We start from the raw sequence: 57,671 nt of genomic DNA, 5'->3' as shown, positions 1-57,671 counted from the left end.
CAATTAAAGATATACAGGTGCTATATAAAGATGAAGCGAGTAGCACGTTTTCTCAAGCATTTGAAGCATTTGCGAAAGAAGTTGATAAATCGGGGATTCATTTTAAAAAAGCTTCTGAAGGTATAGATGGGAAGGAAGCAGTGAAGCAAAATAAATATGCTGCTTATGTAGAATTAAATAAAGATGGTGCAAAAACTTACGGAAGTGACAAAAGTAGTATTGAGGGAAGTATTGTGGAAGGTATGCTTATAACATTTGTTGATAAGTACAATGTAGCAGCCGAAGTTGCAAAAGTTGATCCTAGTAAGGTGAGCGCAGTTATTTCAAATGGAAATCATAATGATTATATAAAAGAAACATCTTTACAAGCTGCGAATAAACCGGGTTCTATGGATTACTATGCGGTTGTAATGACGACGATGATTGCGCTGTATGCTGCGATGGGAGCAAGTTTTCTAATTCGAGGAGAACGAATACGTAAAACAGGAGATCGCCTTATTGCTGCACCTATAAGTAAGGCTGAAATTTTCATTGGGAAAGTGCTTGGTAGTCTAGTAGCAAATGCCCTGTGCATATTACTCGTTATGTTATTTAGTAAATTTGTCTTTCAAGCGAATTGGGGAGATCACCTTGGAATCATATTTCTTATTTTATTAACAGAAGTCTTTCTAGCAATTAGCTTCGGTTTAGGGATTGGATATATTACAAAAACACCTGAATCGTCTAGAGCAATTATTATGGTGGTAGTGCAACTAGCTTCTATTTTTGGCGGTGCATATTTCGTAATAGAAGAAAATTTCGTTACGAATTTATCACCATTAACGTGGGCAAATACAGCTGTTATGAAAATTATTTATGCGAATGATGTAGGGGCAGCACTACCAGTCATTTCTTTAAATATTGGAATATCAGCACTCTTTTTATTAATTGCAATTATTGCATTACGTAGACGGGAGGGGCTATAGTATGAAAGATATTTTATGGCTCATACAAAAAACGTTATCTGTACTTTTGAAAAATAAAAAAGGGTTATTGATTATTATTAGTTTGCCAATAATCGGGACGCTCATCTCTTTTTCGATATACGGAAATGCAGGGCAAGGAACGTTAAATATCGGGATTGTAAATAAAGAAAATGAGCCGATAGCAAACGATACGATAAAGTTTTTAGAAGGATTAAATCATGTGAATGTGAGTAAGGTTAAGGAGTCTGAAATAGAAGATAAACTCACTTCTAAAAAACTTGATGGAGTTATTACATTAGCTTCTGGTTTTTCAAAAAGCGTTCGAGAAGGGAAACCAGATCATATTGAAATTGCATCGATTAAAGGTGATCAAGTAACAGGATTTATAAAATCATATTTATACAATTATATTGATAATGTAGCAGCTATTAGTAAAGTAGCAGGAACAGATCAAAGTGCATTTGATAAGATGTACGCAGGATATCAAAAAAGTTCATTTAAAATGAAAACGGAGACGCTAGAAGATACTTCGAAAAATAAAGATATGACAAATCAAACGATGGGTTATCTTATTATGTTTATGCTGTTTTCAGCAGTGAACTTATCAGGATTTATTTTAAAAGAAAAAGAGAATAGAACGTATTTTAGATTATTATCAACACCAATTGACGGAAAGAAATTTATATTGTCCAATGTGGCAGTAAATATGATGATATTAACATTGCAAATTGTCATTGCAGTGCTATTTCTGACGAATGTTTTTCATACAAATATTAATATGCCTTTCATAGTAATGATTGGTGTGCTTATGATATTCGCTTTAATTGCAATTGGTTTATCATTAGTCATTGTGGCTTTTTCAAAAAGTTCAGCTGCTTCAAATGCAATGCAAAATTTAGTGATAGTACCAACATGTTTGCTTGCTGGATGTTATTTCCCGTACGACATTATGCCAAATGCAGTACAAAAAGTAGCTAATTTTCTTCCGCAGCGTTGGTTATTAGATACGATAGCAAAATTACAACAAGGAATTCCGTTCTCTGAGTTGTATTTAAACATATTAATTTTATTCGCTTTTGCGATTGCGTTCTTCTTAATTGCCATTTATAAATTTGGAAGAAATAATGATGCGAGAAACTTTGTTTAATACAAAAAGGGTGTGATGTAAAGTCACATCCTTTTTTGTATAAAGCATGAAATCTAAATTTGAATGACAAAATAGAAAGGAGGAAAGAAAACGAGCGGAAGGAAATTAAAATGATTAAAAAAATATTGCGAGTTACTTCTATTATTATTGCTATTTTCGTTTTTATTTTAATTTGGATGCATATTGACGTTACCTTAGGAAGGAAAATGGAAGCTGGCAAAAATATGCCGACAGATTATGCTCCTCACTATAGTGATTTTCAATTATATGTAGAAGGGAAGTCGTTTTATAAACAGCTATTTACTGACATAAGAGAAGCAAAGCAATCTATTTACACGTATTTTTTTATTTTGTCGGATGATAAAAGTAGCCATACTTTTTTAAATTTATTAAAAGAGAAGGCAAAAGAAGGAGTAAACGTCTATTTATCAGTGGATCGCATTAATGATTTATCATTTGAAAGAAAGATGATAAGTGAATTGCGGGAAAGTGGTGTACATTTTACATATAGTAGAAAGCCTGAATTACCATTCGGGTTTTATTCACTTCACCATCGTAATCATCGCCGTATTACGACAATTGATGGGGAGATTGGCTATACAGGTGGTTTTAATATAGGGGATGAGTACTTAGGTAAAGATAAACACTTTGGGTACTGGCGAGACTATCATGTACGGATAAAAGGAGAAGGCGCAAAAGATTTAGAAGAACAATTTGCTTTAGATTGGAAACGAGATACGAAAGAAGAGATAAAGAGGAGTACGAATAAAGCTAGTAAAGGGAATACATTACATACTATGACGAGTTACAATGGGCATTACGTTGCTGAAAAATATATTGAGCTCATTAAACAAGCTCAGCACTCCATTGTAATTGCAACGCCGTATTTTATAGCGAAAAATAAAGAATCAATGAATGCTTTAATTGCAGCACAAAAGCGTGGTGTTACAGTAAAAATACTTTGGTCATATAAACCAGATTTACCTCTTATAAAAGAAGCGGCGTATCCATATATACGTCAAGCTGTTAATAATGGGATTACTGTATATAGGTATAAAAAAGGAATGTTTCATGGGAAGTTAATGCTTATTGATAATGAATTAACCGTTATTGGCACAACAAACTTTACTTCGCGTAGCTTCAATATAAATGATGAAATGAACTTGTATATTCATGGTGGTTCAATTGTAGGACAAGTTAATGATGCGTTAACGGAGGATTTTCATGATTCAAAAGAAATGACGAAAGAATTTTTTGAGAAGTTATCATTTTGGGAGCGTTGTAAGGAGAAATTTGCGGGATGGATTGATTTTTATTTGTGATGATAAAGGAAGAAAGGGTGTCTAGAAAAGACGCCCTTTTTTGATGGGAAATAATTATTTTTCATGCACAAGCAATGAAGCATCATCATTAATCAACGTCCCCACATGTTCACCTAAGCAAATTCTTTTCATTACTCCAGGCTCATCAAAGTTAAAGACGTGTGCTGGTAAATTATAATCACGGGCAAGTAGTAAAGCGGCTTGATCCATTACTTGTATGTTTTGCCTAACTATATCGTTATAGTTTAGTTTTTTGTACATTTTTGCTGCTTTATTATGTTTTGGATCACTAGTAAAGACGCCATCTACTCCTTGTTTTGCGACTAATATTGCGTCACTATTCATTTCAATGGCCCTTTGAACACTTGGATAATCTGTCGTAACAAATGGTTGCCCGTTACCACCTCCAAAAATAACGATATACCCGTTATCTAAATGGTGGACTGCACGCAAGCGAATGTATGGTTCAGCTACAGCATTAAACGGGATGGAAGTCATAACGCGCACTTCTTTATTTGTTTTACTTGTTAAAACGCCGCGTAGCATTAAGCTGTTAATGATTGTACCTAACGTCCCGATATTGTCAGCTTCTACACGATCGATTCCCCATTCTTCAGCTAGATGACCTCTAAAAATGTTACCGCCACCGATGACGATGGATACTTCGATACCTAAATCAACAATGGATAAAATTTCGTTTGCGATATGTTCTAATCGTTTGGAGTTAAAGCTATTTCCAGTTTGATCGGCAAGTGCACCGCCGCTTAATTTAATTAAGACACGTTTATATGGTCTCATAACAATTCCCCCTATATAGATTGAAATAAAAAAGGAACAAAGGCGAATGCCTTTGTTCCTTTTTAAGAAAATGAAAAAGAAAAGAAGAAGATAGAACGAATTTTTGCACATAATTTTTCATATCATCCACTCCTTTTCATTTTGAGTTGTTTTAAGTATATATCTTTTTGATTATACGATATAATCTGATTACTTATCAAGTTTATTTTATCGTTTTTTAACAAAATGGTGTCAATGAAAAAAAGAAGAAAAATATTTGAATTTTTTGTGACGAACTTGTAGGTTTTTGTATGATTTTGTAGGTTCGCTTATAAGATGTGTGAGTAGCTTTTATAAATTCAAATTGAAAGCGTTCGCATGAAGGGGATGAACATAAATGAAAAAATTCGGATTGGCAACACAAATTTTTGTCGCGCTTGTTTTAGGGATTGTAGTAGGGGCAGTCTTTTATGGCAATAAAACGGCGATTTCTTATATTACACCAATTGGGGATATATTTATTCACTTAATTAAAATGATTGTAGTACCGATTGTTATTTCAGCATTAATTGTTGCGGTAGCTGGTGTAGGCGATATGAAGAAGCTTGGGAAACTGGGCGGGAAGACCATTCTTTATTTCGAAATTATTACGACGATTGCTATTTTAATGGGATTACTTGCGGCAAATATATTCCAGCCGGGTACTGGCGTTGATATGAATAACTTACAGCAAAGTGATATTTCTTCTTATAAACAAACAGCAGATGCTACAGAGAAGCAAGGATTCGCTGAGACGATTGTTCATATCGTACCGAAAAACGTATTTGAATCGATTGCACAAGGTGACTTATTACCGATTATTTTCTTCTCAGTATTATTCGGTTTAGGAGTCGCAGCAATTGGGGAAAAAGGAAAGCCTGTTTTTAACTTCTTTGAAGGTGTACTCGAAGCGATGTTTTGGGTTACAAATCAAGTTATGAAATTTGCACCATTTGGTGTATTCGCATTAATTGCGGTTACGGTTGCAAAATTTGGTGTAGCAACACTACTTTCTTTAGGAAAACTAGTGCTAGCTGTATACGTAACTGTTATACTATTCGTTGTGATTGTATTAGGTATTAATGCAAGAATGGTTGGCGTAAACATTTTTACATTAATGAAAATTTTAAAAGAAGAACTTATTCTTTCATTTACGACAGCAAGTTCAGAAGCTGTTCTACCTAATATAATGAGAAAAATGGAAGAGTTCGGTTGTCCAAAGGCAGTTGCCTCTTTCGTAATTCCGACAGGTTATACATTTAACTTGACTGGATCGGCTATTTATCAAGCGTTAGCGGCATTATTTGTTGCACAAATGTACGGTGTGCACATGTCACTGACAGAGCAAATAACGTTATTATTCGTTCTCATGTTAACATCCAAAGGTATGGCGGGAGTTCCAGGTGCATCGTTCGTTGTTGTATTAGCAACGTTAGGTTCAATGGGGTTACCACTAGAAGGTATCGCATTAATTGCGGGAATTGACCGCATTTTAGATATGATTCGCTCATCTGTCAATGTATTAGGAAATGCATTAGCGGCCATTGTTATGTCGAAGTGGGAAGGCGAATTCGATAATGAGAAAGCAAAACAATATGTAGAAACAGTCAAAGAAACAAAAGCAGCATAAGAAATCGTTAAGGAGTGAATAATCATGGCAACATTAACTGAAGTTAAAAATGGTGTTCGAATTGAAAAAGACTTTTTAGGTGAAAAAGAAGTACCAAACTATGCATACTACGGCGTACAAACAATGCGTGCAGTTGAAAACTTCCCAATTACAGGATACAAAATCCATGAAGGTTTAATTAGAGCCTTCGCAGTTGTAAAAAAAGCTGCAGCGCTTGCCAATACAGATGTAGGAAGATTGGAATTGAACAAGGGCGGCGCGATCGCAGAAGCTGCTCAAGAAATTCTCGATGGAAAATGGCATGATCATTTTATCGTAGATCCAATCCAAGGCGGAGCAGGTACTTCAATGAACATGAATGCAAATGAAGTCATTGCCAATCGTGCTCTTGAATTATTAGGAATGGAAAAGGGAGACTATCATTATATTAGTCCAAATAGTCATGTAAACATGGCGCAATCAACAAACGATGCATTCCCAACGGCGATTCATATCGCAACATTAAACGCATTAGAAGGTTTATTACAAACGATGGGTTATATGCACGATGTATTTGAATTAAAAGCAGAACAGTTCGATCATGTGATTAAAATGGGGCGTACGCATTTGCAAGACGCTGTTCCAATTCGTCTTGGACAAGAATTTAAAGCGTACTCTCGCGTACTGGAACGTGATATGAAACGAATTCAGCAGTCACGTCAACACTTATATGAAGTGAATATGGGAGCAACTGCAGTTGGTACAGGCTTAAATGCAGATCCAGAATATATTCAAGCTGTTGTAAAACATTTAGCTGCAATTAGTGAACTACCACTAGTTGGTGCAGAAGACTTAGTAGATGCAACGCAAAATACAGATGCATACACAGAAGTATCTGCAGCACTGAAAGTATGTATGATGAATATGTCTAAAATTGCGAATGACCTTCGCTTAATGGCATCAGGTCCACGTGTTGGTTTAGCAGAAATTATGTTACCGGCTCGTCAACCAGGTTCATCTATTATGCCAGGGAAAGTAAACCCTGTTATGCCAGAAGTAATTAATCAAATTGCATTCCAAGTAATTGGTAACGACCATACAATTTGTCTTGCTTCAGAAGCAGGTCAATTAGAATTAAACGTGATGGAACCAGTACTTGTTTTCAACTTACTACAATCAATTAGCATTATGAATAACGGTTTCCGTGCCTTTACAGATAATTGCTTAAAAGGAATTGAAGCGAATGAAGATCGCTTAAAAGAGTATGTTGAGAAGAGTGTAGGAATTATTACAGCCGTGAACCCTCATATCGGTTATGAAGCAGCAGCTCGCGTTGCGAAAGAAGCAATCGCGACAGGGCAATCCGTTCGAGAACTTTGTGTGAAAAATGGTGTACTGTCACAAGAAGACTTAGAGTTAATTCTAGATCCATTCGAAATGACGCACCCAGGGATTGCAGGAGCAACTCTTTTAAAGAAAAACTAAAAGAAGAGGGGGGACAAGCCCCTCTTTTTTGTTTACAATATAGAAATGCTATATATGAATAGAGGTAGGGATGTTATGAGTAAGTTTACAGTAGCTTCTAATGGTTCATTAGAAACGACATTAAGAGGAGTAGAAGTATTATCAACACCACTTTTAAATAAAGGGGTTGCTTTCACGCAAGAAGAAAGAGAAGAATTAGGTTTAAAAGGGTTATTACCGCCAGCGGTTTTAACATTGGAAGAACAAGCGCGCCGAGCATACGAACAATTTTGTTCTCAGCCGGATGATTTATTAAAGAATGTATACTTAACAGCGTTACATGATCGAAATGAAGTATTATTTTATCGTATTTTAACAGATCATTTACGCGAAATGTTACCAATCGTATATACACCAACTGTCGGTGTAGCGATTCAAAGATATAGTCATGAATATCGTAAACCACGAGGTGTGTATTTATCAATTAACGATCCGTCAGGTATTGAGGAAGCATTCGCCAATATCGGTGCAACAGCAGAAAATATTGATTTAGTCGTTGTAACAGATGGAGAAGGTATATTAGGAATTGGTGATTGGGGCGTTGGTGGTATTAACATCGCGATTGGAAAATTAGCTGTTTATACAGCCGCAGTTGGAATCGATCCTAGCCGCGTATTACCGGTAATTTTAGATGTAGGTACAAATCGTGAAGAATTATTAGACAATCCATTTTATATTGGAAATCGTCACCCTCGTATAACAGGTGAAGCTTACGATGAATTTATTGATACATTTGTACAAGCGGTAAATAAGCAATTCCCGAAAGCACTTTTACATTGGGAAGACTTCAGTTCTCGAAATGCACGGAAAATTTTAGATAAATATCGTCATGATATTTGTACATTTAATGATGATATTCAAGGTACAGGTGCAGTTTCGCTTGCGGCTGTATTATCGGCAGTAAAAGCTTCTGGTGTACCGCTAAGTGAACACCGCGTTGTTGTGTTTGGTGCTGGTACGGCTGGAATCGGTATCGCAGATCAAGTTAGAGATGCGATGGTCCGCGCTGGCTTATCAGAAGAAGAATCATATAAGCGTTTCTGGTGTATTGATCGTAACGGGTTAGTTACAGATAATATGGAAGATCTTCTTGATTTCCAAATGCCGTATGCAAGAAAAGAAGCGGAAGTAAGTGAGTGGAAACAAAATGGTGTGATTGGACTTGCTGAAGTTGTGAAACATGTGAAACCGACAATTTTAATCGGTACATCAACCGTTGCTGGTGCATTTAAAGAAGAAATTATTAAAGAAATGGCTTCTCACGTAGAAAGACCAATCATTTTACCAATGTCGAACCCGACACCACTTGCTGAAGCAAAACCAGCCGATTTAATCAAGTGGACAGAAGGAAGAGCGTTAGTTGCAACAGGAAGTCCATTTGAACCAGTTACATACAACGGTGTAACGTATGTGATTGGACAATCAAATAATGCACTTATTTTCCCAGGACTTGGTCTTGGAACAATTGTCGTACGTGCAAGCGTTATGACGGACGGCATGTTCGCAGCAGCAGCTGAAGCAGTTGCAAGTATGGTTGATACAAGTCAGCCAGGAGCACCTATTTTGCCAGAAGTTGAAGAGTTACGTAATATCTCGGAAATGGTAGCAATTGAAGTAGCGAAAGTTGCCGTTGCGGAAGGCGTTGCGAGAGAGAACTTAAGTGATAACGATATTAAGATTGCAGTGAAAGAAGCAATCTGGGAGCCTGAGTATCGCCAAATAAAAGCGGTAGAAAAGGTTAGAATATAGAAATAAAGCCCGTTTATAATATAAGCGGGCTTTCACTTTTATTACTGAAAAAAGAGTATAGGAAGTGGCACCTTTGAATTGGAATCAATTATGGAAGAAAGATATATCTCTTTTAATTATATTAATGGTTGTTGTTCCGATTGCTGGAGAGCTTAATTTTCATCCTTTTAATGATACGTTTCGTGTTAGCTTTGGGACGCCGTTATTCTTCTTTTTATTACTATTTTTAAGAAGAATACCAGCAGCTGCTGCGGGTATTCTTGTCGGTATATGTGTAGTCTTATTCCGAGTATGCCTTGACTGGGTCATGCAAGGCTCATTTCATATGACAGAATCATTTTATTTGCGTTATCCTGTGTTCTTTTATTATTTTATTTATGGAAGTCTTTTTTCACTTTGTAGGGTGAATAAGTTTCATCAGAAGCCAATTGTTATTGGGTGCCTTGGAATTTCAATTGAAATTGTTGCAAGTATGTCGGAACTTGCGTTTTATCACATGTTAGTACTAGGTACAACAATAACAATTTCTGAAGTAAATAAACTCATCATTATTGCTATTTTCCGTAGCTTCTTTGCACTTGGCTTTTTAAATATGATGAATTTATATGAAACGAAATTAAAAGAATCACAAGTTCGAAAAGAAAATGAAAAAATGTTCATGCACCTTTCAAATTTATATGTAGAATCTGTTCATTTGAAAAAAACGTTACAAAATGCAGAATTAATTACACAAGAAGCGTATCAATTATATCGGAATTTACAAGCGAATGATGATTCCAGCAGTAAAACAGCATTGAAAATAGCAGGAGAAGTGCACGAAATAAAAAAGGATAATCAAAGGATTTTTGCAGGATTATCTAAACTGTTATTAGATAAAAATGTGGCTGAGTATGTAGAAGGTCATGAGCTTACAGAAATGATTGTAAGAATAAATGAAAAGTATGCTGAAATGTTAGAGAAAGATATACGTTTTTCTAAACATATAGAAGGTGAACACGCTGCACATCACGTGTATACAGTGCTATCAATTTTTAATAACTTAGTTGCGAATGCAGTTGAAGCAATTGAAGATAGAGGTCTCATTCGTATTAAGTTATATAAACGAGAAAAAAATGTAATCTTTGAAGTGATTGACGATGGCCCAGGTATCGCACAAAAGTATAAGAAATTAGTATTTAAGCCCGGGTTTACTTCAAAGTATGATCAAACAGGAACACCGTCCACAGGTATTGGACTTTCTTACATAGATGAAATGGTAACAGAGCTCGGCGGAGAAGTAAGGTTAGAAGACAATGAAAATGGGAACGGGTGTAAGTTTATCGTTTGTTTACCGGAGTGCAGTTTAAAGCGGGAAGGGGAATAGGTTTGTTTTATTATATTGTAGATGATGATGAAGTTTTCCGTTCGATGCTTTCGCAAATTATTGAGGATGGCGATCTTGGGGAAGTAATTGGAGAATCGGAAGATGGAGCGTTTATTGAAGCAGAACAGTTAAATTATAAAAAAGTGGACATTTTATTTATTGATTTACTAATGCCGATGAGAGACGGCATTGAAACAGTTCGCCATATAGCATCTTCATTTACTGGGAAAATTATTATGATTTCCCAAGTTGAATCGAAACAGCTCATTGGTGAGGCATATACACTTGGTGTGGAATATTATATTACAAAACCACTAAACAAAATAGAAGTAGTATCTGTTGTACGAAAAGTGATAGAACGTATTCGTTTGGAACGTTCTATATATGACATTCAAAAATCATTGAATAATGTGTTTCAGTGGGAAAAGCCGCAAATGCGTAGTGAAACAGTGCAAGAAGGGAAAAAGATATCAGATTCAGGACGCTTCTTACTATCAGAACTCGGTATTGCGGGAGAGAATGGAAGTAAAGATTTGCTTAGTATGCTGGAATATTTATATGGACAAGAAAAGGCGCAAACATTTGAGTTTGGATTTCCTGCTTTAAAAGATATCTTTCACCAAATAACAGTAAAAAAATTAGGGGAACTAGCTTCAGAAGCAGATATAGAGAAGGAGAAAAAAGCATCTGAACAACGTGTGAGAAGAGCAATTTATCAATCATTAAACCATTTAGCTTCTCTTGGACTAACAGACTTTTCAAATCCGAAATTTGAAAGTTATGCTCCGAAGTTTTTTGATTTCACTGTGGTTAGAAAACGGATGACAGAAATGACAAAGGATGGGGTAGCGACTTCTGGCCATATACGAATTAATACGAAAAAATTTATTCAAGTGTTGTATTTTGAGGCGAAACGACTGATGGAGATAGAGTGAAAAGGTGCTTATAAATAAGCATCTTTTTTGTTAAATCAACATTTTATATTTTCTCGTGAAGCATGTAAAATGTTAAGTAAGAGAAAATGGTTTTACATTAAGGAAGTGTCAAAACAATGAGTTTTACATTAAATAAATCGATTATTAAAGAAGTATGTGGAGAAACCTCATATAAAAGAGGCGAAGCTTATTATAAATCAAATAAAGTAATCGTGAATTACTATGATGAAACGAAAGAAATTTGTGAGGCGACGGTAAAAGGGAACGAGGATTTTCATGTTACGGTAGAAAAAGCTAAGAAAGGTGATGTTGTTGCGAGATGTAGTTGTCCTTCGTTAGCGTCTTTCCAAACGTACTGTCAACATGTAGCAGCTGTATTGATACAAATAAATTATAATCAGCAAACGGGTGGAATGGGCTCTATTAGTAGCAGAAATGATCAATTAACAAACGGGATGTTTCAGTTGTTTGCAGATAAACCACTGAGGCCAAAAAGCAAACAACATCGGTTTGATACACGTGAAATATTAGATGTTGCGTTTATATGTTTACCAGTAGCGACGAAAAGCGGTGGGGCTCTTCTTGGAATTCAGTTAAAACTTGCCAAAACATATTTTATAAATCATATTAGAGAATTTCTTTCTAAAGTGGAGAAGAGAGAGACTTTTCATTGTTCCAATGAATTTACATATACGCCAGATGTACACAGTTTTAAACAAGAAACAGACGCGATTATACAACAACTCATTAAAATATATCATAATGAAAAAATGTATGAAGATGCACTAGAAGTACATGCGAAACAAGATGAAAGCATGATATTTATACCGCCAGCTTCGTGGAATGATATGCTCTCTGCACTTTCTAGAGCCGAGTATGTACAGCTGAAACAAAATGAGCAACTGTTTCAGGGATTACACATTTCAAAAGGGTTATTGCCATTACATTTTGAGTTTACGAAAGGGAATAATGGCGGGTTTACTCTTCATATAGACGGTCTAAATCGTGTTCGAGTTATGGAGATGTATAACAACGCTCTTTACGATGGGAAATTATATCATTTACCCATGGAAGATTGTATGCGACTTATTGAATTGCAAAAGATGATGAGTCGCTCAAATAGCAATCAGTTTTATATTCCTGAAAATAAGATGGAACATTTCGTAGCGAAAGTTGTGCCTGGATTAATGAAACTTGGAACAGTGCGCATTGATGAAGTCATATCCGATCGTGTTGAAACGCCATCGTTAAAAGCAAAGCTATATTTAGATCGTGTGAAAAATCGTTTGCTAGCAGGTCTTGAATTTCATTATGGAAACGTCGTGATTAATCCGCTAGAAGAAGACGGGCAACCTTCTGTTTTTAATCGTGATGAGAAAAAGGAAAAAGAGATTTTAGACATTATGAGTGAAAGTGCCTTTGCGAAAACAGAAGGCGGTTACTTTATGCATAATGAAGAAGCTGAGTATAACTTTTTATATCACATCGTTCCAACGTTAAAAGGTTTAGTTGATATTTACGCGACGACAGCAATTAAATTACGCATTCATAAAGGTGATACCGCACCTCTTATTAGAGTGAGAAGAAAAGAAAGAATTGATTGGTTATCATTTCGTTTTGATATAAAAGGAATACCAGAAGCTGAAATTAAAGGTGTATTAGCGGCTCTTGAGGAGAAACGTAAATATTACCGATTAGCGAATGGTTCTCTATTATCACTAGAGAGCAAAGAGTTTAATGAAATTAATCAGTTTGTAAAAGAATCAGGTATTCGAAAAGAATTTTTACATGGGGAAGAAGTGAATGTTCCGCTTATTCGGAGTGTAAAATGGATGAATGGACTACATGAAGGTAATGTTTTAAGTTTAGATGAGTCTGTTCAAGATTTAGTTGAAAGCATTCAAAATCCGAAAAAGTTAAAGTTTACAGTACCGCCAACTTTACATGCTGTAATGAGAGAGTATCAAGTATACGGGTTCGAATGGATGAAAACACTCGCCTATTACCGTTTTGGCGGTATTTTAGCAGACGATATGGGACTTGGAAAAACGCTGCAAAGTATTGCTTATATAGATTCTGTTTTGCCTGAAATTCGGGAGAAGAAGCTGCCTATATTAGTCGTTTCACCGTCCTCGCTCGTTTATAATTGGTTTAGTGAATTGAAAAAATTCGCCCCACATATTAGAGCGGTTATTGCAGATGGAAATCAAACAGAACGACGAAAAATCTTAAAAGACGTAGCGGAATTTGATGTCGTAATTACGTCATATCCATTACTAAGAAGAGATATAAGGTCGTATGCGAGGCCGTTTCATACGCTATTTCTTGATGAAGCACAGGCGTTTAAAAATCCGACAACGCAAACTGCAAGAGCAGTGAAAACAATTCAAGCTGAATATCGTTTCGGACTAACAGGAACGCCTGTAGAAAATTCATTAGAAGAGCTATGGTCTATTTTCCACGTTGTATTTCCAGAATTATTACCAGGAAGAAAAGAGTTCGGTGATTTAAGGCGTGAAGATATAGCGAAGCGCGTAAAACCTTTCGTATTAAGACGATTAAAAGAAGATGTATTACAGGAGCTGCCAGATAAAATAGAGCACTTACAGTCATCGGAGTTATTACCAGACCAAAAGAGACTATATGCTGCTTATTTAGCGAAATTAAGAGAAGAAACGTTAAAACATTTAGACAAAGACACGTTACGTAAAAATAAAATTAGAATTTTAGCTGGCTTAACGAGATTGAGACAAATTTGCTGTCATCCCGCTTTATTCGTTGATGATTATAAAGGGAGTTCAGCTAAATTTGAGCAACTGTTAGACATACTAGAGGAATGTAGAAGTACTGGTAAGAGAATTTTAATCTTTTCTCAATTTACAAAGATGCTATCCATTATTGGTCGTGAATTAAATCGTCAAGCGATTCCATACTTTTATTTAGACGGAAATACACCTTCGCAAGAACGTGTAGAGCTATGTAATCGATTTAACGAAGGGGAAGGGGACCTATTTCTCATTTCTTTAAAAGCTGGTGGTACGGGGCTTAACTTAACGGGTGCCGATACGGTTATATTATACGATTTATGGTGGAATCCAGCTGTTGAACAACAAGCAGCAGATCGGGCATATCGGATGGGACAGAAAAATACGGTACAAGTTATTAAGTTAGTGGCTCACGGAACAATCGAGGAAAAAATGCATGAACTGCAAGAGAGTAAGAAAAATTTAATTGCTGAAGTGATTGAGCCGGGAGAAGAGAAATTATCATCCATCACGGAAGAAGAAATTCGAGATATTTTAATGATCTAATAAAGAAAGCTATGCCTTCAAATATATGAGGGCATAGCTTTTTCATTGTAATAATTATATTTTGTTTTGTACAAAGTAAAGAAACTAAATGTTATTTCTTTGTACCTTTACTTTTGTATGGCTTTGCAGCTTTCTTCTTTTTTGCACTTGATTGCCAACGGTTCCACCCTTTACTTCCTGTACCTTGTCCTACACCTTTTTTCGGTTTTGCTTTCGTTTTACTCATATAATCACTCCGTTATATAAAAATCTAATTTGATAATAGTCAATGATTTAGAAAATACTCTTTATAAATGACTATGTTTGCTTTAAGGAAAACAAACTGCTTGAATGCTATAGTATATCATGAATTTGCAAGTAAACTGAAAGGAATTACAAAGAAAATGAAAATAATACGAAATACTGCGGATTCTATATTTCGAACGATTACATTAATCGTCGTATATACGTTAGTTTCAGTTAGTGAGACGTTTTTTAGAATATCTAGGCAAAAGAAGTAAAGAAGGTATATTGGAAACAATCAATAAAGCCGTAAAATAAAGAATTGAAAAATATTTTAAAACTTTTTGTTGACTTTCTTTATTTTTTGTATAGAATAATCATTAATAAAATGTTTCAGAGATGTGACAACAAAACGACTATGAAAGGACGAGTAGTAGTAGGACGTAGTCTAAGCGAGTCAGGGATGGTGTGAGCCTGATACGAAGCCTATTATGAAGAACCTCCTGGAGTTGCTAACCGAAATCCTTGATAGGAAAGTAGACTTAGCCGGGAACTTCGCCGTTACAAGAAGAACAGTATCGAGATATTTCATCTCCGTATTGTATAAGTGAGCAACCTCTGTTGCTAATTTGGGTGGTACCGCGGAACCAAAGCCTTTCGTCCCAGTTTTTTGGGAAAGAAGGGCTTTTTTTGTTGGCTTCTTTTCACAACATCCAAACATTTTAGGAGGAAACCACCATGTATCAATCATTAATGACAGTAAGAGAGACTCAAATCGCAATTAAGGAAGTTAAAACATTTTTCGAGGATCAATTAGCAAAACGACTTGAACTATTCCGCGTATCTGCACCATTATTCGTAACGAAAAAATCAGGATTAAACGATCACCTAAACGGTGTAGAACGTCCAATTGAATTTGATATGTTACACTCAGGAGAAGAATTAGAAATTGTGCACTCACTAGCGAAGTGGAAACGATTTGCACTCCATGAATATGGATATGAAGCTGGTGAAGGTTTATATACAAACATGAACGCGATCCGTCGTGATGAAGAACTTGATGCAACACATTCTATTTACGTTGACCAATGGGATTGGGAAAAAATTGTTCAAAAAGAATGGCGTACTGTAGATTACTTACAAAAAACAGTACTAACAATTTATGGAATATTCAAAGATTTAGAAGACCACTTATTTGAAAAGTATCCGTTCCTTGGGAAGTATTTACCAGAAGAAATTGTATTCGTTACTTCTCAAGAACTAGAAGATAAATATCCAGAATTAACACCGAAAGATCGTGAACATGCAATTGCAAAAGAACACGGTGCAGTCTTCATTATCGGAATTGGTGATGCACTTCGTTCAGGTGAAAAGCATGATGGACGCGCAGCTGATTATGATGATTGGAAATTAAACGGTGATATTTTATTCTGGCACCCAGTACTACAATCTTCATTCGAATTATCATCAATGGGAATTCGTGTTGATAGTAAATCACTTGATGAGCAGTTAACGAAAACAGGTGAAGACTATAAACGTGAGTATGATTTCCATAAAGGTATTTTAGAAGACATACTACCATTAACAATTGGCGGTGGTATCGGACAATCGAGAATGTGCATGTACTTCTTACGTAAAGCACATATTGGTGAAGTTCAATCTTCTGTATGGCCTGACGATTTACGTGAAGCTTGCAAGAAAGAAAACATTCATCTATTTTAATAGAAGAGAGAGAATAGCTTAAATATAGGGCTATTCTCTCTTTTTTTACTTTGTAAACGAATGGTTTACAGTGAGTTTTACTAATGGTTTCTTTCTTTTATATCTCTTTTTATGTAATAATTTGTTAAAGGAGGGGGATGTTATGAGCTTAGGAGAGCAGTTAAAAAAATTACGAGAGTCAAAGGGATTTTCACAAGAGGATGTTGCTAAAAAGATTGGTGTAACGAGGCAAGCGGTATATAAGTGGGAGAATGATAAAAGTTGTCCTGATATTGATAATTTAATTTTACTAAGCGAAATGTACAATGTTACGCTCGATGAGTTAATAAAAGGGAATCAAAACATGAAAGAAAAAATACATATTGATGAAGAAGATGAGGATTTTGAGAAAGAGAACGAGTTTGGTTTTTATATTGGATTTGGTTTACTAATTATGAGTGCGTTCATTGATTATGAAAAAATACAGGTGGTTGTATTAGGCGTTGCATTATTCATGATGGTATTTTACTCGGATGTGAAGAAAGTTATTTTGAATGAATATAGATCGTTTTTTCATAGAAAAGAGCGATAAGATATAAAATGAGAAGAGTCAGTTATATTTCCTAGGAAAAGGTAAAGCGAATAATTAAATTATTTCATAATGATTTTTGGATATTAGTGATATGTTAAAGAACTGTTTGGATAGAGTCTTGAAATCTATGTGTAAAATGAAAATATATTTTTAAAAACTCAAACAAGCATAACCACGTTCTGGAGTGAGGACGTGGTTAAAAATATAGTAGTTTCATTTATAATACATCACTTACTTGTTACCGAGTTCTTCCGCTAAACCGATTAAAACCCCTTCGGTTCCACGAATGTAGCAGAGACGGTAAGAGTTCTCGTATTGAACTACTTCACCAACGAGTTGAGCACCATGCTTAGTAGTAAGCCTAGATACCATTTCATCAATGTCTTCAACGGTGAACATGACGCGCAAATAACCGAGGGCATTGACAGGAGCTGTCAGGTGATCTCCTATAGCGGGCGGGGTAAGAAATCGCGAAAGTTCAATTCGGCAATGGCCATCTGGAGTCACCATCATAGCAATCTCTACGCACTGCGAACCGAGTCCGGTTACGCGACCAGCCCATTCCCCCTCTACAGTGGCGCGCCCTTCGAGTTTTAACCCAATCTCCTCGAAGAAAGAGATTGCATGATCAAGGGATTCTACAACGATGCTAACATTGTCCATTCTGAGTAATTTATTTTTTGACATTGTCTTTATCTCCTTATATGTAAAAGTGTATTATCTAATCATCATCTTCATTATACTATTAAAAAGTTACAAATTCCTTTCAAACAAAAACACCTTGTCACAGTTTAGGAAAATGTGACAAGGTGTTTTTAAGTATGTCATATAGTATCTTGTTAACAAACAATACCGAGACTTCCTTGCAAAAATATTTCTATCCTGTACGGCATTAAATGATCCGATTGTTGTATAGAATTAATTGTATTTTTTTAATGACACATAAATTTCTTGTCACTCTATATAATGCAAACAGCTTTCTATTTTTAATAGGAAGGAAATAGATTCATATAATTTGTTTTAAGTAATACCGCTGGAAATTAACTCATTTGTACTAAAGGCACAATTTTCGCCATAAATGATTGATGCAGTGCCTCAACACCTGTCACTAAATGAAGGCGGTCAATAACGACAGACACTTTAATTTCTGATGTACTTACCATTTTAATATGAATATTTTCTTCTTTTAAAGTAGTGAACATATTCGCAGCAACACCTGGATTAGAGACCATACCAGATCCTACAATTGATACTTTTGCTAAATGATTTTCATATTCTACTGCTTCATAGTGAAGTGCCTCTTGATTTTGTTCCAATACTTCTAATGTTTCTCTTAAATCATTAGAATGGATGGAGAAGGAGAGATGAACAGTTCCTTCATTAGTAATACTTTGAATGATGATATCTACATTAATATGTGCCGCTGCTAATGTAGAGAAAACAGTTGAAAGTGAACCTTGTTCTAATCCTTTCACTGTGATGCGTGTAATATTATCTTCAAATGCAATACCTTTAACGATTGATTGTTGTTCCATGTTACATTCTCCTTTTACAATTGTTCCGTTTTCTTGTTCCATACTTGAGCGAACTTCTAAAATGACATTATGATTTTTAGCAAACTCAACAGCACGCGGGTGTAATACACCAGCACCGAGGTTTGCAAGTTCTAACATTTCGTCATAAGAAATTTCATCTAATTTATAAGCATCGTTTACAACTCGTGGATCCGTCGTATATACGCCAGTCACATCTGTGTAAATATCACATTTTTTTGCGTTTAGTGCAGCAGCTAATGCGACAGCAGTTGTATCAGAACCACCTCGTCCAAGCGTTGTAATTTCAAAATCTTCACTGACTCCTTGGAAACCAGCTACAATAACAATCGTGCCTTTAGTAAGATAAGACTGAATTCGATCTGTATGAATGTCAGTAATCCGTGCACTACTATGTACAGATTCTGTCGTAATACCAGCTTGCCATCCTGTTAATGAAATCGCGTTATAGCCTTTTGCTTGCAGTGCCATCGTTAATAATGAAATAGTTACTTGCTCTCCTGTCGATAGAAGCATATCCATTTCGCGTTTACTTGGATTTTCTGTAATTGCGTTAGCAAGTGCTACAAGTTCATCTGTACTTTTTCCCATTGCTGAAACGACAGAGACGATACTATGTCCTCGTTCATATTCTTCAATAATTAAATTTGCTACATGTTGAATACGCTCAACACTTCCGACAGAAGTGCCACCAAATTTTTGTACAATCGTTTCCATTACGAATTCCTTCTTTCATCCATTTTTAAGAATAGATTAGGATATATACAAATCCCAATATTCCTGTAGTTACCAGAGAAAAACAAAAAACACCATCTCAAATAAGTGAGGATGGTGCTGTTACAGGAAAAGGGAAACAGAAAACGGAGCTAATAAAAAAAACCGCCAAAAAAGGAATACCATGAAAATGATATCTCTTTTTTGTAGATAGCTCTTCATACATACACGTCTGTACATATGACAGTTCTGTTTCTATTCGAAAACAGCCCCAATCGATACATACAGAGAAATATATCGATTTCGGCAATACTTCCTTTCATCTAATTTCATAGACATCTCTGTGTCTCCATTAGAATACTCATAAGTATCGCAACCTCTATCTCACGTTTTAGGCGAGAGTGTTTGATTTATGAAGTTGTTGGTAACATTTGTTTTATAATAATTTATATTTTTCGAGGAATCAAGTGTTTTGTATATATTTTAAAAATTCTTTCTTTTTGTTAGAAAGTTTGTGAAAAATGTAGCAAAATAAATATATTACATGTACATTAAAATTATAGTGCATTGGAGGTGGAGGAATGAAGGGGAAAAAGCCTATTTATGTTTCGGCAGAAATGAACACAACAATGGAGAAATTATGGAAATACACGCAAGAACCACATATACATACAGAATGGGATGCTCGCTTTACTGAAATTTCGTATGTAGAGAAAAAAGAAGGAGAACCACAGAAGTTTTTATATAAAACAAAAATCGGATTTGGACTTGAAATAGCTGGGGAAGGGGAATCGATAGGTGAAATAAGAAAAGAAACGGGTGAAAGAATTTCTTCTTTAAAGTTTTGGACGGATAATACATTATCTCTTATTCAAATAGGGCGTGGTTATTGGAAGTATACACCGTGTAAAGAACACATTCATTTTGAGACACAATATGATTATGATACGAGGTTTGGTCGTATAGGGAATGTAATAGATTTCTATATGTTTCGGCCGTTATTAGGCTGGGCGACTGCTTGGAGTTTTGATGCTTTAAAATTATGGTTAGAAAAGGGACTTTATCCTAGATTGCTCATTAGAAGAACAGTGACGTATTGGCTCGTATGTTTTTTATTTGCTTTCGTATGGATGTATCAAGGAATAGTACCGAAACTAGTGTTTACTCATTCAGAAGAAGTAAAAATGCTATCGGTGATGGTTGGTTCAACTGAACATAGTGTTTTTATACTTAAAATAATTGGATTACTAGAAATTATTTTTGGTGTCCTATGGCTGTTACCATTTCCAAAACGAAAAGTATTTGTCGTACATATTTTTATGTTAATAGCCTTAACGATAGCAGCAGGATTTACGAATATCGCAAGCTTTACAGAGCCGTTTAATCCAATTACGTTAAATCTACTTCTAATTGGATTATCGATTGTCGGTTATATAAATAGTACGAATTTGCCAAGTGCAAAAAATTGCAAGAGGAAGAGAAAGGGGTAATGTATGGCTAATATGTATGAAAGATTATTAGGGGATTCTTATAAAAAACTTCATCCGAAATTACAGAAACGTTATGAGATTACAGAAGAAAATAGCTTTATTGGAGAAGGGAAGATGGATGAAATTTACGGTGGTTCTTTTTTCGTAAAATTCATATTAAAAATTGCATCGAAGTTTCGAATGTTTTTCTCTGAGAGAGGTAAGGGAGTGCCATTTACAATACATAATACCGCTGAGCGTGATGAACATGGACATGAACTTGTGCGGTGGAATCGTACTTTTTACTTTCGTAATAAGAAAAGATATTTTAATGCGGTAATGAAACTTGATGAAAATGAAATTGTAGATTATTTTGGTGAACCACATTTACTCGTCTCTACATTGGATTTTTATATTGATGAGTTAGGGGCAATGCATATCTCTTCAAAGAAACAATGGTTTTATATGTTTGGAAGAAAAATCTCTTTACCGAAATTTTTATACGGAGAGGCAAACATTGTTGAAAGTTATGATGACGAATTACAATGTTTTCGAATTCATGTTCAAGTACAAAATCCGTTAATTGGTTCGCTATTTTCATATAAGGGAACATTTGTGGAGAGGAAATAAATGATATGAAAAATATAATAGTTGGGCTTGCTTGTTATATTATTTTTCTAATATGTGAGTGGTCAAATGTAAACCCAGTTGAAGCAATTATTTTATTATCTATTTTGTTATGTATACCGATGTCTTTTTGTATTATTGATAAAAGAGCACGAAATGGATCGTATTTATTATTTTATAAATCCGTATCGTTTTTATATCCGATAGCAGCGATTTGTGCAATGTTAGCTTTCGTAACAAATCAATATATCTTTGCGATAATTTGGTTTGTATATACGGGGATCGTTGCGTTATTTGGTATAAATAGATTACTAGAAAGAGGATGGACACCGTTAGAAGAGACAGCTATCGATAGTGCGTTTATTTATTTGTTTTTAGGTGGTTTTTGGTTTTTTGCTTCTGTAGCAAAGCTTTCCATTATGCACTTTAGTTCTGACATTGTTTTACTCACAGCTGCACACTTTCATTATTCGGCGTTTCTATTGCCGTTATCGGCTGGTTTAATTGGGAGAAAAAGAGAAAAGAGAAGTAAAGTATATGATGTTATTATGTTTGTCATCGTTATTTCACCTCTGACAGTCGCAGTAGGAATTACGTATTCAAGGGTATTTGAATTTTTTGCAGTGTTCCTATATTTATGCGTTATTTATGGTTATGGAATTTATGTTTGGCGTACGAAATTTAATGCTATCAACGCAAAGATTCTGCTGATCATATCGTCTAGTACACTTATGGTAACAATTATGTTTTCACTTATATACTCGTATGGGAATTTGAAACATGTAATGACGATTACAATTGCTCAAATGGTTTGGATTCACGGTGTTGTGAATGGAATTGGAGTAGCGTTACCGGCATTTGTCGGCTGGATGATTGAAAAGAGTGTTCCGAACTATAAATATTACGGGAAACCAATGAGCAGATTAAGAGGAAAGGCGACAGTTGGTGAAGCGTTTTTACATAACAGAAATGTAATAGATAGTAAGGAATACAACGGTTTAGTTGATAAAATGGATGATTTTCATAGTGAGGCATTTGACGTGACAAAGATACCTTTAAGCATTATTCGGTTTTATGAAAATACAAAAGAGTATGAGTTACAATCGCATATTAAATGGACTCGTTCGTTCCGCCTGTTAGCATTTTGTTATGAGAAAATGAGTAAGCGTGTAGGACAAATACATTTAGGAATGGGCGGCAAGTGGGAAACAATGCACGGCTCTATCATAGGGGTAATGGATGAGAAGGATGGAAGGGAGAATGTAAGAGCTTGGTTAAGAAAAAATGAAGCAGGAGCATCTATTTTTGTAGCTCTTTACTCAAAACATACGTATAAGAATGAGACATATATGAATATTGCATTACCTCTACCATATTCGAATATGACGGGGGTTTTAAAATTACGTAATGATAATAATAATTTAATTATTACTAGTAAGTTGAGAAGAAATGGTAAGGGAGATGAGGGGATTTATTTACATACTCGTTTCTTTACAGTACGGTTACCGTTAGCAGAGACGTTTATTATTAAAGAGGGCACCAATCAAATGTTAGAAGCTAACCATAAAATGTGGATATTTGGAGTTAAGTTTTTAGAAATTGATTATGAGATTAAGAAAATAGAGGAGAAGTAAGAAAAGCTTGGAGAGATTCCAAGCTTTTTTACGTATGGGTAATTGTCATAGCGACTTGTTTATCTAAGTCTTTGTCCCAAACACGTTGAATTTCAAACGTACCTTTTGCAAAAAATAATGGAAATCTTTCTTTAAACCAATTTTGCATAGGAAGATTTAGTGCTGTATCGATTGGTACCCATAATAATTTGCCTTCAGGAGGATTCGAAAGGAGTTCACCTTCAAATGAATCTGTCCAATAGTTAAATACCATATATCGAACATTTTCTTTCGGATTTACATATTCATCTAATCCCTTAAAGGTTAAAGTTGAAACAAGTAATCCAGTTTCTTCTTTTACTTCTCGTTTAGCAGCTTGAACGATACTTTCTGGAAAATCTACTTTTCCGCCGGGAGCGATGTAACCAGGAAAACCTCGATGATCGGGGCGTTTTATAAGTAAAACTTCATTATTGCGCTGCATCATACACATTGTATAGATGCGGTGTTCGATGTTATGTGAATTTGGCATAATGATGTATTCTCCTTTATATTTTTTGATAATTTTACCATGATATAATGATTTCTTATATAATTAAAAATAGAAGATTAGGAATTTTTAGTTGCTTCGTATAAATTCTATAGTTATTTGAAAAGAGGAGAGGGAAATGCAAGGGGGAATACAAAGAGAAAAGGGTTTAGGGTATGTTGGCAAATTATTATTGCCAGTTAAAGCGTCACCACATTTTAAATTTTTATGGATTGGGCAATTGCTTTCGACTTTAGGTAGTTCGATAACGATGGTTATTTTGCCAGTCGTTGTGTATTCATTAACTGGTTCAACAGTTGTAATGGGAATGACTATGGCAATGTACATGCTTCCTAATATTCTTGCGTTACCGTTTGCGGGATTAGTAGTAGATCGAATGGATCGGGTGAAAGTAATGTTATTTACAGATATAGTTCGCTGCATATTAATGCTATTACTTGCAACACTTATATTTATGGATGTATTAACAATTCCACTTCTATATGTCCTCGTAGCATTATATGGACTTATGGAAGGCATATTTCAGCCAGCGTATGCGGCTGTAAGAGCGAAAGTATTTGTACCAGAAATTCGAAATGCAGCTAATGCATTAACGCAAATGAGTAATCAAGGTATACGACTAATTGGACCGGCTCTTGGAGGATTAATCGTTTCAGTTGCATCTGCCGGAATAGGGTTTGGACTAGATGCAGTAACGTATTTGTTATCATTTTTTTGTTTATTATTTTTAAGAGAAATAAAGTTTAAAAAAGTAAAACCTATTGAAAAGAAAAAATTCGATTATAAACAAGAGTTTATGGAAGGTGTTTTTGTTTTAAAAAGTCATCCGTGGCTATGGATTACAATTTTAGTCTTTTCTTTCATCAATATTTGTTATGCAGGAATTATCGTCGTATTAATTCCATGGTTATTTAATGTTCATCATCATTTTGAAGCATATGTGTATGGATTAGGAATGGCATCCTCTGGTGTTGGAGCTGTAGTTGCTGCGCTAATATTTGGCGGGAGAGAACGGTGGTATAAGCGGGGAGTACTTGCCTATGGTGGTGTTTTAATAAGTGGTTGTGCGCTTTTAATAATGCCGTTCATTACTTGGGCACCTGTTTTAATTGTATTAATGGCAATTGAAGGGTTCGGTATGATGATATTTGGACTCATTTGGGAAACGAGTTTACAAGAGCTTGTGCCAGAAGAAGCATTTGGAAGAGTGGCAAGCCTTGATATGTTAGGTTCATTTGCTTTATTGCCACTAGGTTATGTAGCTGTAGGATGGTTAGCTACTGTCATAGGTGGCGAGATAACGATTATAACACTAGCTATTTTAGTACTTGTAACAATTGGAGTAGCATTATGTGTGCCGAGTATTCGAAGATTTGATTGATGATATAAGGGAAGGTGGGAACGACTTATATGCTTATAGAAAATTTGAACGATATAGTCGCAAAGGAATGGGACAACCAATATACTTTGCAGGAAAAGGTCTTTGAAGCAAAAAATTTCACAGTCTATATTGCTACCCATAGAGAAAATAAGCTAGCATATAATCAACTAGTATTAATAAAACATTTTTGTAACGAAAAGCCTTCCGTGCATATTTGGCATAAGAAAATTAGCACCGATGCAACAAAACTGGACATAACAAAAGAAGTGACAGAAGCCATTCAAACTGGTTTTGTAAATGAAGAGTAAGCCCTAATTAAATTAGGGCTTACTCTTCATTAAATACAAATGTTTGTTTCATTTTTTTACTTTCATTTACTGGATGGCCGTTGTAAGAAAAGTTCTTTTCTTCCCAAGTAATCACAACTTTAAAATTATGACTATTAAAGTCTAATGGGAATACCATGTAGTCAAAGCTTGTATGACTTTTAGAAATATTTTCATTAGGTGTAGTAGGTTTAAAGGTAGCTTTAGAGGTAGGATTGTTATCAAGTATTTCCACGGATACGTTTGATACATCATGACCGATGTTTTTTACGAGTAAACTATATGTATCAAATACACCTTGTTTTGGCTGGATTGCTTGCTTGTTTACGTTATGAGATTTATCAATTTCGATATACCATTGTTTAGACTTTGATGCAATTGGTAGTGATTGAAATGTGTATGCACTAGCTTGTATTGGTAGTGCTAAGCATATAAGCGTAAAGAGAGTTAATATTTTTCGTTTCATTTTTTGAGAGCTCCCATTCTTTAATGGATTTTTTGTTATTTTCTTCTCTTTTTGAGATAATATACCATACGGTTTAGGGGGAGGATATATTGAAAGAGCTCGTAAGTATGGGAAGCAGTATTTTTCTACAATTATTATTTTTGTATATATTTATTTCTGGTGTTTTATTAGAACTCAATCCATGGTATGCAGTAGTTGTTTATGTGACTATTGCTATAATAAGTCTTCTTCTGGGGGTATACTCGATGATTTTCTCTATGAAGAGAAGGCCGAATACTCTTTTTCTAACATTACCAGGTGGAATTATAATAACATTATTTTCAATGTTAATCATTGGATTTACAGTATTTGCTTATTTTTTACCAGAAGGAGGTATTCCGCCTGTCATTCGTTTGTAGTATGAGTGAATCGATGGAGTTTCTATTTTTATTTTTAGTCTTTCTAAGTAAGCGACATACATCTTAAAAAAGGAAACTGTGTAGAGATTTTTTTGCATAGTCTCCTTTTTTGTTTTTGTAATTAATAATAGGTGTGCTTAAAAATATATTGGTGAAGTTAATTTATCGATATAAAAAAAGTAGAGATTGTTTTTCGAAAAAAATTTTAATTTGAAAAAAATCCCAATGGATATGTTAAAATAACATTGTCATACAACAAGGGGGATTTGTTTTATGGAACATGGATATCTTGCTAAAGTAAATGTAACGAAAAGAATTGAATCGAAATCTAAGTACAATAAGAAACTTGAAAAATATCAAAGGCGCTTATTAGCGTTGCAGCAAATAGTAAAAGAAGAAAAAATCGCAGTTATGCTCGTTATGGAAGGCTGGGATGCGGCTGGAAAAGGCGGAGCGATTAAACGAGTGACAGAGCACCTTGATCCGCGTGGGTTTCAAGTAAATCCAATTGGAGCACCGGCACCTCATGAGAAACGGTACCATTACTTGCAACGTTTCTGGCGGAAACTACCTCAGTACGGGCAAATTACTATTTTCGATCGCTCGTGGTACGGCCGCGTGTTAGTTGAGCGTGTTGAAGGGTTTGCTACAAAGGAAGAGTGGACGAGAGCGTATGACGAGATTAATGATTTTGAAAAACTATTAACAGATGATCATTATATAATCGGGAAGTTTTTCTATCATATTAGTAAAGATGAACAGTTAAAGAGGTTTAAGGATAGAGAGAACAATCCTTTAAAAAGATGGAAAATTACAGATGAAGATTGGCGTAACCGTGAAAAATGGGACGAGTATGTTGAGGCAATGGAAGACATGTTTGAAAAAACAAATAAGTCTAATGCAAAATGGCAAATAATCGCGAGCAACGATAAATTATACGCACGTTTGAAAACGTTGAAAGTGATTATTTCGTTAATTGAGGATTATTTTGTAGAGCATGGTATAGAATTGCCTTCTTATTATTATGAAATGAAAGAAGGTAAGACGGAAGACTTTGAAACGAATCAAGATGTAGTTGTAAAATAGTACAAGGTTTACATATGAAATATAAAGTAGAGATACCCTGTAATTTTGAACAATAAAATTACAGGGTGTTTTTTATTTAGAAACATTTTACAAATAACAGAATAAGGTATATAATCAATAATCATATTAACATTGTTAATATGATTATTGATTATATACTATGTGGGGGTCTTATTTTGAAAGGAAGAGATGTTGTTTTAGGTTTATTAATGGGAAAAGAATTGTCTGGTTATGATATTAAAATTGTGTTTGAAGATGTATTTACTCATTTCTTTGATGGAAGTTTTGGGATGATCTATCCAACGTTACGTCAGTTGGAAAAAGAGGGGAAAATAAAAAAAGAAGTTGTTATGCAAGAAGGGAAACCGAATAAGAAAATGTACTTTATTACAGATGCAGGGCGTGAAGAGTTTTATCAATACATGCAAACGGATGTAGAGAAAGATGTTTTACGTTCAGATTTTTTAATGAGGATGTATTTCGGTAATTACAGCGATGGTCAGGCGATAAAAAAATGGATTAAGGACGAAATTGAAAGGAAAGAAGCATACATTGCGGATCTACGTCTGAAATATGAAAAGTGGAGAGAAGGTATTACTTTTGTTGAGGAAATTTCACTTGATGTAGGAATCGCATCGTATAGTGCTCAAGTAGAGACTTTGAAAAGAAAACTAGAGCAACTAGAAGCAAAAGAACACAATAAAATGGAAGACTGAAAAAACGTTCATAATAAATAAAGGGGTAGAAGAACATGGAACAATCAAAGGGTATTAAGATTGTCTTTTTAATGTGCTTAGGTATATTTCTTTGTATGATTGATACGACAATTATGAATATAGCTTTACCAGCGATACAAACGAGTGTAAATACTTCATTAGAAAAGATGTCTTGGGTATTAAATGTTTATACAATGACAATAGCTGTACTCGCTATTCCGCTAGGACGGATAGCTGATATTTTTGGGAAAGCAAAGATGTATATTGTTGGTTTGATAATTTTTGGTGGTGGATCAGTACTTTGTGCTTTTGCTAATACGGGCGATTTTCTTATCTTTTCTCGCTTTATACAAAGTGTAGGTGCAGCGATTTTATTTCCAACTAGTATGGTAATTGGCGTATCAGCTATGCCATTAGCAAAGAGGCATGTTGCACTTGCGATTTTGGGAGTAACACAGGGACTATCAGCTGCGATGGGTCCAGTAATAGGTGGAATTATTACACAAAATTTCGGTTGGAGATGGGTGTTCTTCGTAAATGTTCCAATTTGTATTCTTGGAATCATTTTATGCTGCATTATGTTACAAATAAAAAATGAAGAACGTATTATCTCAAAAATAGATTGGGTAGGACTACTATTAAGTAGCTTAGCAATTTTTTCTTTTACTCTCGTATTAGTAAAAGGAAATACATGGGGATGGCAAAGTAACATAGCCTTGTCTTGTTATGCAATTAGCACTATTTCTCTTATTCTATTTGTTCTAGTGGAACGAAAGGTTCATAATCCAATGGTGAATTTAAATTTATTTCAAGATCGAATGTTTGTTGGAGCATCTATCGTTGTTATATTAAGTAATGTATTTTTAATTGGAGTTACTGTATTGCTTCCGACGTTCTTGACGAAAATACAAGGTCGAACGGAAATTGAAGCAGCTTTTTTAGTGACACCTATTTCAGCAATGATATTTTTTGTCTCACCAGCTGCAGCAACTTTAATTAAAAAACTCGGAAAAGTAACTATTATTTTATCAGGCTTTCTTGTGATGGGCTTATCTTATTATTGGTTGCAAATGATTGATGTTAATTCAACAAATATAGAAATTATTATTCCATGTATGATACTAGGTGTTGGGTATGGTTTAGTAGTAGGTCCAATTACAGTTTTAAGTGCTTCTTCGTTTGAAGGGGAATTATTAACTGCTTCTCAAAGTGTCGTGTCAATGTTGCGGCAAGTAGGTATTGTTTTAGCGGTCGCAATATTTGTATCTAACTTAACTCACAACTTAACTGTAAATAAAGAGAATGTATATCGTTATGCAGAAGAAAAGGTGCGTAATATTCATGTAGGTAATACTCAGCAAGCGGAGATATTACAAATGACAAAAGAAAAAATAGAGAATCAAAGTATAGAAACGAATGTAGAAAAGCATCAAAATGAAAAATTTGTAGGGTTACATAAAGAGAAAAAAGACGAATTAATTCACCAAAAAGTAGATGAAGTGTTAAATGCTGTTCCAGTAGAATATAGAGATATAAAAAGAGAAGAAGTTATGAATCAAGTGACAAATGAAGTTGAAAAACAAGAGGAAAGTATAAAGAAAGAAGTACTCGCATTTTCGAATGATGTAAACCATTATGCTAAGAGTCAGATGGCGATGAGTTTTACAGATTTATATAAAGCGAGTGTGCCAATTATTTTAATTTGTGCTTTAGTAAGTTTGTTATTTTCGGAAAGAAAGGTTTTGAGTAAAAAGAAAAGTGGAAGAGTAGTAGAGGAAGTGTAAAGAAAACAGGCTAATAGCAGCTTGTTTTTTGTTTTTTGATTACATATTGTGAATGGTAGAATTTTTAATATAGCATGAGAGAAGTCGAGTTTGGTTAGAAAGTTTTTTAGAATGAAAGAGAAGAATGGAAAATGGCATTGAATATGTAACGTTAAACATAGTACATTAACAAGAGGGTTTAATTTGAAAGGGAGGATGAAGAATTGTTACATAAGGCGGGGGCTTTAATAAGTAATCGTATGTATACAGAAGAGGGACAACGAAAATTATACAAAAGAACGTTAATAATCGTAAGTATTTCACAAATGTTCGGCGGAGCTGGGTTAGCTGCTGGGATTACAGTAGGTGCACTTCTTGCGCAGCAAATGCTTGGGACAGATGCATTTGCAGGTTTACCGGCTGCTATGTTTACGATGGGATCTGCGATAGCGGCTTTCTTTGTTGGGAAGTTATCGCAAAAGTATGGTCGCCGCGTAGGGCTTGCAGCGGGTTTATAGTAGGTGGACTAGGGGCTATTGGAGTTGTATTGGCAGCTTTAATAAATAGTATTATTCTTTTACTAGTTTCTTTACTCATATATGGCGCGGGTACAGCTACAAATTTACAAGCGCGTTATGCTGGAACGGATTTAGCGAATAAGAAGCAAAGAGCAACTGCCATTAGTATTACGATGGTAATGACGACTTTTGGTGCAGTCGCAGGTCCAAATTTAGTAGGTGTAATGGGAAGGTTTGCTCATTCAATTGGAATTCCTGAACTTGCTGGCCCATTCATATTATCAGCGGCGGCGTTTATACTGGCGGGTCTTGTCCTTTTTGTTATGCTACGTCCAGATCCGTTACTTATTGCTAATATGATAGAATCATATAAACAAGAACATACATATAAAGGGCAACCAGTAACAGAAGAAGCGAAAGAAAATAAAAGAGGCATTACGGTTGGAGCTATCGTAATGATACTTACACAAATCGTGATGGTTGCAATTATGACAATGACGCCAGTTCATATGGGGCACCATGGTCATGCTTTAAGTGCAGTAGGTCTTGTAATTGGTTTTCATGTAGGTGCAATGTATCTTCCATCTCTCGTTACAGGAATATTAATTGATAAAATTGGCAGAACTACGATGAGTATAGCTGGTGGAGTAATCTTATTAGCAGCAGGTGTCATAGCTGCGATAGCGCCGAGTGATTCTTTAATACTATTAATCGTTGCTTTGTCTTTACTTGGATTAGGGTGGAACCTCGGTTTAATAAGTGGTACTGCTCAAATTGTTGATGCAACTATACCTTCCACACGTGCAAAAACACAAGGGAAGATAGATGTGTTTATTGCGTTAGCTGGAGCTTCTGGTGGAGCGATGTCAGGAATGGTAGTAGCGAATTCAAGTTATGCGGCATTGTCATTAGCTGGAGGAGTGTTAGCTTTCATGCTTATTCCTGTTGTGATATGGTCTCGAAAAGGAGAAAGAAATTAAAGAAGAGGTTCTAGTTATTGACTAGAACCTCTTTTTCATGCATTTAACTTAAATCCCACTCCACAATAAGACCTAAATGTGTAAGACCACCACCAAATCCGTACAGTAAAAGTGTGTCTCCGTTATTTAATTTCCCTTCTTTTCTAGCTAAATCTAGAGCGAGTGGAATAGAGACAGAAGATGTATTCCCCATATATTCCACGCTCGTTAATGTTTTTTGTATTGGAATTTGAGATTTTTCACAAATAGATTCAATCATGCGTAAGTTAGCGCTATGAGGAATGAGCCAGTCTATATCATCTTTTTGCATATTTGCAGTATGTAATAGTTCTTTTATACCTGCTGGCACCGTACGTGTTGCCCATTTATATACTTCAATTCCATTTTGAACGATTTTTTCATTTGTTTGCAGTTGTGTGCCATTCATAGTAGTAGATAAATTTGTTCTGTATAGGTGAATTCCGCCGTCACCGTTTGTGCCCATGTGATACGCGATAAAGCTTGGTTTGTTTTCATCTCTTTCTAATAAAATAGCGCCAGCACCATCGCCAAATAAAATGCAGGTCGTTCTATCGGTGTAATCAGTAACTTTTGATAATGTCTCGGTCGCTACGACAAGTACTTTTTTATGTGATCCAGAAGTAATCAAGCTATTACCGACGTGCAAGCCATATGTGAAACCAGCGCAAGTGGCATTTAAATCAAATGCCATTGTATGAGGTATGTTGAAGTATTGTTGTATTTGGCAAGCAACACTAGGGAAAACGTAATCAGCAGTAGTAGTAGCGACAATGATACAGTCGACATCTTCTAAGTTTTTCTTATATGTTGTACATAAATTTTCAACTGCTTTAATGGCTAAGTTTGAGGCGTATTCATCTTCGCTAGCGATTCTTCTTTCCTTCATTCCTGTTCTTTGTACAATCCATTCATCATTCGTATCGATCATTTTTTCTAAATCATGATTTGATAATATTTGTTCTGGAACATGAGTACCAATTGCAGTGATACGGGATTTAGAATTCATAGGAACAGCTCCTAACTTCATTTTATAACCTGATACTAATATCAGGTTATAAAAATGTCAATATAGATTTTTAGTGTATTGAACGACTTAGCTTACTATGGAGGAATTTAGCGAGTGTTGTAAAAATAATATACGAGAAGTTTCTAAAATTGATAATGAAGGGAGTTGGGCTCCTTGAAAAGAATTTTACGTATGTTGCCTTTTGTCATTATTTGTAGCTTTATTTTTATTATTTTTCCAGAGAAATCTTATGCTTGTGATTGTATTAACGTATCAGCAGAAGAGGCTTTTCAAAAAAACGATGTAGTGTTTGAGGGACAAGTAATTGAGGTTGGAAGGAAAGAAGGAGGTGGAATTGAAGTATTATTTGAAGTGAAGAAAATTTGGAAAGGGACAAATTCTTCGCAAATTATTGTATATACAAATGGTGGTGATTGTGTGTTTCATTTTGTGGAAGGAGGAGAGTACTTAATATATTCTTCTCAAAGAGGATCTGAAAAACAATTACACACAAATAGTTGTAGTGGAACGAAGAGATTAGATGAGGCAGGGGCGGACAAAGTGGCTTTACGTCAAATTGCAAAAGAGTCTGTTCCAACGAAGAAAGTGGATTTAAAAGGGGAGATGGTGAGCGGTTTCAGTTGGTGGCAAGTTGCTATCATTTCCATTTGTCTATTATTAATCATTGTTTTTGTTGTGAGAAGAACGCGCAAAAAATGACGATTAAAGTAAAAATATAAAGATTTTCTTTCGTGTGATATAGGTTGTTAAACCTTGTGAAAGCGAATTACTTATGCTACACTTTATGTAACTTAAAATGAACGGAGGGGCTTCCTTTGATCTTAATCAGATTACGTCTCAATACTTTGTGCCAATAATTGAATAGCGCTCAAAGGCTCTGTCTGTGTACAGAGTGAACGGGATTGGTCTGCCTATTTTAAAGGAACCCTTTATTAAGCTTATATGTGAAAAAGAGGGAGGGACGAATACGCCCTCTTTTTGTTTTGCCTTTATAAATAGAATGGTATCGTATAGGTGAACACTTATAGTGGATACGCATACGATCTTGGGACTTTTTGATTATGAGATAGGATGAAAGCACAACTTTCTTCTATTTCTTTGGTGAACCCTTATCCGTTTACGAAAACACAGGCAGCGACCTGTGTTTTTTATTTTACGTAATCGAAATGGAGGAATAAATATATGGAAGAATTATTACAAAGAGCAGTTTTAGTTGGAGTAAATTTAGGTAATGAGGATGATTTTGCATATTCGATGGAAGAGCTAACGAATCTTGCAGAAGCTTGTGATGTAGAGGTAATTGGACAAGTGACGCAAAATTTGCAACGTGTAAATCCATCCCATTATATTGGAAAAGGAAAGATTGAAGAAGTAGCAGCCTATGTAAATGAAGTAGATGCGAATATGGTCATCTTTAATGACGAATTATCTCCTTCGCAAATTCGAAATTTAGAAGCGGATTTAGATTGTAAAGTAATTGACCGTACCATATTAATTTTAGATATTTTTGCGCAACGTGCGAAAACGAAGGAAGCGCAGCTGCAAGTAGAAGTGGCCCACCTTCAGTATATGATGCCTCGTTTAATTGGTCTTCGTGAATCGTTAGGAAGACAGAGCGGCGGTGTTGGTACGAAAAATAAAGGTGTCGGTGAGAAGAAATTAGAGTTGGATCGTCGTAAAATTGAAGAACAAATTTCAGTTTTAAATAAAGATTTAGAAGCTCTTGTTGCGCAGCGTCAAACGCAGCGAAAACAACGTAAGAAAAATGAAATTCCTGTTGTAGCATTAGTAGGTTATACAAACGCGGGAAAATCAACGACGATGAATGCGATGCTTGAAATTTACAATGGTACAGAAGAAAAACAAGTATTTGAAAAGGATATGTTATTTGCAACGTTAGAAACATCTGTGCGAAATATTGATTTGCCAGATAACAAATCATTCTTATTAACAGATACAGTTGGATTTGTAAGTAAATTACCACATCACCTTGTGAAAGCATTCCGTTCAACGTTAGAAGAAGTAGCGGAAGCAGACCTACTTATTCACGTTGTAGATTACGCAAATCCAAATTATGAACAGTTAATTGATATTACAAATGAAACGTTAAAGAAAATTGGAGTAGAAAATATCCCAACCATTTATGCTTATAACAAATCAGATATGGTAGATGTTGAAATTCCGAAAGTACAAGAAGACCGCGTTTATTTATCAGCGAAGAAACTCGTTGGAATTGAAGAACTTGTCGAAATGATTCGCTCACACATTTATAAAGAGTATACGAAGTGTGAAATGCTAATTCCGTATGATCAAGGACAGGTAGTTTCTTATTTCAATACTCATGCGCACGTTCTATCTACGAGTTATGAAAACGAAGGTACGAAACTAGAAGTAGAATGTAAGACGAGTGATTACGAAAAGTATAAGCGTTTTGCGATTTAATAAAAAAGGCGATTCTAACATATGTTAGGATCGCCTTTTTCTTATTCTGTAATAGAGGCCCACTTATAAGAATAAATTCCTGCAAATGGACGAATAACAACACCTTTTACTGTTGGACGCTCTAAATATACAAGACCTGATTGGAAGATTGGAGCAATGGCTGCATCATCTTCAAGTAAGATTTTCTCAGCATCTTGGAACGCTTTCCAACGTGCTGGTAAGTCAGTTACTAAAGTAGAGCTCGTTTTTTCAATTAATTCGTCGTATTGTTTGTTTGAGTAACTCATCTTATTAAACGGTCCGTCTGTAACGAACATATTTAAAAATGTTGTAGGATCAGGATAATCTGGTCCCCATGTAGAAAGTGAAATGTCATAATCACCATTTCCTTCACGATCTAAAAATGCTTTTACTGGAAGTGGTTGTAATGTGATTTTTAATCCAGGTAAGTTTTTCTCCAGCTCACCTTTTAAAAACTCACTAATTTTTTTATCGTTAGACTCATCTGTTGTTATGATTGAAAGAGAAGCGTTTTGTAAATTTGTTTCTTTTTTCGCAGTTTCCCATAGTGTTTTAGCTTCTTTCACATTTGTTTCTACTTTTACATGACTTGTACTGCGAAAATCTTTATTGTCAGGTCCTTTTACGAATCCTTTTGGAACGAATGCATTCGCAGGTATAGAACCATTGTTTAAAATCGTTGTTGCGATTCCTTGTTTATCAAAAGCAAGCGAAATAGCTTTACGAGCATTTTTGTTTGCTAACAAAGGGTTCTTTTGACTAAATCGGAAAAACGTTACAGAAGGACGTTCCATCTTCTTTAAGCTCGGATCTTTTTGATATTTATCAACAAACTCTGAATTAATCGTAATTCGGTCTACTTGTTTACTTTCAAATAAATTAACAGCTGTTGAAGTATCTTTTACGATATTTACATTAATTTCATTTAATTTCACATTTTTATTATCCCAGTAGTTCGGGTTTTTTGTCATTTTATAACTTGTATCATGTTTCCATTCACTTAATTGGAAAGGTCCGTTATAAACTACATTTGCAGCTTCAAGTCCGTAATTTTTCCCTTGTGCTTCTACAACCTTTTTGTTTTGAGGATAAAATGTTGCAAACCCCATTAAACCTAAAAAGTATGGAACAGGGTGTTCTAACTGTACTTCAAGTGTTTTATCATCAATTGCCTTTACACCAAATGAATCAATTGGTAATTCTTTTTTATTTATTTTTTCAGCGTTTTTAATATCGAACATAATGTGTGCGTATTCAGAAGCAGTTTCTGGATTTACGGCACGTTTCCATGCATATTCAAAATCATGAGCAGTTACTGGATCACCATTTGACCATTTTGAATCGTGTAATGTAAATGTATATGTTTTTCCGTCTTCGCTCAGTTTGTATGATTCAGCTGCTGCAGGAACAGGTTTATTGTCAGGACCAGGCATATATAATCCTTCCATTACGTTGTTTAATGCAGCGTAAGAAAACCCATCGGTTGCGATAGATGAATCAAGTGTAGAAATTTCCCCAGCTTCTACAATGTTTAATACTTGTTTCGAAGATTCTTTTTTCTTCTCTCCGGTAGTTGTTGCCTCTTGTTTTTGACCACATGCTGTTAAAAACATAGATAATGTGATTGAGAGTGCAACGATTCCCTTTGTTTTTTTCTTCATAGTTGTCATCCTTTCCTTCATCTCTGCCTTAGTATAAAAGAAAATATAGAAAATTTCTATAAATAAATCCGATAAAGCATATAGAAAAAATATATTATTTAAAAGGTGATATTTCTGGAAAAAGAAATGAAACCAGTATAGAATAGAAATGTTTCAAAAGTCAGAATTTATTACACCTACTGTAATAAATATATATTTTGTACAGGAAGGAGAAATACACATATGCAGGCAGTTTCGCAAAAAAACAGAGTAGAAACACCGACAATATATCGAATATTATTTGCGATTAGTTTCGGTCATTTTTTAAATGATTCGATGCAAGCAGTTGTGCCCGCGTTGTTTCCTATTTTGGAAAAAACGATGAATTTATCCTATATGCAAGTAGGGTGGATTGCGTTTGCGTTAAATATGACATCATCGATTATGCAACCGGTTTTTGGTATGTATTCGGATAAGAAGCCGTCACCATTTTTATTACCGCTCGGTATGTTTTCGAGTATGCTTGGGATGATTGGACTCGCGTTTGCACCGAACTTTATTATTGTTATTATTTCTGTTTTATTTATCGGATTAGGTTCCGCAGTCTTTCATCCAGAAGGCGCCCGAGTTGCTTATATGGCAGCAGGGACGAAACGAGGTTTAGCGCAAGCGATTTATCAAGTGGGAGGAAATACAGGTAATTCTCTAGCTCCTATTTTTACAGCGTTAATTTTCGTTCCGCTTGGACAAATTGGTTCTTTAGGTTTTACGGCCTTTGCGGCGGTAGGAATTGTATTATTAATTTTCGTATCAAATTGGTATAGGAATGAATTAGCGACTGGCGCTGTGAGGAGAAAAAAGAGGGCTGCGCTTGAGGCGGAAAATGCGATTGTAAGTACACATATTAAATTTGTTATTTTACTTCTTGTTTTTCTTACTTTTGTACGATCTTGGTACGGTGCTGGTATTGGGAACTTTTATCAATTTTACTTAATTGAGCATTACGGTTTATCGATAAAAAATGCTCAGTATTTCGTATTCGCATTTATGATTGCTGGTGTGTTAGGAACCTTCTTTGGTGGTCCATTAGCAGATCGATTTGGAAAGAAAACAATTATTGTATTTTCAATGCTAGGTTCAGCCCCACTTGCACTTTTATTACCCCACGTTTCGCTCGTATGGGTCATACCGCTATTTTTATGTATCGGTTTTATTAGTTCAAGTAGTTTTAGTGTAATTGTTGTATATGCGCAAGAGCTTGTTCCTGGAAAAGTAGGAATGGTATCTGGATTAATTGTAGGGCTTGCGTTTGGACTCGGCGCTTTAGGCTCTGTAGTTCTTGGGAAATTGGCTGACATATATAGTCTACAATTCATTATGTTACTATGTAGTTGTCTACCATTAATTGGACTTACTTCTTGGTTATTACCAAGTGATAAGAAAACGATAGAATAGGGGATGCACTATGAAATTATGTGAAAATGTTACAGAATTAATAGGAGATACACCTGTCGTCCGTTTATCTAAATTTATTCCAGAAGACGCAGCAGATGTGTATGTAAAACTAGAAATGTTTAATCCATCACGCAGTGTGAAAGACCGTGCTGCCTATAATTTATTGCACGTTGCAGAAGAGAATGGTCTTATCAAACCAGGAGATACAATTATTGAGCCAACAAGTGGTAATACAGGAATTGGTTTAGCGATGAACGCGGCTGCGAAAGGATATAAAGCGATTTTAATTATGCCGGACAATATGTCAAAAGAGCGTATAAATTTATTGAAAGCATACGGTGCAGAAGTAGTTTTAACACCGGCAGAACAAAGAATGCCAGGAGCAATTGCGAAGGCGTTAGAATTGCAAGAGAAAATTCCAAATAGTTTTATTCCGCAGCAATTTGAAAATCCAGCAAACCCGAATATTCATCGTTATACAACTGCACTTGAAATTTATGAACAAATGGATGGAAAGCTTGATGCATTCGTAGCAACTGCTGGAACGGGTGGAACTATTACAGGGACTGGAGAAACGTTAAAAGAGAAACTACCAAACTTATATATCGCAGTAGTAGAACCGAAAGGATCTCCCGTACTATCCGGAGGTGTTCCAGGTCCTCATAAACTAGTAGGAACAAGTCCAGGGTTTATCCCGAAAAACTTAAATACGGAAGTGTATAACGAAATTATTCAAATTGCAGACGAAGAGGCTTTAACGACAATGAGAAATTTAGCTAGACAAGAGGGATTATTAGTTGGGCCGTCTTCTGGTGCTTCTGTTTACGCAGCGATTATGATTGCGAAACGATTAGGTGCTGGTAAAAAAGTTTTATGTATTGCACCTGATACAGGTGAGCGTTATTTGAGTATGGGATTATTTGAATGAAAATGATAGAAACCCCTTAATGGTGAAAGAGAGCTATTAAGGGGTTTGTTGTAGGTTATTTAGAGAGGAGAAGCACAATGAAACTATTAAAACCAACATATGAATATAGCAAACAAATTATGGAGTATCGCGATGCGTTTTTACATGCTGATGAACAACCACACGGCAGTAGTTCTTTACAAAATTTTGATTCTCTCGATGAATGGTTTGAAAAAGTGAGTATACAAGAAGCGGGAGAAAACTTACAAGGTAATCGAGTACCGTCTAGCCAATTTTTAAGTTTTGAAAAAGGGGAACTTATAGGTTTTGTAAATATTAGACATCGACTAAACTCAGAATTATTGCGGGAAAGTGGTCATATTGGATATAGTGTCCATCCAAATAAACGTCGCCAAGGTTACGCTACAAAACAACTACAATTTGCATTGGATGAAGCGCAAAAATTAGGATTGCAGAAAGTGTTAATAACTTGTGATAAAGCTAATATCGCTTCGGCTAAAACGATTCAAAAGGTTGGCGGTGTGTTAGAAAATGAAGTAGTTTCTTCTCATACTGGGGAAATTGTACAACGTTATTGGGTAGAAATATGATGTAGTGGAACTTTGAAAAGGGAATAAAATGTGTAATATCGAAATAAATAAAAGAAGTAAGGCTGTAATGCAATTATAGGGGGAAATGAAGTGGGATTAAAAGAGAAAGCAATAGAAATGTCAGAGATTTATAGGAAGAACCCAAAAGTGGAGGCTATTATTTTAGCCGGTTCAGTAGCTAGAAAGCTAGAAGATGAACATTCAGATATAGAACTACATATTTTATGGTCAATGCCACCAGAGAATGAGGATCGTAAAGGGCCTATTAACTATATTGGTGGAACAATTTTGTCATATCATCCTTATGAGGAAGAAGAATGGTCGGAAACGTATTTGACGAAAGAAGGAATTAAATTAGAGATTAGTAACTTTTTAACAGAAACAGTAGAGAAAGTGATTTCGGATGTGGTGGATCAATATGATATAAGTTATGAAAAACAATGTATTGTATCATCCGTGCATGACGGTGTTAGTTTGTATGGAGAAGAGAAAGTACATGCATTAAAAGATAGAGTGGTAGCATATCCAGAAAATCTAGCGAAACGGATGATTTCAGAAAATCTTTGGTTAAGCAATCGCTGGCATAATCGAGAGGCACTTTTAAAACGAAAAGACTGGCTTATGCTATATGATGTTATTTGTGAAGCACAAAGGAATATATTTGGTGTCTTATTTGGTTTGAATAAAATGTATGTACATCACCCGGCGTTTAAATGGATGCCATATAATGTGGAACGAATGATTATTAAGCCTGAAAACTTATATGAGCGTATGGCGAATGCTTTAATAGGAAAACCGGAGTATAGTGTACAGGAGTTAGAAGTGTTAATCGAGGAGCTATTACAGTTAGTAGAACACCATGCTCCGGAATTACATATCGCTGAACAGCAAAAGCGTATTCAATATGCGAAATAAAAAACAAAGAGATGTAACCCTTGTTACAACTCTTTGTTTTTTATTTTACTAATTTCCCCAGTATAGGTAAGCGTTGAATTCTATCACCGAGAATATGTGAAGCAAGTCCACTTGTTAATACGAATAAAAGGTAAACAAGCCCTCCTACAGCGCCACATATAACGACAATGAGAAGTGATTCCATATAAGTTTGTCCAGGAATTAACCATGTTAAAATTGATTTTAATGCCATCACAACAGCAGACATTGCTGCGGAGTAAATTGTAATAAGAAATATTGTTTTTGCTGTCTCACCAATTTTAAATTTCGCAAACTTAACGATGCAGTACAACATAATACTATTGGAAACGAGGTATCCAAGAATGGTTCCAAGTACAGCACCGTGTCCGCCAAATAAATGTAAGAGCGGTGTATTTACTACAACTTTAACGAGAATTCCGGCTGAGAATGCAATCATTGTTTTTCTTTGATAATCGATTCCTTGTAAAATAGCTGCTGAAACTGTGAAAATCGCACTTAATATAGCAGACGGTGCGAATGAAATTAAATATTGTGATCCACCAAGTGCGATTTCAGGATTTACATAAACCATGCGGAATGCATCGTAAGCGATGCTAGCAAGACCAAATGCAGCCGGGATTGTGAAGAATAACAAGACTTGAAATATCTTTGAAATTTGTTCTTGTAATTCTTCTAATTTCCCGCTTGTATAAGATTTCGTTATAGCCGGAATGATCGTTAAGGAGAATCCAGTTGCAAGTGAAGCTGGAATCATAATTAACTTTTGGGCATAGTTCGTTATATAAGCGAAAACTGCATTTGCTATTTCTAACGGCTCTCCCATCGCTCTAAGGACATCAGCTACAGTATATTGATCTACTAACGTGTAGAGTGGAATTGCGATGCCGACAAATACAATTGGGATTGCATATCGAAGTAATTCTATATAAATATTTTTTAATGGGATATGGGATGCTCTTGATTTTAATTCACCTTCGGGAGGTTTTAACCCATTATATTTTTTCCAGTACATCATTAAAATAGAGACGCTTGCAAGTGCTCCGATAACAGCGCCAAACGTAGCAACTGCAACCGAAGAAGCTACGGAACCCCCTAATAATTTTGAGACGATGAAGCTACCAACTAAAATGAAAACAACACGTGCAATTTGTTCCACGACTTGAGAAACAGCACTTGGTTTCATATGTTGAAATCCTTGGAAATAACCACGTGTAACACTCATAGCTGGTACGATAATAAGTGCAAAACTTAATGCTCGCATCGTAAGTGTTACGTCAGCGATAAATTGTGGATCTGGCGTTTTCGAGCGAATAATAAATTGTGATATGTACGGTGCTCCAATAAATAAAATTAAAAATCCTAAAAAGCCCATAAACAACATTAATTTTACACTAGAGTTGTATAATTTTTTGCTTGTACTATAATCACCAAGCGCATTATGCTTTGCAACGAATTTGGAAACGGCAATAGGAATACCCGCTGTTGAAAAGCTTAATAAAATACCGTACCAAGAGTATGCATATCCATATAAAGCGACCCCTTGTGTTCCGACTAATAGTTGAAAAGGGAAGAAGTATATAAAACCTAATATACGTGAAATCATTGTTGCGCCGCTTAATAAAGCAGTTCCTTTTAAAACTTTTGAAGTAGACAAAATCCTTTCCTCCTACTCGTGCTGTCTTACGTTTATCGTATATTACTATAAACCTGTTAGAGTAGTTAATATAGTATGGAACATAAATATTCAAATATTATTCACTTAAAAGTCATATTTTACATTTTCAAATAGAATGTAATACGTAAAAATTCAAAATATAAGTTGACACTATTTTTAATGTGTGATAAAAATGATAGTAATCAATTCGGAAAATAATATTTGGGCAATGAAAGGGTATAGTAGTGAATATCTCCCTATTACAGAGAGCTGATGGTTGGTGTGAATCAGTATATAGATTATTCATGAAGTTCGTCCTGGAGCATCTTTCATAAATCTCACATTATGAGGAAATGAAAGACGGTAGTTTATACCGTTATCAAATAAAGTGGTGAAGATTGTTTCACAACTAGGGTGGTACCGCGATATTTATCGTCCCTACGTATTTACGTAGGGACGTTTTTTATTTAGGTCTTACTTTGTTGTGGCTTCATAACTAGGGTGGTACCGCGATAATTTATCGTCCCTACGTATTTGCGTAGGGACGTTTTTTATTTAGGTCCTAACTTTGGTGTATCTTCATAACTAGGGTGGTACCGCGATATTTTTGTCGTCCCTACGTATTTACGTAGGGGCGTTTTTTATTAGTAGAGAGGAAGTGAACGTATTAGAAAAGAGTGTGGATAGAACAATATAAATACCGAATTGTAAAACAGAAAAAGATAAAGAGAGGAGATTAACAAATGAATTCACAGCAATGGACATCGAAATTAGGTTTCGTATTAGCTGCGGCAGGTTCAGCAATTGGTCTAGGGGCTATTTGGAAGTTCCCGTATATGGCCGGAATTGGAGGGGGCGGCGCGTTCTTCCTTATTTTCATCGGTTTCACATTATTAATTGGTTTACCGCTATTATTAGCTGAATTCGTTATCGGAAGAAGTACACAAAAAGAGGCTGTTGATGCGTATAGAGAAATCGCACCAAAAACATTATGGCCATGGTTAGGGAAATTAGGGATTGTAACTTGTTTCATATTACTTTCTTTCTACAGTGTTGTAGGAGGCTGGATTTTATTATATTTATGGAATGCAATTACAGGTAGACTATGGGAAGGAAATGGCGCATACGAAGCTACGTTTGGTGAAATCATTTCCAATCCGTATTTAGCAGTAGGATCACAGCTATTATTCATCCTTATTACTATTTTTATCGTAAGTAAAGGTGTACAAAATGGTGTTGAAAAAGTAAATAAATATTTCATGCCAGCACTATTCGTTTTATTCTTTGTATTAATCGTTCGTGCACTTACGTTAGATGGTGCAGGAGAAGGGGTTCGTTTCTTCTTACAACCTGATTTCTCACATGTAACATCAGAAGTTATTTTATATGCGATGGGACAATCGTTCTTCTCACTATCAGTCGGAGTAGCAGTAATGGTAACGTATAGCTCATACTTACCGAAAGAGGAAAGTTTACCGCGTTCAGCATTTTCTATCGTAGCTTTAACGCTTGTGATTACATTACTTGCAGGACTTGCAATTTTCCCAGTAGTGTTCGCATTTGGAATGGAACCATCTCAAGGACCGGGACTATTATTTATCGTACTGCCAGCTATTTTTAGTAAAATGGCATTCGGAAAATTCTTCTTCATCGTTTTCTTACTACTATTCTTCTTTGCTACTATTACATCAGCGATTTCGATGTTAGAAATTAGCGTGGCATCTTTAACTGCAAAAGGTAAAGGGAAACGTGAAAAAATGGCTTTAATCGTAGGGTTATTAATCTTCGTTGTAGGAGTACCATCAGCATTGTCATTTGGTATATTAAGCGATCTGAAGATTTTCGGAAAGACAGTCTTTGATTTAGCTGATTATGCAGTTAGTAACGTATTAATGCCACTTGGTGTTTTATTAGTTTCTATCTTTGTTCCTTTAAAAATGAAGAAAGATGTATTAATGAAAGAGCTTGGTGTAAGTAAAAATAAAGGCTATAAATTGTTTGTATTATGGTTATTCTTACTTCGCTTCATCGCACCAATTGCGATTATTATCGTATTCTTAAATGTACTTGGCATTATTTAAACAAAAAGGTAGCGTATCATTGTATGATACGCTACCTTTCTTACTTTGTTCTTTTTTGTAGTTCGTTTACTGTTACGAACTGATAGCCCTTCTTAGATAAAGAGTCTAAAATACCTTCAATGGTCTGTAAACTTTCATTAGACTCATCATACATAGAGTGCAGTAAAATGATAGAACCGGGTTTTACATTTTTATTAACATATTCAATTTTATCAGCAGCAGATTTATAAAAAGTATCAGGTTCAAGGTCCCAGGTGATTGTTTCGATATTGTTTTTATTTAAATAATAGGGCAGACCAATTAGCTTTTTCCCGTTAGGTGGTCTAAAATCAATTGCGCCTGTAAATCCTGTTTGGCGGATTAATGCATTCGTTTTTTCTATTTCTTCTTTAATAAAAGAAGGTGTTTTAAAAACCATTCTGTTATGAGAATATGTATGGTTTCCAACTTGGTGTCCAGATTGTACGATAGATTTTCCTAACGATAGGTTTTTCTCTAATTCATTTCCAATTAAAAAGAAAGTAGCTTTTGCATTGTATGTATCTAGTAGCGGTAATATTTGTTTTACATTGTTAGTAGGGCCATCATCAAAAGTTAAAGCAATCACCTTTTCATTTGTTTCTACTCGATTTGTTAAATCTCCAAATAATTGAAAGCTTCTTGCATTCATCAATTTGTATGTTCCGAATAATGCTACAGTAGTAATGAATATTGTAACGATTGTAATGATTTTTTTCTTCTTCATAACGCAACCTCACTATAGTTTTTGATTGGACTAAAAAGTATTATATCAAACTAAGTAATTTCATGCTTTAAAAAGGATGTGGATGCAAGGGGAAGGAATTTATCATATAATGTAATGAAAAAGGTATATTAGGAGGTGTTTACATGGCGATTATAATTCAATTGCCAGACACTGCAGCGTCTCATGCAAAGCCAAGTATGGAAATGGCGATACTTTGCGTGAGGTAGACAAGTAATATACAATTCATCGCCAAAATGAGCTTGTATCATTTTTTGTATTTGGCTTTGCACCTTATTGAAATGAACCATAAAAATAAGGGGCGAGCAGAAATGAAATACGTAAAAGCTAAGGCAGTTTTACCAGAGAGTTTAATTACTGAAATTCAAAAGTATATACAAGGTGAAACAATTTACATTCCAAAACAAGAAACGAAACATTATAAATGGGGAACACGATCTGGAGGACGAAAACAGTTAGATGAAAGAAACAAAGCCATTAAAGAAGCGTTTAAAAGTGGAATTGCTATTCATCAACTTGCAGAAGAGTATTTTCTTTCCGGAGAAACGATAAAAAAGATTGTGTATTCTAAATAAGAGGAAAAGAGTCTGATTCATATTACTTTGAATCAGACTCTTTTTGTTTTATATGTATTGGATATATGAGATGTGAACGGGCATGATAATAGAAAAAATGTGCCGTTTTTTTATAAAATGGTATACAGAGCACTTGAAAAGTAGAAAGGTGAACATATATGAATCATATTGGACAAATAACGATAGAGCTTTTAATTGGTTTCTTTGTTCTATTAATTGCTACAAAAATACTAGGGAAAACACAAATATCTCAGCTAACGCCCTTTGATTTTATTTCTGCTATCGTTCTTGGTGAGCTCGTTGGAAATTCAATATATGATCCTAAAATTAAAGTGTGGTCTATTTTATATTCAGTATTTGTATGGGTAATTTTAATTTATACAATAGAAGTGATAACGCAAAAAATAAGAGGAACAAGAAGGTTTTTTGAAGGATATCCTTCAATTATTATTCGTAATGGAAAGATTGATCGTGAACAATTAAGTGTAAATCATTTGGACATTAACCAATTACAACAAATGCTTAGGCAACAAAAAGATATATTTTCAATCCGAGAAGTTGAATATATGATTTTGGAACCTAACGGAAACATAAGCGTTCTGAAAAAAAGTAAATACGAATCTCCTACTATAAATGATTTAAGTTTAAAACATAAGCCTGTATATTTACCAATTTCATTAATTAGTGATGGAAAAGTAGTGAAAGATAATTTGAGAGAAGCTGGTTTTGATGAAGGATGGCTTTATAAACAAATAAAACAAAAGGGGATTACTAAGTTTGAAGACGTATTATATGCGGAATGGAAAACAGATGATGGCTTCTTTTGTCAGGAAATGGAGCGGTAAAATATAATCGATGTATGTAATATTTGTTTCTAAGTTATCTTTTACATACCAAAAAGCTAAATCATTGTATACAATAAGATTAGATCAACAATTTGTATGGAGTGATAAAGATGGAAGCTTTTATTAGAAGTGATCAATATAATTTTATAAAATCACAAGCTTATATTTTAGCGAATGGGCACGCAACGGCAAATGATAGAGGTGTCATTCAAGCGTTAAAATCATTAGCGATTGAAAAAATAATACATGTATTTGAGAATTTAACGGATGAGCAGAAAGAGTTAATCGATACGGTATTAACAGTTCAAAATAGAGAAGATGCAGAATCGTTTTTAATGAAAATAAATCCGTACGTCATTCCGTTTCAGGAAGTTACAGCGCAAACATTAAAAAAACTATTTCCTAAAGCGAAAAAGTTAAAACTTCCTGATATGGAAGAAATGGACATGAAAGAATTATCTTATTTAAGCTGGATTGATAAAGGGTCAAGCAGGAAATTTATTATAGCGAAAAATGATAAAAATAAGTTTGTTGGTCTGCAAGGAACGTTTCAAAGTTTAAATAAAAAGAGCATTTGTTCTTTATGTCACGGACATGAAGAGGTAGGGATGTTTTTAGTTGAAATTAAAGGTGATATACCAGGAACTTTCGTGAAAAAGGGAAACTATATTTGCAAAGATGCCGTGGCCTGTAATCAGAATATGAAATCACTTGATAAATTGCAGGATTTTATTGAGAGATTGAAGAAATAAAATGGAAAACCTCTAGTGCTTAAACTGGAGGTTTTTTATTTAAGAAACGGTAATAGATTTCTTTTTTAAAAGATATAATTTATAAATAAAACATAGGAGAGCTAAAGAAATGTTTAAAAAGTTTTTACTTTCTTTACCGGATGTTTTACTTATATGTATTGTTATCTACATAACATACACAACTACTCTTAGTTTTGTACAGATGTTAGTAATTTCAATTACAATCGGAATCGTTGGTGGTCTTGTTATAAGAATTTGTAAGGATGTATTCACATATATAAGGTGGACAATGAAACAAAGGAAATCTTGAATATGTTAAATAGCTATAAGGAGAAAATAAAATGACTAATAAAAAGAATAAAACTAAAAATGAGATAATACTTTGGACATTAACAGCTGTTGTTTTTATCATTGTATGGTACTTTTTTCAAAGATAAAAATGCATCGTACTTAAAAGGTACGATGCATTTTTATTATTTTTTTTGCCAATTTTCTTTTATAAAATCTGCACGGCCAGATTCTTTTTGCTCAGTAGCATATTTCTCTGGATTTTTTTTATAGAAATGTTGATGGTATTCTTCAGCCTCATAAAAAGGTGCAGCCGGGCGAATTTCAGTTACGATTGGCTCTTTAAACATACCGCTTTCCGCAAGAGTTTGTTTTGATTTTTCAGCAAGTTCTTTTTGCATTTCATTATGATAAAAAATAGCGGTGCGATAAGATGGACCACGGTCAAAAAATTGTCCGCCATCATCAGTTGGATCGATTTGTGGCCAATATAAATCCAGTAATTTTTCATATGGGAAAATAGAAGGATCAAATGTAATTTGTACAACTTCTAAATGACCAGATGTACCCGCTTTTACTTGTTCATATGTTGGGTTTTCTACATGACCACCTGCATAGCCAGAAAGTACTTTATGAATACCAGGAAGTTCATCAAACGGCTTTACCATGCACCAAAAGCAACCGCCTGCGAAGGTTGCGAGTTCGTATGTTTTTTCGGACATTGTTGTAATCCTCCTAAATATATATGTTTTATATAGTATTATATAAAAAGTTTTATTGCGCAATAAAAAAGATTCGAAAATATATGTAGTATTAAAAAAATCAAAAAACATGTTGACAATGAAAAGAACAACGTCCTATAATACGTTTAACAAATGAAAGTTAATTAAGAATTTTCTAACTTTATATGTTGTATATGCAAAGAAGAGGAAAGTAGATGATTATGATCGTTTCAGAGAGCTACTCCAAGGCTGTGAGAGTAGTAACAATCGAGTCATTGAAGATCACCTCGGAGCATCGCTTGCGAAAGGGAAACTGAGTAGAGGGCGACGGCATCGTCTCCGGTAAAAGGACGGGGGTCTAATTGGACCTACAGAGCTTATATTTCGTGAGAAGTATAAGGGAAGCTGAGTGGTAACGCGAAACTCTCGCCTCAGCAATCAAAGCTACTAAATTGTAGTAGTTGATTGCTGAGGCGAGAGTTTTTATTTTTAAAAATAAGAAAATGCGTAGAAGAGGAGAGTAAATGATAAAAATTGTTTCAGAGAGCTACCCAGATGCTGTGAGGGTGGTAACAATGTCATCATTGAAGATCACCTCGGAGCACTACTTTTGAAAACTAGTAAAAAGTAGCGGGGTTGTTTCCGATAGAAAAACAAAAGTCTAATTGGACTTGCAGAGCTTATATTTCGTGAGAAGTGTAAGGAAGCTGAGTGGTACCACGATTCCCTCGTCTCAGCAATGGATTGCTACAAGTATGTATGTAATCGATTGTTGAGACGAGTATATTTTTAAAAATTATGTACTGAATATTCTGTTAAAAAATACTCATCTCAGCAATCGATATAGAAATAGATTGCAAAAATAGAGAGAAAAAAAGAGGAGCGATGTGAGATGGGAAATCAGTACATTTATATGAATGGGGAATTTGTAGAAAAAGAAAAGGCAGTTGTTTCAGTATATGATCATGGTTTTTTATACGGAGACGGTGTATTTGAAGGGATTCGTAGTTACGGTGGAAATGTATTTTGTTTAAAAGAACATGTAAAACGATTATATGAATCGGCAAAATCTATTTTACTTACAATCCCGCTGACGGTTGACGAAATGGAAGAAGCAGTTTTACAGACACTTCAAAAAAATGAGTATGCAGATGCTTATATTCGGTTAATTGTTTCAAGAGGAAAAGGGGACTTAGGGCTCGATCCGAGAAGTTGTGTGAAACCGAGCGTTATTATCATTGCAGAACAATTAAAGTTATTCCCACAGGAATTTTACGATAATGGATTAAGCGTTGTATCTGTTGCATCAAGACGTAATACGCCAGATGCTTTAGACCCACGTATTAAGTCAATGAACTACTTAAATAACGTACTTGTAAAAATTGAAGCGGCACAAGCAGGAGTGCTAGAGGCTCTTATGTTAAATCAACAAGGATATGTTTGTGAAGGATCTGGAGATAATGTTTTCGTTGTGAAAGATGGAAAAGTATTAACCCCGCCATCCTATTTAGGAGCATTAGAAGGTATTACAAGAAATAGTGTTATTGAGCTATGTGAGCGACTTCATATTCCATGTGAGGAAAGGCCATTTACTCGCCATGACGTATATGTAGCAGATGAAGTATTTTTAACGGGAACGGCAGCAGAATTAATTCCTGTTGTAAAAGTTGATTCAAGAGAAATTGGAGATGGGAAACCAGGAAGTGTAACGAAACAATTGACAGAGGAATTTAAAAAGTTAACGAGGGAAAGAGGAGTACGTGTTCCAGGATTGGCGGAAAGCTTACTGTAGGTAGGGAGAGGAGTTAATTAAAATGGAGCAACAGTATACAACATATGAGAAATTACAGTGTGAAGATGTGACAGGAGCTGGACACGTTATTCAATGCTTGAAGAATTTAGGCGTAACGACTGTTTTCGGTTATCCGGGCGGAGCGATTTTGCCAGTGTACGATGCGTTATACGGAAGTGGTTTAAAGCACATTTTAACTCGTCATGAACAAGCTGCTATTCATGCGGCAGAAGGATATGCGAGAGCTTCTGGAAAGGTCGGGGTAGTCTTTGCTACCTCTGGCCCAGGGGCGACAAATTTAGTTACGGGCTTAGCAGATGCTTATATGGATTCGATTCCTTTAGTTGTCATTACAGGGCAAGTTGCAAAGTCATTAATTGGTAAAGACGGATTTCAAGAAGCAGATGTTGTTGGAATTACAGTACCTGTTACAAAGCATAATTACCAAGTTCGTGATGTGAATCATTTATCGCGCATTGTACAAGAAGCTTTTTACATCGCCGAAAGCGGGCGGCCGGGGCCGGTATTAATTGATATTCCAAAAGATGTTCAAAATGCAAAAGTCACCAGTTTCTTTAATGAAGAAGTTGATATTCCGGGGTACAAATCAGAACTCGTACCAGACAGCATGAAACTTAGAGAGGTAGCGAAAGAAATTTCAAAAGCGAAACGTCCACTTCTTTATATTGGAGGAGGTGTCATTCATTCAGATGGATCTGATGAACTGATCAAATTTGCAAGAGAAAATCTTATTCCAGTCGTGTCAACTTTAATGGGACTAGGTGCATATCCGCCGGGAGATCCATTATTTTTAGGAATGCTCGGTATGCATGGAACGTACGCTGCAAACATGGCAGTAACAGAATGTGACTTATTACTTGCTTTAGGTGTTCGCTTCGATGATCGTGTAACAGGAAAATTAGAACTCTTTTCTCCGCATTCGAAAAAGGTACATATTGATATAGATCCTTCGGAGTTTCAAAAAAATGTAGCGGTAAAGTATCCAGTTGTTGGAGATGTAAAAAAAGCGTTACACATGTTGTTACATATGCCAATTTGTACACAGACAGATGAATGGCTTACGAAAACCGAGGAGTGGAAAGCGGAATACCCTCTTTCCTATATTCAAAAAGAAAGTGAGTTAAAACCACAGCATGTTATTAGCTTAGTAAGTGAATTAACGAATGGTGAAGCGATTGTTACGACAGAAGTAGGACAGCATCAAATGTGGGCTGCGCATTTTTATAAAGCGAAAAACCCGCGGACTTTTCTAACATCAGGTGGATTAGGAACGATGGGATTTGGCTTCCCGGCGGCAGTTGGTGCTCAGCTTGCAAAAGAAGAAGAACTCGTTATTTGTATTGCAGGTGATGCTTCTTTTCAAATGAATATTCAAGAACTACAAACAATTGCTGAAAATAACATCCCTGTAAAAGTATTTATTATAAACAATAAATTTTTAGGGATGGTAAGGCAATGGCAAGAAATGTTTTATGAAAACCGATTGTCAGAGTCGAAAATTGGATCTCCAGATTTTGTGAAAGTGGCAGAAGCTTATGGAGTGAAAGGATTAAGAGCGATAAATTCAACCGAGGCGAAACAAGTGATGTTAGAAGCATTTGCTCATGAAGGACCTGTCGTAGTTGATTTTTGTGTAGAAGAAGGTGAAAACGTATTTCCGATGGTTCCACCAAATAAAGGGAATAACGAAATGATTATGAAGAGGTGGGAAGAATGAGTCATACTTTTTCATTAGTTATCGATAACGATCCAAATGTCTTATTACGCATAAGTGGAATTTTTGCTCGGCGTGGTTATTATATTTCTTCATTAAATTTAAATGAAAGTGAAATGGAGTTAACGGCAGTTTGTACAGAACAAGAAGCAACATTACTCGTCGGTCAGTTAAAAAAGTTAATCAATGTACTGCAAGTAAACAAATTATAAGGAGTGTATGGAGTATGAAAACATATTATGAGCAAGATGCAAATGTAGAGTTATTAAAAGGGAAAACAGTTGCGGTAATTGGCTATGGGTCTCAAGGTCATGCACAGGCGCAAAATTTACGCGATTCTGGTGTGGAAGTTGTAGTTGGTGTTCGACCTGGTAAGTCTTTTGAAGTAGCAAAAGCAGATGGATTTGAAGTAATGTCTGTTTCAGAAGCAGTTCGAACCGCGCAAGTTGTACAAATGTTACTGCCAGATGAACAGCAAGCTCATGTGTATAAAGCAGAGGTAGAAGAGAATCTTCGTGAAGGACAAATGTTACTTTTTTCACATGGATTTAACATTCACTTCGGCCAAATTAATCCGCCAAGTTACGTAGATGTAGCGATGGTTGCGCCAAAAAGTCCAGGTCATCTCGTTCGCCGTGTATTTCAAGAAGGAAATGGTGTTCCAGCATTAGTCGCAATACATCAAGATGCAACAGGCACAGCGTTACATGTAGCACTTGCTTATGCAAAAGGTGTAGGTTGTACACGTGCAGGTGTAATTGAAACGACATTCCAAGAAGAAACAGAGACGGATTTGTTTGGTGAGCAAGCGGTACTTTGCGGAGGTGTAACTGCACTTGTGAAAGCTGGTTTTGAAACGTTAACAGAAGGCGGATATCGTCCTGAAATTGCATACTTCGAATGTTTACATGAATTAAAGTTAATTGTTGATTTAATGTACGAAGGTGGTTTAACGAACATGCGACATTCTATTTCCGATACGGCAGAGTTCGGAGATTATGTAACAGGATCGAGAATTGTTACAGATGAAACGAAGAAAGAAATGAAACGAGTACTTACAGGAATTCAGCAAGGTGAATTCGCGAAGAAATGGATTTTAGAAAACCAAGCTGGGCGTCCAACGTATAATGCGATGAAAAAAGCAGAGCAAAATCATCAGTTAGAAAAAGTAGGAGCAGAGCTTCGTGAAATGATGAGCTGGATTCATGCACCGAAAGAATTAGTAAAGAAATAGAGTAATAGATTGTAAGTGAAAAATACGTAAGAGGGGATTTGACAAGATGAGAAGTGACATGATTAAAAAAGGTTTTGATAAAGCGCCGCATCGTAGTTTATTAAAAGCAACTGGTTTGAAAGATGAAGATTTTGATAAACCGTTTATAGCTATTTGTAATTCTTTTATTGAAATTATTCCAGGTCATAAGCACTTAAATGAGTTTGGGAAACTTGTTAAAGAAGCAGTACGTGCAGCAGGCATGGTTCCATTTGAATTTAATACAATTGGAGTAGATGACGGTATTGCGATGGGGCATATCGGTATGCGCTATTCGCTTCCGAGTCGAGAAATCATTGCAGATTCAGTAGAAACGGTTGTAAATGCACACTGGTTTGATGGCATGATTTGTATTCCAAACTGTGACAAAATCACACCTGGTATGATGATGGCTGCACTACGTATTAATATTCCGACTGTGTTTGTTTCGGGCGGCCCGATGGCAGCAGGAAAAACATCTAAAGGAGAAGTTGTCGATTTAAGTTCTGTTTTCGAAGGAGTAGGAGCGTATCAATCTGGGAAAATTTCAGAAGAAGAATTAAAGGATATTGAAGATCATGGTTGTCCATCTTGTGGTTCTTGTTCCGGTATGTTTACAGCGAACTCTATGAACTGTTTATGTGAAGTATTAGGCTTAGCTCTTCCTGGTAACGGAAGTATTTTGGCTATTGATCCGAGGCGTGAGAAGTTAATTAAAGAAGCAGCAGAGAAATTAAAGGTTTTAATTGAAAGAGATATTAAACCGAGAGACATCGTAACAGAAGAAGCAATTGATGATGCGTTCGCGCTTGATATGGCGATGGGCGGTTCAACAAATACAGTGTTACATACATTAGCACTCGCACATGAGGCAGGACTAGATTATGATATGAGCCGTATTGATGCTGTTTCAAGGCGTGTACCACATTTATGTAAAGTAAGCCCTGCTTCTAATTGGCATATGGAAGATATTGATCGCGCGGGCGGGATTAGTGCAATTTTGAAAGAGATGAGCCGAAAAGAAGGGGTACTTCATTTAGATCGTATTACTGCTACGGGGCAGACGTTAAGAGAGAACATTGCTCATGCAGAGATTAAAGATAAGGAAGTGATTCATTCTCTTGAAAACCCTCATAGTGAAGAAGGTGGATTACGTATATTAAAAGGAAACCTTGCGAAGGATGGGGCAGTTATTAAAAGTGGGGCAACTGAAGTAAAACGATTTGAAGGACCATGTGTTATTTTTAATTCACAAGATGAGGCGCTTGCCGGCATTATGCTTGGGAAGGTTAAAAAAGGAGATGTAGTTGTTATTCGTTATGAAGGACCAAGAGGCGGTCCTGGTATGCCGGAAATGTTAGCACCAACGTCAGCGATTGCTGGCATGGGATTAGGTGCAGATGTTGCGTTGTTAACCGATGGTCGTTTCTCTGGTGCTTCACGTGGTATTTCAGTAGGGCATATTTCGCCAGAAGCAGCTGCGGGCGGAACGATTGCACTTCTTGAACAAGGGGATATCGTTTGTATCGATGTTGAGGAAAGGTTGTTAGAAGTAAGAATTAGTGATGAAGAATTAGATAAGCGTAAAAAAGAATGGAAACGACCAGAACCGAAAGTGAAAACGGGATGGCTTGGGCGCTACGCACAAATGGTAACGTCGGCGAATACAGGTGCAGTCTTAAAAGTCCCAAATTTTGATTGAGCCAATATAAAAGAGATAAGGATGATATGAAATGGTGCAAAAGGTAAAGGAGAGAGTGAAAATTGAAGATATCTTAATGGCTCATAATTGCATGAAGGATATCGTTATTAAAACACCGTTACAACGTGATACAGTTTTATCTGAGAAATATGATTGTGACGTTTATGTAAAACGAGAAGACTTACAATTAATTCGCTCTTTCAAAATTCGTGGTGCGTACAATTTAATTCAAAGCTTACCGAAAGAAAAATTACAAAACGGTGTTGTTTGCGCAAGCGCTGGTAATCACGCACAAGGGGTTGCTTATACGTGTAATTTATTGAAGATTCCGTCAAAAATTTTCATGCCGACGACTACACCGAAACAAAAGGTATCACAAGTTCAATTTTTCGGTGGTGATTTCGCAGAGATTGTATTGGTTGGTGATACATTCGATAGCTCTTTCCAAGAAGCGCAGCGTTATTGTGAAGAGAATAGAATGACATTTGTTCATCCGTTTGATGATCCGTACGTAGTTGCTGGTCAAGGGACAGTGGCAGTTGAAATTATGCATGATATGGAGAAACCGGTTGATTATATCTTTACAGTAATTGGTGGTGGTGGATTAGCATCAGGTGTTGGTACATATGTGAAAGGTGTTAGTCCTGCTACACAGGTCATTGGGGTAGAGCCAATGGGAGCTGCATCTATGAAAGAGGCTTTTCTTCAAAATGATAATGTCGCATTGGAGAAAATAGATAGTTTTGTTGATGGGGCAGCGGTTAAAAAGGTAGGAAAGTTAACATTTGAAACTTGTAAAGATGTAATTGATGACATTGTTTTAGTACCAGAGGGAAAGGTTTGTACGACGATTTTAGAACTGTATAAGAAAAATGCGATTGTAGCTGAACCAGCTGGTGCACTCTCTATTGCAGCGCTTGATTTATATAGAGATGAAATAAAAGGTAAAACAGTTGTTTGTACGCTAAGTGGTGGAAATAATGATATTGATAGAATGCAAGAAATGAAAGAACGATCTCTCATTTATGAAGGATTAAAGCATTATTTCATCATTGAATTCCCACAGCGTTCAGGTGCGTTAAGAGAATTTCTTGATAAAGGATTAGGGCCAGAAGATGATATTACTCGCTTTGAGTATATTAAGAAACATAATAAGGAAAATGGTCCAGCATTAGTCGGAGTAGAATTAAAACATAAAGAAGATTACGAGCAGTTAATTACCCGTTTTAAAGAAAATAACATTCAATTTATGGAGCTTAATAAAAATCCTGTTTTGTTTGATTTGCTTATTTAATAGAAGGAAAGAGTTAGCACCCAAATAAAAAAGATAGATACAAGCGGGGAAATATAATGCTTGTTCTATCTTTTTTATAGTTAAACTAGATATTCATTAAATTCAAGAAGAATAAAGCTAGCTAACCAAAAGAATATGGCAATACGAATGATTACATACATAGTAAATTCAAAGGGAGAAAAGTTTCTCTCTCGCTTTATTTTTTTTAATAATCTCACAGAATAAAAGGAACATAAAAGCAGAATTGCTATAGAAATTTTATAGATATTTTCTAAGAGAACTATATTTTCTAATAAGCCCTTTAGCATATTCATCACCTATTCTCTAATGTATGTTACAGAGAAATGGATCTTGTACTGTTTAGTTGCGTTTATTTATTATTTTCCCTGTATCATCAATTTCTACATCGGTTGAAACTTCTTGTAAATATTGTAGAGCTTTTCTCTTTTCCTCCTCATTCACAGGGGAAACTTGGTTGTTACGGATGATATAAGGATTGAATGACATTTGGACATCCTTTCCTTTAAAAGTTAAAGTTAATACACCAGTTTCAGCACTTTTTCCATTCACATAACTTGGGAATAAAAAGTTTCCTAATGAGTAAGCGACAGGAACGTTATTATAATATTCAAACCCTTGTAACCAATGTGGATGACTTCCGACAATCGCGTCGGCTCCTGCTGTAACCATTTTATTTACATATTGTTTTTGATAATCTACCGGACGATTTGATTTTTCGACACCCAAATGCATATAGACAATTAAATAGTCTGCATCTTTCTTTTGCTCTTTAATTGTTTTTGTTACAAGATTTAAATCATACCCGTTCGCAACGCCAGGTTTATTGTCATCAGCTACCCAAGTAAAATCAGGCATAAATCGGACGAATGAAAGGAATTTGAATTTTTTTCCTTTTACAGTCATTTCTCGTGCAGTATATGTGTCTTTTGCATTTTTTCCGGCTCCAATGTAAGGGAACTTTAATTTTTCTACGTAAGAGATTGTATCTAGTAATCCCTCTTGTCCGTAATCAAGTGTATGGTTATTCCCGATATTTACGATGTCATAACCGGTGTTTTTTATAGCTTGAAGCGTGGATGGATCACTTTTAATCCAAAACAGTTGTCCAGGAGCTTTTTTTCTCTCGTTGTAAATGCAGACTCTAAATTAACGAAAGAAATATCAGCTTTTGTTATTTCTTCTTTTACATGCTGGAATGGATAATCAGCCCCGTTTTTTTCGATTACCGGACGTAATTGCCAATCGAACATTGTATCACCAGAAAAGGTGAGGGTAATTTCTGGGTCTTCTATTTTCTTTTCTCTCGTTGAAGCAGTTTTGCTAGATTTGTTTTGGAAATCGGGTTTGTCTTTCGCTTTTGAAGTAAAAGAGTGGTTAATTAATACAACAATTGGCGTAATGCAAAAGGCTATTAACAAAAATCGTTTTAGTAAAGTTTTCATAAATACCTTCCCTTTTGAGTTTATCCCGCAATTAAATTAGCAATGAGTCTATAAAAAGTAATTGGTTTATGTACAGATATAAAAAATGCGGTTTATGTATTGAAAAAACATTTGTTAATATTCTCAATATTAAGTTAACATATAGATAACCTGTAAATCAATGAATAAACCAAAATATAGAAATAAAGAATTCGAAGGGTGGTGCGACACGTTCCTAAGTGAAAAGCTTAGGCATTGTCGAACTTACAGTTCAACAGTGAACTGTCATTCCAAGAAG

The 57,671-nt window shown here is 35.4% G+C and carries 50 protein-coding genes, 2 pseudogenes, 1 riboswitch and 4 other annotated features (1 of these 57 running past the window's edge); of the genes and pseudogenes, 39 read left to right on the top strand and 13 right to left on the bottom strand.

What is annotated here, in order from left to right; all coding sequences use genetic code 11:
• The 3 genes from PDQ33_RS06800 to cls all read left to right on the top strand — a co-directional run.
• On the top strand, positions 1–965 hold the 3' portion of the coding sequence (locus PDQ33_RS06800) for an ABC transporter permease (protein WP_001020164.1). 145 nt of this gene lie to the left of the window's left edge; only the last 965 of its 1,110 coding nucleotides appear in the window; its start codon lies off the left edge, out of view; the stop codon is at positions 963–965.
• A gap of 1 nt (position 966) precedes the next feature.
• Positions 967–2,112, top strand: a complete 1,146-nt coding sequence (locus PDQ33_RS06795) for an ABC transporter permease (protein WP_061130790.1) — start codon at positions 967–969, stop codon at positions 2,110–2,112.
• A 110-nt stretch (positions 2,113–2,222) separates the two neighbouring features.
• Positions 2,223–3,434, top strand: a complete 1,212-nt coding sequence (gene cls / locus PDQ33_RS06790) for a cardiolipin synthase (RefSeq protein ID WP_270755169.1) — start codon at positions 2,223–2,225, stop codon at positions 3,432–3,434.
• Positions 3,435–3,488: 54 nt separating this feature from the next.
• Here the strand turns inward: cls and pyrH are convergent, their stop codons facing one another.
• Positions 3,489–4,232, bottom strand: a complete 744-nt coding sequence (pyrH, locus tag PDQ33_RS06785) for a UMP kinase (RefSeq protein WP_001248049.1) — start codon at positions 4,230–4,232, stop codon at positions 3,489–3,491.
• A gap of 376 nt (positions 4,233–4,608) precedes the next feature.
• Here pyrH and PDQ33_RS06780 point away from each other — a divergent pair, with 376 nt between their 5' ends.
• The 6 genes from PDQ33_RS06780 (at position 4,609) to PDQ33_RS06755 (ending at position 14,741) form a co-directional block, all read left to right on the top strand.
• On the top strand, positions 4,609–5,880 hold the full coding sequence (locus PDQ33_RS06780) for a cation:dicarboxylate symporter family transporter (RefSeq protein ID WP_270755167.1): 1,272 nt from the start codon (positions 4,609–4,611) through the stop codon (positions 5,878–5,880).
• A 24-nt stretch (positions 5,881–5,904) separates the two neighbouring features.
• On the top strand, positions 5,905–7,344 hold the full coding sequence (gene aspA / locus PDQ33_RS06775; RefSeq protein ID WP_000224208.1) for an aspartate ammonia-lyase: 1,440 nt from the start codon (positions 5,905–5,907) through the stop codon (positions 7,342–7,344).
• Between the two features lie 75 nt (positions 7,345–7,419).
• Complete coding sequence (malS, locus tag PDQ33_RS06770) at positions 7,420–9,132, top strand: oxaloacetate-decarboxylating malate dehydrogenase (protein WP_061130807.1); 1,713 nt, start codon at positions 7,420–7,422, stop codon at positions 9,130–9,132.
• A 64-nt stretch (positions 9,133–9,196) separates the two neighbouring features.
• Positions 9,197–10,495 (top strand): sensor histidine kinase, encoded by a 1,299-nt coding sequence (locus PDQ33_RS06765; RefSeq protein WP_270755164.1) that lies wholly within the window; start codon positions 9,197–9,199, stop codon positions 10,493–10,495.
• 2 nt (positions 10,496–10,497) lie between these two features.
• Entirely contained in the window at positions 10,498–11,430 is a 933-nt protein-coding gene (locus tag PDQ33_RS06760; protein WP_000500322.1) for a response regulator, read from the top strand.
• A gap of 116 nt (positions 11,431–11,546) precedes the next feature.
• Positions 11,547–14,741, top strand: a complete 3,195-nt coding sequence (locus PDQ33_RS06755; RefSeq protein ID WP_061130794.1) for a DEAD/DEAH box helicase — start codon at positions 11,547–11,549, stop codon at positions 14,739–14,741.
• Positions 14,742–14,832: 91 nt separating this feature from the next.
• On the opposite strand, the gene PDQ33_RS06750 is transcribed toward PDQ33_RS06755, so the two are convergent.
• A complete protein-coding gene (locus PDQ33_RS06750) occupies positions 14,833–14,967 on the bottom strand; it encodes a DUF3934 domain-containing protein (protein WP_000047591.1) in 135 nt (44 codons plus the stop codon).
• A gap of 100 nt (positions 14,968–15,067) precedes the next feature.
• Between PDQ33_RS06750 and PDQ33_RS06745 the strand changes: the two genes are divergently transcribed.
• The 3 genes from PDQ33_RS06745 to PDQ33_RS06735 all read left to right on the top strand — a co-directional run bounded on the left by PDQ33_RS06745 (position 15,068) and on the right by PDQ33_RS06735 (position 17,256).
• The gene (locus PDQ33_RS06745; protein ID WP_033670848.1) at positions 15,068–15,241 is read left to right on the top strand and encodes a hypothetical protein; all 174 of its coding nucleotides are present in this window, start codon (positions 15,068–15,070) and stop codon (positions 15,239–15,241) included.
• Positions 15,242–15,372: 131 nt separating this feature from the next.
• Positions 15,373–15,631, top strand: a binding site (T-box leader).
• Between the two features lie 70 nt (positions 15,632–15,701).
• On the top strand, positions 15,702–16,685 hold the full coding sequence (gene asnA / locus PDQ33_RS06740) for an aspartate--ammonia ligase (RefSeq protein ID WP_000284909.1): 984 nt from the start codon (positions 15,702–15,704) through the stop codon (positions 16,683–16,685).
• A gap of 142 nt (positions 16,686–16,827) precedes the next feature.
• Positions 16,828–17,256: a helix-turn-helix domain-containing protein gene (locus PDQ33_RS06735; RefSeq protein WP_061130796.1), complete on the top strand. Its 429-nt coding sequence runs from the start codon at positions 16,828–16,830 to the stop codon at positions 17,254–17,256.
• A gap of 231 nt (positions 17,257–17,487) precedes the next feature.
• Here PDQ33_RS06735 and PDQ33_RS06730 read toward each other — a convergent pair whose 3' ends face one another.
• Complete coding sequence (locus PDQ33_RS06730; protein ID WP_270755161.1) at positions 17,488–17,943, bottom strand: VOC family protein; 456 nt, start codon at positions 17,941–17,943, stop codon at positions 17,488–17,490.
• A 353-nt stretch (positions 17,944–18,296) separates the two neighbouring features.
• Positions 18,297–19,526 carry an aspartate kinase gene (locus PDQ33_RS06725; RefSeq protein ID WP_061130798.1) on the bottom strand — a complete coding sequence of 410 codons (1,230 nt, stop codon included), beginning with the start codon at positions 19,524–19,526 and terminating at the stop codon, positions 18,297–18,299.
• A gap of 200 nt (positions 19,527–19,726) precedes the next feature.
• Positions 19,727–19,913: riboswitch (Lysine riboswitch) on the bottom strand.
• Between the two features lie 191 nt (positions 19,914–20,104).
• On the opposite strand from PDQ33_RS06725, the gene PDQ33_RS06720 reads away from it, so the two are divergent.
• Genes PDQ33_RS06720 through PDQ33_RS06710 form a run of 3 tightly spaced genes read left to right on the top strand, consistent with a single transcriptional unit; the run spans position 20,105 to position 23,253 of the window.
• A complete protein-coding gene (locus PDQ33_RS06720; protein WP_061130799.1) occupies positions 20,105–21,013 on the top strand; it encodes a DoxX-like family protein in 909 nt (302 codons plus the stop codon).
• A gap of 3 nt (positions 21,014–21,016) precedes the next feature.
• Positions 21,017–21,622: a DUF4166 domain-containing protein gene (locus tag PDQ33_RS06715; protein WP_061130800.1), complete on the top strand. Its 606-nt coding sequence runs from the start codon at positions 21,017–21,019 to the stop codon at positions 21,620–21,622.
• A 5-nt stretch (positions 21,623–21,627) separates the two neighbouring features.
• Complete coding sequence (locus tag PDQ33_RS06710) at positions 21,628–23,253, top strand: YndJ family protein (protein ID WP_071742605.1); 1,626 nt, start codon at positions 21,628–21,630, stop codon at positions 23,251–23,253.
• Between the two features lie 28 nt (positions 23,254–23,281).
• On the opposite strand, the gene PDQ33_RS06705 is transcribed toward PDQ33_RS06710, so the two are convergent.
• The gene (locus PDQ33_RS06705; protein ID WP_061130802.1) at positions 23,282–23,764 is read right to left on the bottom strand and encodes an 8-oxo-dGTP diphosphatase; all 483 of its coding nucleotides are present in this window, start codon (positions 23,762–23,764) and stop codon (positions 23,282–23,284) included.
• A gap of 136 nt (positions 23,765–23,900) precedes the next feature.
• Here PDQ33_RS06705 and PDQ33_RS06700 point away from each other — a divergent pair, with 136 nt between their 5' ends.
• A complete protein-coding gene (locus PDQ33_RS06700; RefSeq protein WP_061130803.1) occupies positions 23,901–25,163 on the top strand; it encodes an MFS transporter in 1,263 nt (420 codons plus the stop codon).
• Between the two features lie 29 nt (positions 25,164–25,192).
• The gene (locus PDQ33_RS06695) at positions 25,193–25,471 is read left to right on the top strand and encodes a hypothetical protein (RefSeq protein ID WP_016717143.1); all 279 of its coding nucleotides are present in this window, start codon (positions 25,193–25,195) and stop codon (positions 25,469–25,471) included.
• A 19-nt stretch (positions 25,472–25,490) separates the two neighbouring features.
• Here the strand turns inward: PDQ33_RS06695 and PDQ33_RS06690 are convergent, their stop codons facing one another.
• Positions 25,491–25,955: a hypothetical protein gene (locus tag PDQ33_RS06690; protein WP_000823326.1), complete on the bottom strand. Its 465-nt coding sequence runs from the start codon at positions 25,953–25,955 to the stop codon at positions 25,491–25,493.
• Between the two features lie 89 nt (positions 25,956–26,044).
• On the opposite strand from PDQ33_RS06690, the gene PDQ33_RS06685 reads away from it, so the two are divergent.
• The 5 genes and pseudogenes from PDQ33_RS06685 to PDQ33_RS06665 all read left to right on the top strand — a co-directional run bounded on the left by PDQ33_RS06685 (position 26,045) and on the right by PDQ33_RS06665 (position 31,416).
• A complete protein-coding gene (locus tag PDQ33_RS06685; RefSeq protein WP_000661601.1) occupies positions 26,045–26,353 on the top strand; it encodes a hypothetical protein in 309 nt (102 codons plus the stop codon).
• Between the two features lie 273 nt (positions 26,354–26,626).
• Positions 26,627–27,439: a polyphosphate kinase 2 family protein gene (locus PDQ33_RS06680; RefSeq protein WP_270755158.1), complete on the top strand. Its 813-nt coding sequence runs from the start codon at positions 26,627–26,629 to the stop codon at positions 27,437–27,439.
• A 176-nt stretch (positions 27,440–27,615) separates the two neighbouring features.
• Positions 27,616–28,155, top strand: coding sequence for a PadR family transcriptional regulator (locus PDQ33_RS06675; protein WP_061131122.1), 540 nt, complete (start codon positions 27,616–27,618; stop codon positions 28,153–28,155).
• Between the two features lie 35 nt (positions 28,156–28,190).
• The gene (locus tag PDQ33_RS06670; RefSeq protein WP_061131123.1) at positions 28,191–29,939 is read left to right on the top strand and encodes an MFS transporter; all 1,749 of its coding nucleotides are present in this window, start codon (positions 28,191–28,193) and stop codon (positions 29,937–29,939) included.
• Between the two features lie 239 nt (positions 29,940–30,178).
• Positions 30,179–31,416, top strand: a pseudogene (locus PDQ33_RS06665) (MFS transporter).
• A 43-nt stretch (positions 31,417–31,459) separates the two neighbouring features.
• On the opposite strand, the gene PDQ33_RS06660 reads toward PDQ33_RS06665, so the two are convergent.
• Positions 31,460–32,443: a ketoacyl-ACP synthase III gene (locus PDQ33_RS06660; protein ID WP_270755155.1), complete on the bottom strand. Its 984-nt coding sequence runs from the start codon at positions 32,441–32,443 to the stop codon at positions 31,460–31,462.
• A 174-nt stretch (positions 32,444–32,617) separates the two neighbouring features.
• Here PDQ33_RS06660 and PDQ33_RS06655 point away from each other — a divergent pair, with 174 nt between their 5' ends.
• Positions 32,618–33,163, top strand: a complete 546-nt coding sequence (locus PDQ33_RS06655) for a hypothetical protein (RefSeq protein ID WP_000821911.1) — start codon at positions 32,618–32,620, stop codon at positions 33,161–33,163.
• A 483-nt stretch (positions 33,164–33,646) separates the two neighbouring features.
• Complete coding sequence (hflX, locus tag PDQ33_RS06650) at positions 33,647–34,906, top strand: GTPase HflX (protein ID WP_270755153.1); 1,260 nt, start codon at positions 33,647–33,649, stop codon at positions 34,904–34,906.
• Between the two features lie 41 nt (positions 34,907–34,947).
• Here the strand turns inward: hflX and PDQ33_RS06645 are convergent, their stop codons facing one another.
• Positions 34,948–36,588, bottom strand: coding sequence for a peptide ABC transporter substrate-binding protein (locus tag PDQ33_RS06645; protein WP_061131125.1), 1,641 nt, complete (start codon positions 36,586–36,588; stop codon positions 34,948–34,950).
• A 222-nt stretch (positions 36,589–36,810) separates the two neighbouring features.
• On the opposite strand from PDQ33_RS06645, the gene PDQ33_RS06640 reads away from it, so the two are divergent.
• The 4 genes from PDQ33_RS06640 (at position 36,811) to PDQ33_RS06625 (ending at position 40,455) form a co-directional block, all read left to right on the top strand.
• Positions 36,811–38,022: an MFS transporter gene (locus PDQ33_RS06640; protein ID WP_001149408.1), complete on the top strand. Its 1,212-nt coding sequence runs from the start codon at positions 36,811–36,813 to the stop codon at positions 38,020–38,022.
• Between the two features lie 10 nt (positions 38,023–38,032).
• Positions 38,033–38,950: a cysteine synthase A gene (gene cysK / locus PDQ33_RS06635; RefSeq protein ID WP_000762262.1), complete on the top strand. Its 918-nt coding sequence runs from the start codon at positions 38,033–38,035 to the stop codon at positions 38,948–38,950.
• Between the two features lie 77 nt (positions 38,951–39,027).
• Positions 39,028–39,540, top strand: a complete 513-nt coding sequence (locus PDQ33_RS06630; protein ID WP_000771318.1) for a GNAT family N-acetyltransferase — start codon at positions 39,028–39,030, stop codon at positions 39,538–39,540.
• Between the two features lie 90 nt (positions 39,541–39,630).
• Complete coding sequence (locus PDQ33_RS06625; protein WP_000523167.1) at positions 39,631–40,455, top strand: DUF4037 domain-containing protein; 825 nt, start codon at positions 39,631–39,633, stop codon at positions 40,453–40,455.
• Between the two features lie 40 nt (positions 40,456–40,495).
• Here PDQ33_RS06625 and PDQ33_RS06620 read toward each other — a convergent pair whose 3' ends face one another.
• Entirely contained in the window at positions 40,496–42,130 is a 1,635-nt protein-coding gene (locus tag PDQ33_RS06620; RefSeq protein WP_061131126.1) for a putative polysaccharide biosynthesis protein, read from the bottom strand.
• 220 nt (positions 42,131–42,350) lie between these two features.
• Positions 42,351–42,573, top strand: a binding site (T-box leader).
• Positions 42,574–42,873: 300 nt separating this feature from the next.
• Here PDQ33_RS06620 and PDQ33_RS06615 point away from each other — a divergent pair.
• On the top strand, positions 42,874–44,211 hold the full coding sequence (locus PDQ33_RS06615; protein WP_001088182.1) for a sodium-dependent transporter: 1,338 nt from the start codon (positions 42,874–42,876) through the stop codon (positions 44,209–44,211).
• Positions 44,212–44,251: 40 nt separating this feature from the next.
• Here the strand turns inward: PDQ33_RS06615 and PDQ33_RS06610 are convergent, their stop codons facing one another.
• A complete protein-coding gene (locus tag PDQ33_RS06610) occupies positions 44,252–44,956 on the bottom strand; it encodes a polysaccharide deacetylase family protein (RefSeq protein WP_000727403.1) in 705 nt (234 codons plus the stop codon).
• A gap of 329 nt (positions 44,957–45,285) precedes the next feature.
• Here PDQ33_RS06610 and PDQ33_RS06605 point away from each other — a divergent pair, with 329 nt between their 5' ends.
• From PDQ33_RS06605 to PDQ33_RS06590, 4 genes are all read left to right on the top strand, one after another.
• Positions 45,286–45,549 carry a CD3324 family protein gene (locus tag PDQ33_RS06605; protein WP_000878319.1) on the top strand — a complete coding sequence of 88 codons (264 nt, stop codon included), beginning with the start codon at positions 45,286–45,288 and terminating at the stop codon, positions 45,547–45,549.
• A gap of 158 nt (positions 45,550–45,707) precedes the next feature.
• On the top strand, positions 45,708–46,394 hold the full coding sequence (locus PDQ33_RS06600) for a DUF421 domain-containing protein (protein ID WP_001015532.1): 687 nt from the start codon (positions 45,708–45,710) through the stop codon (positions 46,392–46,394).
• Between the two features lie 110 nt (positions 46,395–46,504).
• Positions 46,505–47,146, top strand: coding sequence for a FusB/FusC family EF-G-binding protein (locus PDQ33_RS06595; RefSeq protein ID WP_061131127.1), 642 nt, complete (start codon positions 46,505–46,507; stop codon positions 47,144–47,146).
• A 109-nt stretch (positions 47,147–47,255) separates the two neighbouring features.
• Positions 47,256–47,456, top strand: a complete 201-nt coding sequence (locus PDQ33_RS06590; RefSeq protein ID WP_000473064.1) for a hypothetical protein — start codon at positions 47,256–47,258, stop codon at positions 47,454–47,456.
• A gap of 163 nt (positions 47,457–47,619) precedes the next feature.
• Here the strand turns inward: PDQ33_RS06590 and msrA are convergent, their stop codons facing one another.
• Positions 47,620–48,156 carry a peptide-methionine (S)-S-oxide reductase MsrA gene (gene msrA / locus PDQ33_RS06585; protein WP_061131128.1) on the bottom strand — a complete coding sequence of 179 codons (537 nt, stop codon included), beginning with the start codon at positions 48,154–48,156 and terminating at the stop codon, positions 47,620–47,622.
• A 190-nt stretch (positions 48,157–48,346) separates the two neighbouring features.
• Positions 48,347–48,593, top strand: a binding site (T-box leader).
• A 62-nt stretch (positions 48,594–48,655) separates the two neighbouring features.
• Positions 48,656–48,895 (top strand) — a binding site (T-box leader).
• Between the two features lie 153 nt (positions 48,896–49,048).
• Here msrA and ilvE point away from each other — a divergent pair.
• From ilvE to ilvA, 6 genes are read left to right on the top strand one after another with little or no spacing between them, the layout of a single operon-like run.
• On the top strand, positions 49,049–49,948 hold the full coding sequence (gene ilvE / locus PDQ33_RS06580; protein WP_000528129.1) for a branched-chain-amino-acid transaminase: 900 nt from the start codon (positions 49,049–49,051) through the stop codon (positions 49,946–49,948).
• Between the two features lie 22 nt (positions 49,949–49,970).
• A complete protein-coding gene (gene ilvB / locus PDQ33_RS06575) occupies positions 49,971–51,686 on the top strand; it encodes an acetolactate synthase large subunit (RefSeq protein WP_061131129.1) in 1,716 nt (571 codons plus the stop codon).
• Positions 51,683–51,895, top strand: coding sequence for an ACT domain-containing protein (locus tag PDQ33_RS06570; protein WP_000019906.1), 213 nt, complete (start codon positions 51,683–51,685; stop codon positions 51,893–51,895). Before ilvB ends, PDQ33_RS06570 begins: the two co-directional genes overlap by 4 nt.
• A gap of 14 nt (positions 51,896–51,909) precedes the next feature.
• Positions 51,910–52,917 (top strand): ketol-acid reductoisomerase, encoded by a 1,008-nt coding sequence (gene ilvC, locus PDQ33_RS06565; RefSeq protein WP_270393056.1) that lies wholly within the window; start codon positions 51,910–51,912, stop codon positions 52,915–52,917.
• A 46-nt stretch (positions 52,918–52,963) separates the two neighbouring features.
• Positions 52,964–54,637 carry a dihydroxy-acid dehydratase gene (gene ilvD / locus PDQ33_RS06560; protein WP_061131131.1) on the top strand — a complete coding sequence of 558 codons (1,674 nt, stop codon included), beginning with the start codon at positions 52,964–52,966 and terminating at the stop codon, positions 54,635–54,637.
• A 31-nt stretch (positions 54,638–54,668) separates the two neighbouring features.
• The gene (gene ilvA, locus PDQ33_RS06555; RefSeq protein ID WP_270755141.1) at positions 54,669–55,931 is read left to right on the top strand and encodes a threonine ammonia-lyase IlvA; all 1,263 of its coding nucleotides are present in this window, start codon (positions 54,669–54,671) and stop codon (positions 55,929–55,931) included.
• Positions 55,932–56,011: 80 nt separating this feature from the next.
• Here the strand turns inward: ilvA and PDQ33_RS06550 are convergent, their stop codons facing one another.
• A complete protein-coding gene (locus tag PDQ33_RS06550; RefSeq protein ID WP_061131174.1) occupies positions 56,012–56,239 on the bottom strand; it encodes a hypothetical protein in 228 nt (75 codons plus the stop codon).
• A 52-nt stretch (positions 56,240–56,291) separates the two neighbouring features.
• Positions 56,292–57,202: pseudogene (locus tag PDQ33_RS06545) on the bottom strand (CapA family protein).
• Positions 57,203–57,671: the final 469 nt, after the last annotated feature.

The sequence above is a fragment of the Bacillus cereus group sp. Bc031 genome, from assembly GCF_027716265.1.
GTDB classification, from domain to species: domain Bacteria; phylum Bacillota; class Bacilli; order Bacillales; family Bacillaceae_G; genus Bacillus_A; species Bacillus_A paranthracis.
This window is presented reverse-complemented; position numbering and strand designations above follow the sequence as displayed.

What these genes read in the sequence shown, in the direction of transcription:
- ilvD (WP_061131131.1), top strand. Translation starts at nt 52,964, where the DNA reads ATGAGAAGTGACATGATTAAAAAAGGTTTTGATAAAGCGCCGCATCGT.
- PDQ33_RS06780 (WP_270755167.1), top strand. Translation starts at nt 4,609, where the DNA reads ATGAAAAAATTCGGATTGGCAACACAAATTTTTGTCGCGCTTGTTTTA.
- PDQ33_RS06755 (WP_061130794.1), top strand. Translation starts at nt 11,547, where the DNA reads ATGAGTTTTACATTAAATAAATCGATTATTAAAGAAGTATGTGGAGAA.
- asnA (WP_000284909.1), top strand. Translation starts at nt 15,702, where the DNA reads ATGTATCAATCATTAATGACAGTAAGAGAGACTCAAATCGCAATTAAG.
- PDQ33_RS06695 (WP_016717143.1), top strand. Translation starts at nt 25,193, where the DNA reads ATGCTTATAGAAAATTTGAACGATATAGTCGCAAAGGAATGGGACAAC.
- PDQ33_RS06670 (WP_061131123.1), top strand. Translation starts at nt 28,191, where the DNA reads ATGGAACAATCAAAGGGTATTAAGATTGTCTTTTTAATGTGCTTAGGT.
- PDQ33_RS06550 (WP_061131174.1), bottom strand. Translation starts at nt 56,239, where the DNA reads ATGCTAAAGGGCTTATTAGAAAATATAGTTCTCTTAGAAAATATCTAT.
- PDQ33_RS06600 (WP_001015532.1), top strand. Translation starts at nt 45,708, where the DNA reads ATGAATCATATTGGACAAATAACGATAGAGCTTTTAATTGGTTTCTTT.
- PDQ33_RS06605 (WP_000878319.1), top strand. Translation starts at nt 45,286, where the DNA reads ATGAAATACGTAAAAGCTAAGGCAGTTTTACCAGAGAGTTTAATTACT.
- ilvE (WP_000528129.1), top strand. Translation starts at nt 49,049, where the DNA reads ATGGGAAATCAGTACATTTATATGAATGGGGAATTTGTAGAAAAAGAA.
- PDQ33_RS06690 (WP_000823326.1), bottom strand. Translation starts at nt 25,955, where the DNA reads ATGAAACGAAAAATATTAACTCTCTTTACGCTTATATGCTTAGCACTA.
- PDQ33_RS06720 (WP_061130799.1), top strand. Translation starts at nt 20,105, where the DNA reads ATGAAGGGGAAAAAGCCTATTTATGTTTCGGCAGAAATGAACACAACA.
- PDQ33_RS06645 (WP_061131125.1), bottom strand. Translation starts at nt 36,588, where the DNA reads ATGAAGAAAAAAACAAAGGGAATCGTTGCACTCTCAATCACATTATCT.
- ilvC (WP_270393056.1), top strand. Translation starts at nt 51,910, where the DNA reads ATGAAAACATATTATGAGCAAGATGCAAATGTAGAGTTATTAAAAGGG.
- pyrH (WP_001248049.1), bottom strand. Translation starts at nt 4,232, where the DNA reads ATGAGACCATATAAACGTGTCTTAATTAAATTAAGCGGCGGTGCACTT.
- PDQ33_RS06595 (WP_061131127.1), top strand. Translation starts at nt 46,505, where the DNA reads ATGGAAGCTTTTATTAGAAGTGATCAATATAATTTTATAAAATCACAA.
- PDQ33_RS06630 (WP_000771318.1), top strand. Translation starts at nt 39,028, where the DNA reads ATGAAACTATTAAAACCAACATATGAATATAGCAAACAAATTATGGAG.
- cls (WP_270755169.1), top strand. Translation starts at nt 2,223, where the DNA reads ATGATTAAAAAAATATTGCGAGTTACTTCTATTATTATTGCTATTTTC.
- ilvA (WP_270755141.1), top strand. Translation starts at nt 54,669, where the DNA reads ATGGTGCAAAAGGTAAAGGAGAGAGTGAAAATTGAAGATATCTTAATG.
- PDQ33_RS06705 (WP_061130802.1), bottom strand. Translation starts at nt 23,764, where the DNA reads ATGCCAAATTCACATAACATCGAACACCGCATCTATACAATGTGTATG.
- msrA (WP_061131128.1), bottom strand. Translation starts at nt 48,156, where the DNA reads ATGTCCGAAAAAACATACGAACTCGCAACCTTCGCAGGCGGTTGCTTT.
- cysK (WP_000762262.1), top strand. Translation starts at nt 38,033, where the DNA reads ATGAAATTATGTGAAAATGTTACAGAATTAATAGGAGATACACCTGTC.
- PDQ33_RS06680 (WP_270755158.1), top strand. Translation starts at nt 26,627, where the DNA reads ATGGAACATGGATATCTTGCTAAAGTAAATGTAACGAAAAGAATTGAA.
- PDQ33_RS06570 (WP_000019906.1), top strand. Translation starts at nt 51,683, where the DNA reads ATGAGTCATACTTTTTCATTAGTTATCGATAACGATCCAAATGTCTTA.
- PDQ33_RS06795 (WP_061130790.1), top strand. Translation starts at nt 967, where the DNA reads ATGAAAGATATTTTATGGCTCATACAAAAAACGTTATCTGTACTTTTG.
- PDQ33_RS06710 (WP_071742605.1), top strand. Translation starts at nt 21,628, where the DNA reads ATGAAAAATATAATAGTTGGGCTTGCTTGTTATATTATTTTTCTAATA.
- ilvB (WP_061131129.1), top strand. Translation starts at nt 49,971, where the DNA reads ATGGAGCAACAGTATACAACATATGAGAAATTACAGTGTGAAGATGTG.
- PDQ33_RS06700 (WP_061130803.1), top strand. Translation starts at nt 23,901, where the DNA reads ATGCAAGGGGGAATACAAAGAGAAAAGGGTTTAGGGTATGTTGGCAAA.
- PDQ33_RS06615 (WP_001088182.1), top strand. Translation starts at nt 42,874, where the DNA reads ATGAATTCACAGCAATGGACATCGAAATTAGGTTTCGTATTAGCTGCG.
- PDQ33_RS06730 (WP_270755161.1), bottom strand. Translation starts at nt 17,943, where the DNA reads ATGTCAAAAAATAAATTACTCAGAATGGACAATGTTAGCATCGTTGTA.
- PDQ33_RS06715 (WP_061130800.1), top strand. Translation starts at nt 21,017, where the DNA reads ATGGCTAATATGTATGAAAGATTATTAGGGGATTCTTATAAAAAACTT.
- PDQ33_RS06725 (WP_061130798.1), bottom strand. Translation starts at nt 19,526, where the DNA reads ATGGAAACGATTGTACAAAAATTTGGTGGCACTTCTGTCGGAAGTGTT.
- PDQ33_RS06735 (WP_061130796.1), top strand. Translation starts at nt 16,828, where the DNA reads ATGAGCTTAGGAGAGCAGTTAAAAAAATTACGAGAGTCAAAGGGATTT.
- hflX (WP_270755153.1), top strand. Translation starts at nt 33,647, where the DNA reads ATGGAAGAATTATTACAAAGAGCAGTTTTAGTTGGAGTAAATTTAGGT.
- PDQ33_RS06590 (WP_000473064.1), top strand. Translation starts at nt 47,256, where the DNA reads ATGTTTAAAAAGTTTTTACTTTCTTTACCGGATGTTTTACTTATATGT.
- PDQ33_RS06750 (WP_000047591.1), bottom strand. Translation starts at nt 14,967, where the DNA reads ATGAGTAAAACGAAAGCAAAACCGAAAAAAGGTGTAGGACAAGGTACA.
- aspA (WP_000224208.1), top strand. Translation starts at nt 5,905, where the DNA reads ATGGCAACATTAACTGAAGTTAAAAATGGTGTTCGAATTGAAAAAGAC.
- malS (WP_061130807.1), top strand. Translation starts at nt 7,420, where the DNA reads ATGAGTAAGTTTACAGTAGCTTCTAATGGTTCATTAGAAACGACATTA.
- PDQ33_RS06660 (WP_270755155.1), bottom strand. Translation starts at nt 32,443, where the DNA reads ATGAATTCTAAATCCCGTATCACTGCAATTGGTACTCATGTTCCAGAA.
- PDQ33_RS06610 (WP_000727403.1), bottom strand. Translation starts at nt 44,956, where the DNA reads ATGAAGAAGAAAAAAATCATTACAATCGTTACAATATTCATTACTACT.
- PDQ33_RS06640 (WP_001149408.1), top strand. Translation starts at nt 36,811, where the DNA reads ATGCAGGCAGTTTCGCAAAAAAACAGAGTAGAAACACCGACAATATAT.